We start from the raw sequence: 57671 nt of genomic DNA, 5'->3' as shown, positions 1-57671 counted from the left end.
TCGACTTCCAGTACTCGTTTCACCAGGGGATGGTCGTTGCGCTGGATTGCCGTGGTAGGGCAGACCGATTGCATCTCCGGGCTTTTCTGCTGGCCAGCCTCGCCCAGCAATTGCACATCGAGGACAGTCGTCTGGTTGTCGTCCACCGTCCACTCACTCAGTTCGAGTCGACCGATCGGCACCGAGGGTTCGATCAGCTGGTGCATGTTGGTCAAGAAACTCTCGTGTCCGACACTTGAAATCAGCCTTCCTAGCTCCGCGTAGATGTGCGTGTTTTGCGCACCTCCAAAAACCGCATGTCGATTCATATGCTTATCCTGCATATCGAAACTGCTCTGCATTTCAGTGATCGTTGACGGAGGAAAATCCGACCGCTTCCCAAAATGCTGAAGCCTTTCTGGATTAATACCTGAGGATCAAATATCACCTGTGAATCCATTCACATAAAAAACGATTCAGCCGGTAGGACTATATAAGCATTCGCATGTAGGAAAAGTCTGTAAGGGAAAACAGGGACAATCCGGGGGCAACCGGGTAGCACTGTCCAACCGATCCTTCCCTGCTTGCTGGCAAAACGCTTCCGGTCAACGACATCCTCATTGCTGAATGGCTGCTTTTTCGGCGATGGAAATACCCTTTTGAAAACAAACGAATAGGGAGTTCGCTAGCGACTCCTACGAGCAATCCGTCTGTTTTCTGGCGGCTCAGCAGGCCGTTTGCTATCCCCAAATGGCCACAGAATTGCGCGTTCAAGTATGTAGGACAATTCCATTTTTTGAATTTTTTTTCATTTTTTGTCTATGGGTGAGTCCGTTTTTGTCATTGACGTAGGTGCAAACCTGCGGTCAACCGCCCTTGAACGACAGGATATCCAGGTTCTTCTTGCGCCAGCTGCTTTGCGGGACAAGGCGGAAATACCATTCCCGGAACCAGCAGGCGAGCGCTGACTCGGCTTGCTCGATACCACTCATGAAGCGCGCGGCATTGACGATCCCGTTGGCCCGTGGGAGCCGGTATTCCTGGTATTGGGCCAGTGCGGTACGCAGGTCCGGCGTCTGCGTCAGACGGTCGGCCAGCACCACGGCATCTTCGATCGCCTGCGCCGCGCCCTGGCCCAGGCTGGGCAACATCGGATGCGCCGCATCGCCCAGCAACACGACGTGGCCGTCGCAGAACTGCTTCACCGGCTGGCGATCCCGGGCATGCATTTTCAGCAGCGCACTTTCGGGGGTGGCCGCGATGGCCGCGACGACTTCCGGCGCCCAGCCGGCATAGGCCGCCAGCACTTCCTGCTTGTCGATGTTCAAGGCGGCATCCGCCGCGTTGTCGCTGTTGCAGGTGCCCCACCAGTAAGCCTGGCCGTCCCCCACGTCGCACAAGCCGAAGCGTTTGCCGCGACCCCAGTAATGCGCCACATACCCTTCGCTCATCACCGGGTGACTGAACGGCGTCACCGCCAGCCAGGCGATGTAGCCCGAGGCTCGTGTCGGTGTTTTCCCCAGCATCTGCTGGCGCACCACCGAGTTCAGGCCATCGGCGCCGATCAACAGGTCGGCCTCCTGGCTGCTGCCATCCTCGAAGCGTACCGTCACGCCATTCGGGCGATGGGCGTAACCCACGCAGCGCAACCCTGTGGTCAGGGTGTCGGGGGCAAGCTGGCGGGCCAAGGCCTGCAGCAGCAAGGGACGCTGGATATTCACGCTGGGGTGGCCCAGCTGTTCGCCGATCTCATGGATCGGCATGCTGGTGATGGGCGTGCCGGTCTGTTTCTTGAAGAAAAACCGTTTGATGGCCTGGCCCGCCTGTTCCACCGGGACATGGGCATCGATGGCGTGCAGCGCCGCCATGGCATTGGCCATGATGGACAGGCCGGTACCACCGGTACGCAGCGTCTGGGCCGCTTCGAAGACCTTGACCTGCCAACCGGCCCGCTGCAGGGCGATGGCGGCGGTCAGCCCGCCGATGCCGGCGCCCGCCACGATGGCTTTCCTGGGTTCAGTCATGCTGTTTCACCTTTCTCGAGCCGCTTAGGGGCGTTCAAACGATTGCCGTCCGGGATCCGATGTGCTCGGTCCGGGCCGCGTCCATGCGTAGCTTGATGAATTCACCGACCCGGACGATGTGCGGTTCACGCATCATGGTCAGGTGGTCGCCCTCCACGGCGATCCGTTGTACCTGGGGGGCGATCGAGCGCCAGCCGCGATACGGATCGTCGAAGGCGGTGCCCACCAGTTCGTGGGGGGCTTGCAGCACCTCGGGCAACTGCACATCCGCGGCGAACAGCGTGATCGGCAGATCCAGTGGCGCAAAGCGGTAGTCCAGCAACGACTGCCAGTTCGCATGGAAGACCCGGAACAACTGGTCCAGGGTGGCCAGGGTCAGGGTCTGGTCGAAAACGCCGCGGTCGATGGCGTGCCGCCTGATCGCCTCGAAGGCTTGCTGGTCTTGCATGGCAGAGAAGTCGAGCGCCTGGTAGTCGTATTCTTTCTGGCCATCGCCGCTGAGCAGTTCCCACATGAACCAGTTCATGAATTCGCTGCGCTCGATCTGCACGTCGCCTTGCTTGACGCGCACGATGGTGTCCAGCAGAAACACGTTGTGCAGGCGCCGGCCGCGCCGTTGCAGCTCGCTCGCCAGTTCATACGCCACGACCCCGCCGTAGGACCAGCCACCGATATTGAGCGGGCCCTGGGGCGCGACCTGTTCGATGGCGTCGGCGTAATGCACCGCCTGGGCCGGTACCGAGTGCAACGGGCCACGCTCATCCCAGGTGCCCGGAGCCTGCAGCGCATAGAGATGGACCTGGTCCTTGAGCACCCGGGCCAGGGCGGCATAGCAGAGCACATGCCCGCCGATGGGGTGGACCAGGAACAGCGTCGGTGCCCGGCTGGCGTTCTTGAAGTCCACCAGCGCGCCGGTTTCGGCGGGCGCGGTACCGGCCTGTTGCAGCACCTGGGCAAATTCGGCGATGGTCGGTGCCTGGATGAAATCGGACAGCGACGGCGCGAAGCCCTGGTGCCGGGTCAGCATGGCGACCAGCTGCACGGCCTTGAGGGAGTTGCCACCCAGCTCGAAGAAGTTGTCGTGCACGCTGATCCGTTCCAGGCCGAGGGTTTCCTGCCAGTAGGCTTGCAGCAGGTCCTCGGCGACCGTGCGAGGGCCGGTGAACGGACGTTGGGAGGTGTGCTGCACATCGACTTCCTGCAAGCGTCGCCGGTCAATCTTGCCGGTGGGGCCGAGGGGTATCCGGACGATGCCGACCAGGGTGTTCGGCACCATGTAGTCGGGCAGGGCCAGGCGCATTTCGGCCTTGAGCTGGTCGAGATCCGGCTGGCACCCCGGCATGGCCTGGACGAAGCCCACCAGGTAGCGCGTGCCGTCGGCGGCGGTCTTGTCGATGACCGCCACCTGTTGAATGTCCGCGCCGAACCGGGCGGAGCCGAGCATCGCCAGTTCGATCTCGCCCAGCTCGACGCGATAGCCGCGGATCTTGACCTGGGCGTCGCTGCGTCCCTGGTAGACCAGGTCGCCCCAGGGCAGGTAGAAACCGATGTCTCCAGTTTCGTACAGGCGCCGGGTCCGGCCGTCCAGCTGGCGATAGACGAAGCGCTCGTCAGTCAGGTCGGGTCGATTCCAGTAGCCGTTCGCCAGGCAGGTGCCCTCGATGTACAGGTCGCCCATGACCCCGACCGGGCAGGCTTCGCCCGCTGCGTCCAGCACATGCATGCGAACCCCGTCGATTGGCGCACCGATGGGCGGCATGCTCGGCCAGGTCGTGGTGGCGCCTTCGAGCTTCAGGCTCGTGACCACGTGGGCTTCGGTCGGGCCGTAGTGGTTTTCCACCCGGCAATCGTCGAGGCCATCGATCAGGGCGCGGATTTCGCCGGTGATCTTCAGTTGTTCGCCAGCCACGCTGATCTGGCGCAGCGATACGGGGCGAATGCCCAGTTGCTGGGCCACTTCCGCCAGGCCCTGGAAGGCGACGTAGGGCAGGAACAGGCGATTGACCGCGTGCTCGCCGATGAATTTCAGCAGGCGGATGAAGTCGTAGCGCAGCCCTTCATCGATCAAGGCCAGTTGCGCGCCGCAGCACAGGGTCGAGAAGATTTCCTGGAACGACACGTCGAACGAAATGGGCGAGTACTGCAAGGTTTTCAGCGGTGCGGCGCTGCTGTCCTCGTCCTGTCGGCGGTTCTGCCAGAGGATCATGTTGGTCAGTGCGCGGTGAGGCATCGCCACGCCCTTGGGCCGTCCCGTCGAGCCCGAGGTATAGAGCACGTAGGCGTTATCTTCGTCGGCGATGGTGGCGGCGAGGGTGGAAACCAGCGCGAGGTGGCGTGCAAGGTCATCGTCGAACTCGCTGACGACACTGTCCCAATGGCGCTTCACTCCCTGGCTGGCCAGGGGCGCCAGGTGCGCCGAGGCGTCGGCGAACAGCACCAGGCTGGGCTGAGAGTCTTCCAGGATCAGCCGGATGCGGTCGTGGGGGTAACTCAGGTCGATCGGCACATAGGCCGCGCCGGCCTGGACGACACCCAGCAGGGCGACGATCAGCTCGGGGGAGCGGGGCATCATGATCGCCACCCGATCGCCCTGGCCGATACCCTGCCGGTGCAGCCACTGCGTGAGCTGCGCACAACCGTTGCGCAGCTCACGGTAGGACAGGCGGGTCTGCTCGAAGCTCAGGGCGATCTGCTCGTCGTGGCGACCCAGGCTCTCCTGCAGCAGGGTCGACAGATTGTGCCGGGGAGCGGTCACCGGCGTGGCTTGCTCGATCTGGGGAAGCCAGGCTGGAATGCGGGGCACCGCAGTGGGCTCGGCGACGATCGACTCAAGGGTGCGCAACAGGTATTCGGCATAGGCCTCGACCTGGCTCGTGGCGACGCGGGCCGTGCAATAGTCCATTTTCAGCATCAGCGAACCATTGCCCGGGTGGCGGCCCATGGTGGTCAGCAAGTCGTAGTTGCTGGCTTCCGTGGTGTCCCATTCCACCAGGATCTCGTCACCCTGGGTCAGCATGTCCTTGAGTACATAGAAGTCGACGTAGTTGAACACCACGTTCAGCGCAACGGCGGTGTCGCGATGAATCAGGGCGAACGGATAACGCCGATGGGGGAAGACCTGCTGCTCCTCGCCGATCAACCCTCGGATCATCTCCAGCCAACTCTGGCCCTGGGCGTTGAAGCGCAGGGGCAGGGTGTTGAGGAACAGGCCCAGGACCGAGGCCGCGTCCTCGAACTCCGGCCGGCCATGGCTGATGACACCGCACAGCACTTCTTTCTGGTTGGACATGATGGCTTGCGCGAAACCGTGGGCGGCCAGCAGCACGGCGCGCAACGGCAGGTCCTGGTCGCGGCAGAACGCTTCGAGCCGCGCCAGATCCGCACCAGGCAGCTCCCGGTAGGCCGAGCGGTGCGGCGTCGTATCCGGGGCCACCACGGGCACCCAGCTGGTCATGGACGCGGTGGGCGCCTCGCGCAGGTATTCGCTCCAGAACTGGCGATGGGCATCATCGGCCATGGCCTCCCGCTCCAGGACGATGAAATCGGCCGGCGTGGTCGTCAGCGCCGGCAGGGCGTCCGAGCCTTGCGTCGAGGTGTAGAGCGTGATCAGGTCGCGCATGAGGGTCGCCACGCTCCAACCGTCGAGAATCGCATGGTGGAAACTCAGCACCAGGTCGATTTCCTGCGCCGCCACGAAGACACAGAACTGATACAACGGGGCCTGCTGCCAATCCTCGCGATAACGCTTGCGTTCATCCACATAGCGGGCGATGGCCTGGGCGCGGGCATCGGGGCTCAGCGAGCGTGCATCGACAACCTGCACGGGGGCTTCGACCACGGGGTGTACCCGGGCCATGGGCACTTCGGCGTGACCGATGTCGAACGACATGCGCAACGCCGGGTGGCGCTGGATCAGCGCCTGGCAGGCACGCTGCCAGGCCATCGGATCCCAGTGCAGGCGCAGGCGATAGCGGAAGATATCGTGATAGATCGCCGAGTCCGGATGCATCATCGAGTGATAGATCATCCCGACCTGCAACTGCGAGGCCGCGTACACATCGTCGAACTCGCCTTCGTGGGCCAGGCGAATCGCCTCGGGGACCTGGGCGAACGGTGCCACGTGCATCGACGGCAGCAGGGGGATCGGCGAGATGGCCTGGGCCTGGATGCTGTGGGCCAGTTGCGCGATGGTCGGGTGCTGATAGACCTGGGCCAGTGTCAGGCCGATCCCTTGTTCACGTGCCTTGATCTGCAAATGGATGACTTTCAGCGAGTCGCCGCCCAGCATGAAGTAGTTGTCGTGGATGCCCGGCGCCGGCCGGTCCAGGTTCTCTGCCCAGAGGTCGGCCAGCATCCGTTCCAGGGGGGTACGCGGCGCCGTCGCATCGCTGCTGCCTAAGGTCTGTTCGGGCTCGGGCAGGGCCTTTCGGTCCAGCTTGCCGTTGACGTTCAGGGGCAGTCGTTCAAGCTGGATCAGGTGCCGGGGCACCATGTAGTCGGGCACCTGTCGGCGCAAGGCCTCGCGCAGGGCCTGCGGGCAGAGTTCGTGCCCGGGTTCGCCCACCAGGTAGGCGCTGAGGTACGCATCGCCTTCACCTGCCTGGCGAGCGATCACGACCGCTTCCTTCACGCCTTCGCAGGTAGCGAGGCGCGCCTCCAGTTCGCCGAGTTCGATCCGCAGGCCGCGGATTTTCACCTGGAAGTCGTTGCGCCCCAGGTATTCGAGACTGCCATCGGGCAGCCAGCGAGCCAGGTCGCCGGTCTTGTACAGCCGCGCCTGGGGATCGGCCTGGAACGGGTCGCCGACAAACCGCTCGGCGGTGAGCTGCGGCCGGTTGAAGTAACCTCGCGCCACACCGATGCCGCCGATATGCAGCTCGCCGGCGATGCCGGGCGGCAGCGGTTGCAGGTTCGCGTCGAGGACATACAGCTGGATATTGGCGATCGGCTGTCCGATCGGGACGATGCCGGGGTGTACGTCGGGCCGGCACTGCCAGGCAGTGACGTCGATGGCCGCTTCGGTGGGGCCATACAGGTTGTGCAGTCGCACCTGCGGCAAATGCTCGAAAAACCGCACCTGCAGGGCATGGGGCAAGGCTTCGCCACTGCACAGCACTTGCTGCAGGGCCGACAGGCGCTGGGGCTCGACCTGGTCCAGGAACACTTGCAGCATCGACGGCACGAAATGCAGCAACGTGATGCCGGCGCCAGCCATGATGTCCATCAGGTAGCGGGGATCCTGGTGACCGCCGGGGGCCGCGACCACCAGTTGCGCGCCGCTCAGCAAGGGCAGGAAGAATTCCCAGACGGAGACGTCGAAACTGAAGGGGGTTTTCTGCAGGATCCGACTGTGCTCGTCCACCCGGTAAGTATCGCGAGCCCAGAGCAGGCGGTTCACGACGCCGTCATGCTGGTTCATGACGCCTTTGGGCAGGCCGGTGGAGCCTGAGGTGTAGATCACGTAGGCCAGGTGCCGGGGTGTCAGGCCCAGGGCCCTGGCGTCCGGGTTGTGCGTCGGTTGCCGGGCCAGGCGGTCGAGGTCGGTGTCCAGGCACAGCACAGGCACATCCACCGTGGGCAGGTTCGCCAGCAACCCCCGGGTGGTGACAAGCACGCCGGGAGCGCTGTCCTTGAGCATGTGGTCCAGGCGGTCGGCGGGATATCCGGGGTCCAGGGGGACATAGGCAGCGCCCGCCTTGAGGATTCCCAGCAGGCCCACCACCATTTCCAGGCTCCGCTCCAGGCAGATGGCGACTCGGGCGTCGGGGCCGATGCCTTGCTCGATCAGGGCATGGGCCAACCGGTTGGCCTGTTGGTTCAGCGCATCATAGGTCAGTGCCCGGCTCTCGAAACGTACCGCTATCGCTTCCGGGCGCGCGGCCACCTGGGCTTCGATCAGCCCGTGCAGCAGCACGTCCCTGGGGTAGTCGACGGCTGTGCGGTTCCACTGCGCCAGCAACTGGTGTTCGGCCGGTGGCATGAGGTCGAGAGCCTTGACCGGCACGTCGAAATCATCGACCACGCCCTGCAGCATATGCATGAAGCGCTGTTGCATCGCCTCGATCTGCGTGGCATCGAAGTAGGCTTCGTTGTAGATGAAATGCATCGACACATCGTCGTCCGGCGCCGCTTCGCGGATGTGCATCGCCAGGGGCATCTGTTCGTAGCCGTTGCTGAGCTTGACCGGCTGCGCGGGGGCCGTTGCGTACCAGGTGTCCTGGTCCTGTTCGTAGGACACCACCAGGTCGAACAGCTGCCGGCGGCCCTGATGCTGCAAGCCCAGTTCCCGGTTCAGTTCGCTCAAGGGAAAACGTTGATGGCGGTAGTCCTGCTTGAGTGTCAGGGCGATCCTTGAGACCAGCTCGCTGAAGCTTGACTCGGTACCCAGGCTCAGGCGTACCGGGCTCATGCCGACAAACAGCCCCACCGTGGCCTTGTGCGCGGCATTGGCGCGGTTGAGGATCGGCAGCCCGATCACGATTTCATCGCGCAGGGTCACTCGGGCAAAGTAGCTGTACAACAGGCCCAGCATGGCGTGGAACACCGTCGCTTGTCCGCAGGCCTTCGCCCGCTCGCCAAGACGGTCGTACAACGCTCGCGGCAGGCGCCAGGCATGGTTTCGGCTGGGGGCCAGGCGCTGGCCGGACTGGGCCTGGTAACGAGGCGCGAGCAAGGGTTCGGGCACCGTCCTGTATTTGTCCAGCCAGTATTGGCGTTGGCGTTGGAAGGCCGGTGAGTCCCTGTCGGCTCGCTGTTGTTCGATGTACGCCTGATAGGTCGGCGCTGGTTCCAGGGCGTCCGGCGACACCGAAAGGTCGGTGTAGGCCTGGCTGATGGCCCGGCCGATCATGGCGAAGGACCAGCCGTCGATGATCAGGTGATGGCAATTGATGAAAAAGTAATGGAGGTCTTCGCGGACCTTGATCAGGACCGCGCGAAACAGCAGCCCGCTGTCGAAGGAAAACGGCGTTTGCAGGTTCCCTTGCAACAAGGCCAGGGCGCTGGCTTGCGGATCGGCTTGCGTCGACACGTCGTGCAGGGCCAGCGGTACGCTCGCCGACGCCAGGAAGCGCTGGCGCGGCATGGGATGTTCGGCCGAACCGGGCACCAGATGGATGCGCAGGGCATCGTGGCGGGCGACCACCTGGTCGATGGCCTGTCGCAGTCTCGAGGCATCCACCGAGCCATTGATGCGCGCGTAGCCGCCGATGTTGTACAGCGGACTGTCTCCATGCAGCACCTGATCCAGCCAGATGTCCAGTTGCGGGGCGGTAAGCGGGTAAAGTACGTCCATGTCCGTTGTCCTTTTCAAAGCCGACAGCAGGCATCCGGGCGCTTGCTGTCGGTGGCGGGTTCTTCCCTGCGTACGCTGTGCCTGGGTGGGCTTATGCGACCTGGTAGCGTTTCGGCGCGGTGCCGTGCGTGGCCCGGCGGGCGAGGGCTTCGACTTGCTGCGCCGCCGCTTCACAGGCGCTGTCGCCACTGGCGATCAGCGCGCGATAGCGATCACAGCTGGCGCGCACGTCGGGGCTGTTCAAGACCTTGTCCAGCGCCGCGGCCAGCGATTCGGCGGAGGCGGGCGGGAATACCCGCAAACCGCAACCCAGTCGCTCCATCCGCGCGGCGTTGTCGAACTGGTCGTGGGCGAACGGCGTGGCGATCTGCGGCACGCCAGCCGCCATGGCCAGCGCCGTGGTCCCGACGCCTCCGTGATGCACCAGGGCCGCACTCTGGGGCAGGATGCGACTCATCGGTACATAGCGCCGCACCAGGATCCGGCCTTGGGCGGACACCGCCGGGTCGACTGGCTGGCTGGTGAGGAATACGCCGCGCCGATTCACTTGCTTCAGGGCCTGGACCGCCGCAGTGAAATACTGCTCGCTGTTGACCATGGTCGAGCCCGGGGTGAACACCACCGGATTGTCCTCGTCCAGGAAGTCTTGCAGTTCGGCGTCCATCTGCTGGAAGCCCGACTCATCGAACAGCGGAAAGCCGGTCAGCACCGTCTGCGCGGGCCAGTCATGCTGCACCGGGGCGAACCACTGCGGGAACAGCCCCAGTACCCGATCCGGCGAGGAAATCCATTGGCTGATGATGCGTTTGACCGCAGGCAATCCCAGCTCCTGACGGAAACTGTTGAGTTGCGGCGCCATGACCCGATCCAGGAACGCTCGTTCGATGAGGCCCAGCAGCAGGCGCTTCATCCGATAAGGCACGAAGCCTGGCAGGTTGGTGCCTGGTGGATGGGTCGAAGGCGCCGCGGCGGACCAGAAGCCGAATGGCGAGACCTGGGCGGTGACCAGGGGGATGCCGTGCTTCTCATGCAGCAGACGCGCCGAAAACGCCCACAAGGAACCCAGCATGACGGTTTCGTCGTCGCAGGCCTGTTCCAGCAGTCGATACTGTTCACGCAGGGTGCTGGCGATGGTTTTCCAGAGCGTCGGCAACGAAGTCCGCGGGTGCCAGAGGGCCGGGTCGGCCATGACTTCGTCATATTCTTCACGGGTGCCCAAGGGCAGGAACTCGAAGCCGCAGCGTTCTATCAATGGGGCGAACGCGGCGCTGGCGCAAAACGTGATCCGATGCCCGCGCGCCGCAAGGGTGCGACCGATGCCGACAAAAGGATGGACGTCACCGGCTGAGCCGACGGCCGTAATGATCACATGCATAAGGCTCCCTCCAGAGTGATCGTGGGTTACGCAACGGATGAGCGTTCGTGGACTCCAGCCACTAAAACGATTCAGCCTTGGTGGTTATTAAGCATGGCCCGGCGGGAAAAGTCTGTGGCGGAAAACCGGGACAGTTGCCAGGCCATGGAACCTCGTGACGGCGGGCCGACCTTCGAAAGTGTCGAGCCAGACACCTTGCAGCTGTCTGGGCCATTGCCGTCGCAGGCAAACCCGCGCGGCGATGGCCCGGTCATCGTCGAGACTGACCGGGCCATCGCCCTGCAGGCTGGACCACGCCCACGGGGTGGGTCATGACGCCATGGCAGTCCTCAGCTCCCGGGAAATCGCCTCGCCCAGCCCGGTGACATGGGGAGCCTTGACCACGGTGTTGTGAGTGCCGGGAAGGGCCGTGACGCTCACCCGATCCTGGAGCAGTGCGCGCCAGCCCAGGGTCGGATCGCTGCGTTGCTGGTCACTGGCTGTGAACAACGACACCTTGAGCGGGCTCGGCAGGCTGACATAGGCACCGATGGCCTGCCGTGTCGCATAGGCCACCGCCAGGTGCGTGCGCAACAGGCCGGCATCGATGTCGTGAGGCAGCTCCTCGGGCAACAGGCGATTGGCTCTGCACAGCGCCAGCATCGCCTCGATGGCGCAGTCCTCGGCCAGCGCCGTCAGTTGCCGGGACAGGTCGGGGTCGATCTGCTCGGGCAGCCAGGCCATCAGGAACTGAGCCTCGCTCACCGCCGGCGCCGGGACCGGATCAGGGCGTGCCGATGCGTCGATGATGCCGAGGAACTCCAGGGCTTCACCACCGGCCTGGAGCTGGCGTGCCATTTCATAGGCGATCAGCCCACCGGCCGACCAACCGGCGATCCGGTACGGCCCTTGCGGCTGGACCTGGCGGATGGCGGCCAGGTAGCGCGTGGCCATGGCGCCGACATCCGACAGCGGCGCCTCCCCCGCCACCAGGCCGCTGGCGGCCAGGCCGTAGACCGGCATCTGGGGATCGAGTGCCGACGCCAGGTCCCGCGCATACTGGACCTCACCGCCCAACGGATGCACCAGGAACAATGGCCGCTGGGAGCCGGTCCGCCGGATCGGCACCAGATTGCCGTGGGCGCCCGGTCGTGCCTGGCCGTCGAGTGTCCTGGCGAAACCGGCGATGGTCGGCTCGACGAACAGGTCACGCACCGCGATGGGTTTGCCCAGCACCTTGCGCAGCCGCGAAGCCATCTGCACCGCCATCAACGAAATGCCGCCGAGGCTGAAGAAATCGTCATGCCGGCTGACCTGTTCCAGCTTGAACAGGTCCTGCCAGAGCGCCGCGATGGCGATCTCGGTATCGCCTTGCGGCGCCTCGTAGGGCAGGGCCTGGACCGGGCTGTCCGCGAGGCTTTCCGGCTGCTGCGTGGCGCTGGCCGAGCGCACCAGCATCGGGAGGTTGTCCAGCAACTGGCCGAGGGACTGGCGGGGATCGGCGACCAGCTGTTCCAGGACCGTGGCGAACAGTCCGGCGATGTTCTGCACGGTGACGCGGTCGAACAGGTCGTTGGCGTACTGCAGGCTGCCACCGATGCGCTCGCCGTTGTCGATCAACGACAGGGACAGGTCGAACTGAGTGGTGTTGTGTGGGCTTTCCAGGGTCTGCACGTCCAGCCCTGGCAGTTGCAGCGGTGACGGCGGCGTGTTGTCCAGGCTCAGCATCACCTGGAACAACGGGCTGTGACTCATGCTGCGGGTTGGTTGCAGGGCGCTGACCACCTGTTCGAAAGGCAGGTCCTGATGACTGTAGGCCGCCAGTGTCTGCTGCTTGATGCGTTCCAACAGGTTTTCGACACGGCTGTCGCGCCCGGTGTCGACCCGCAATGCCAGGGTATTGGCAAAAAAGCCGATCAGTGCCTCCAGCTCGGGGCGTTGGCGATTGGCGACAGGGGTGCCGACCACCACATCGTGCTGGCCGCTCAGGTGGCTCATCAGCACTGCCCAACCGCCCAGCAGCACCATGAACAACGTGGTGCCCCGGGCCTGGCTGAACGCGCGCAACTGCGCACTGAGTGCCGGTGTGAACGCGCACTCGACGATACCGCCGGCATAGCTCTGGATCGCCGGGCGCGGGCGATCCAACGGCAGGTTCAACAGCGCGGGCGCGCCCTCCAGGTGTTGTCGCCAGAAATCGATCTGCGCCTGCAGCGCCGGGCCTTCCAGGGACTTGCGCTGCCAGGCGGCGTAATCCACGTATTGCAGCGCCAGGGGCGGCAGCGGGTCTTTGTGCCCCTGACTGAAGGCGCTGTAGAGCGCGCTCACTTCACGGGCCAGTACACTGTTGGACCAGCCGTCGGACACGATGTGGTGCAAGGTCATGAACAACACATGCTCTTCATCCGCCAATTGCACCAGATGGCCGCGCATCAATGGTCCCCGGTTCAGGTCGAACAGTTGCGTCGCATTCACCTGGCCGAGGCGTTCCAGCGTGGCGCTGCGTTCGTCGGCCGGCAGCGAGCGCAGGTCTTGTTGCTCCAGTTGGAAGCGGTAATCGGCTGGAGCGATCTTCTGTACCGGTTCGCCATCCACCAGTTCGAAACGGGTGCGCAGGGTTTCATGGCGCGCCACCAGGCGGTCCAGGGTGGCCTGCAGGGCGGACTTGTCCAGCGGCCCTTTCAGGCGCAAGGCCAGCGGCAGGTGATAGGCGGCGCCCGCCGCGTGATCCAGATGATCGAGGAACCACAGGCGTTGCTGGGAGAACGACAGCGGCAGGCGTCCCGAGCGATTGGCCAGGGGAATCGATGCCGATTCACTGGGCGACGCGGCGTTGACCAGCGCGGCAAGGCCACGCACGGTCGGTGCTTCGAACAGCTCGCGCAGGCTGATCCGCGCACCCAGCTTGCGACGCAGCCGCGAAAGCAATTGCACGGCCAGCAGGGAGTGGCCGCCCAGTTCGAGGAAGCCGTCGTGGCGGCCGACCTGATCCAGGTGCAGCAAGCCTTTCCAGATCTCGGCAATGGCGATTTCGGTCTCGCCCTGGGGCGCTTCGTAGGCCTGGCTGGCCAGGGCCTCGGCACCCGGCGCGGGCAGGGCCCGGCGATCGAGCTTGCCGTTGGCGGTCAGGGGCAGGGCGTCCAGGTGCACGAAGGCGCTGGGCACCATGTACTCGGGCAGACTGTCCAGCAGGGCGCTGCGCAGTTGCTCGACCGGAACCGGCTCGCCGCAGACGTAGGCCACCAGGCGTTTGTTGTCGGTATCGCCCTGGCTGTCTTCCCGAGCGATCACCACGGCTTCGCGGATGCCGGGGCAGGCCAGCAGGGCGCTTTCGATCTCGCCCAGTTCGATGCGAAAACCCCGGATCTTCACCTGGAAGTCGTTGCGGCCCAGGTATTCCAGCGTGCCGTCGGCCAGCCAGCGACCCAGGTCGCCGGTCTTGTACAGGCGCGCATCCGGCTGGTCGCTGAACGGGTCGGCGATGAAGCGCTCGGCGCTCAGTTCCGGCCGGTTCAGGTAACCCCTGGCCACGCCGATGCCGCCGATATGGATTTCCCCGGCCACCCCCAACGGCGTCGGTTCGCCCCGGGCATCGAGGACATGGACCTGCACATTGGCAAACGGCCGGCCGATGCTCGGACGGTCGCCCAGGCCGCGGATCAGGTCGAGGGTGGCGTCCACCGTGCACTCGGTGGGGCCGTACATGTTGTAGAAACGGATGTTCCGGCAGTTGCGCAGTTTCTCCCAGGTGGCGCTGTTGATCGCCTCGCCGCCGAGCAGCACGCTGACCGGCTGGTAACGCTGGCGCTCCAGCAGGCCGGCGGCCAGCAGGGTGTCGAGCTGGGACGGGGTGGAGTCGAAGGCGTGGACCTGGTGCTGTTCGAGGAAGTCCAGCAGCTCGTGGCCGCTGGCGCGGATCAGTTGCGGGATGATCACCAGGCGATGGCCGCAGAACAGCTGGGCGATGCCCTTGATCGACATGTCGAAGAAGAAGCCGGCATTCAAGGCCACGGTGGCCGGGGCCGGGCAATGCTGGTGGGTGGTGCGGCGCATCACCTGCCAGAAGTTGAACACCGAGCGGTGCTCGACCATCACGCCCTTGGACTGGCCGGTGGAGCCGGAGGTGTAGATCACGTAGGCCAGGTGTTGCGGGGTCAGGCCGGCGATCCGCGGGTTCACGTCGAACGCCACATCGTGGGCGGCGTGCAGCGAGGCGTCGGTGTCCAGCAGCAGGCACGGCAGGTCCCCGGTGGGCAGCGACAGCGCCGACTGGGTCAGCACCGCCAGTGGCTGGCTGTCCTGGAGCATGAAGGCCATGCGGTCGGCGGGGTGGGCCGGGTCGATGGGCACATAGGCCGCGCCGGCCTTGAGCACGCCCAGCAGGCCGACGATCATGTCCAGGCTGCGCTCGGCGCAGATGGCGACCCGTTGATCGGGCTGCACGCCGAGGGCGAGCAACTGGCGGGCCAGGTGGTTGGCGCGGCGGTTGAGCTGGCGGTAGGTCAGCTGGCGGTCTTCGCAGACCAGGGCCACGGCGTCGGGGGCGAGCCGGACCTGGGTTTCGAACAGGGCATGGATCGGCTGGGCCGGCCCGAAGTCGGTGGCGGTGCGGTTGAAGTCGCGCAACAGCAACTGGCGCTCGTCGTCGGGCAGCACGTCCAGGCTGCTGGCGAGGCGCTCGGGGGTTTGCTCCAGGGCCTGCACCAGGGCGGCGACGGCCTGGGCCAGGTAGGCGGCGATGCGGTGCGGATCGATCCCGGTGATGGACTGGGCGGTCAGGGAGAACCCATTGCCCACGTTGGCCACGGCGATTTCGATGGGGTAGTTGGTACGGGTTTCCGAAGCAATGAAGTGCATGCCTTCCTGCTCGCCCATGTCCTCGACGTTTTCCCCGGAGGCGTTCACCAGGTCGCCATGCCGGCAGTTGAGGATCACCGTGAACAGTGGCAGCGAGGCGTCCACCGCACTGCATCGCTGGGCCAGGGCCAGGGATGCCTGCTCGTGGGTCAGCAGTTCACTGAGCTGCTGGTAGGCGTCACGGACGATGTCGCTGACGGTGTGCTGCTGCAAGCGAATGCGCATGGGCAAGGTGTTGATGAACATGCCCAGGGCGTGGTCGGCCCCGGCGGTGCCTTGGGAGCGACCCGAGAGCACGGTGCCGAAGATCCCGTCGTCGCGGCCGCTGGTGGCAGCCACCACCAGGCCCCAGGCAGCGTGGAACAGCACCGAAGTCGGCACCCCTTGCTGGCGCGCGGTGCGATGCACCCGGGCACTGAGTTCATCGCCCAGAGGGCGGACCGCACGCTTGATCCCGGCGCCGTTGCCTCGTACATCCAGCACGCCGTAAGGCGCGGTGGTGGAGTCGACATCGGCCAGCAGGCGACGGAAGTAGGCCTCGTGTTCGGCCTGGGACACGCTGGCCGCCTGGGCGATGAAGTTACGGTACGGCTGGGACGGCGGCAGGCTGTCGGCCTGGCCGGCCAGCACCGCCTGGATCTCCAGCATGATCAGGCGCAAGGTCACGTTGTCGCTGACCAGGTGATGGTCGAGCAGCGCCAGCAGCCACTGGTCACCCGGTTCATCGTGGATGATGTAGGCCGCGATCAGCGGCGCCCGCTGCAGGTCGAGTCGCAGGTGATGGGTGTCCGTATGGTCGCGCAGGACCTGCAGGGCGTCTTCGCCGGGGGCGCACTCCAGGGCCACCACCGGCAGCCGGGCCTGGCGATGCACCACCTGCACCGGTTGCGGCAGGCCCTGCCAGCGCAAGGCGGTGCGCAGGATATCGTGGCGGTCGATCACCACCTGCACGGCGGCGAGGAAATCGTCGAGCAACTGGCGCCGAGCGAAGGTCACCACGGTGCGCATCAGGTAGGCATCGCCTTCGGACTGCAACAGATGGTGGAACAGGATGCCTTCCTGCAACGAGGACAAGGGGTAGATGTCCTGGACATTGCCGGCGCCGCCGGGAACGTCGGCGACGATCTGCTCGATTTCCCCCTGGCTGAGGGTGACCAGGGGCAGCATCTGCGGTTCGATGGCGGTGCAGCCGGCGGGGATCAGGTTCTCCGGCACGGCCCGTCGCGCATTGTCGCCACCGGCCAGGACGGCTGCCATGGCCTTGAGGGTCGGGGCGGAAAATACCGTGCGCACGTCCAGTTGCAGGCCGGCCTGGCGCAGGCGCTCGATCAGGCTGATGACCAGGAACGAATGCCCACCCAGTTCGAAAAAATGATCGTGGCGGCCCACCCGTTCGACCCCCAGCAGTTCCTGCCAGGCACTTGCCAGGGTGTTTTCGACCGGCCCCAGCGGGGCTTCGTAATGCTGGCTGGCGGTGGCGGATGCATCCGGCGCCGGCAGGGCATTGCGGTCCAGCTTGCCGTTGGTGGTCAGCGGCCAGGCCGTCAGGGTCACGAACGCGCTGGGCAGCATGTGTTCGGCCAGCACGCTCGCCAGTTGGCTGCGCAAGGCGGACGACTCCGGGACGACCCCGTCATGGGCGATCAGGTAGGCCACCAGGCGCTTGTCGCCGGGCTGGTCTTCGCGCACGGTGACCAGGGCTTCGCGGACTTCGGCACAGGCCAACAGCTGGGCCTGGATTTCTCCCAGTTCGATGCGGAAACCGCGGATCTTGATCTGTGAGTCGTTGCGGCCCACATAGACCACGCCGCCGTCGGCCCGGTAGCGGGCGATATCGCCGGTGCGATACAGCCGCGCGCCGGGCTCGCTGGCGAATGGGTCGGCGATGAACCGCTGGGCATTGAGCTCGTCGCGGTTGAGGTAATGCCGGGCCACGCCGGCGCCGCCGATGTAGATCTCGCCATCGACGCCCACCGGGGCCGGTTGTCCATAGTCGTCGAGAATGCGCAGGCACAGGTCGGGCAATGGCGGGCCGATCAGGCTGGGAGCGCCGGCGTCGATTTCATCCTGGCTGACGGGGTAGTAAGTGGCGTGCACGGTGATCTCGGTGATCCCGTACATGTTCACCAGGCGGGTCCGGGTCAGCGCCGTGCGAGCGGTCCACGGCCGCAGGCTGCGGAAGTCCAGAGCCTCGCCACCGAAAATCACTTCCCGCAGGCTGTGCTCCCGGTCGCTGCGTTCCCGGGCTTCGATGAACTGGCGGAAGGCGCTCGGCGTCTGGTTCAGGACGCTGACCTGGTGCTGGCACACCAGCGCGTAGAAATCATCGGGGGAGCGGGCGATCTCGCTCGGCACGACCACCAGCTTGCCGCCGTAGCTCAGGGCGCCCCAGATTTCCCAGACCGAGAAGTCGAAGGCAAAGGAATGGAACAGCGTCCACACGTCGTCGCTGCCGAAGCTGAACAGCTCGGCGGTGGCGTCGAACAGCCGGGCGACATTGCCATGCTCCACCAGCACCCCCTTGGGCAGCCCGGTGGAACCGGAGGTGTAGATCACGTAGGCCAGGTGCCGGGACGTCAGGCCTAGGTCGTCGGCCAGCGGGTTCACATCCAGCGAATCGTCCGCCAGGTCGGCGGCCGGGACGTAGTCGTCCAGGCTCACCCATGGCACTCGGTGCGCGGGCAGGGCGTCCAGGCAATCCGGCTGCGCCAGCAAGGCCACCGGGGCACTGTCGTCCAGCAGATAGGCCAGGCGCTCGGCGGGATAGGCCGGGTCCAGCGGCACGTACGCCGCGCCGGCCTTGAGCACGGCCAGCACCGCGCAGACCATCTCCACGCCGCGCCGGGCCAGGATCGCTACCCGGTCGTCAGGGCGTACCCCTTGGGCGAGCAGTTGCCGGGCGATGCGGTTGGCCCGGCGATTGAGCGCCTGATAGCTGAGTTCCTGCTCGCCGAAGACCAGGGCGATGTCCCGGGGCTGGGCGCTGGCGAACGCTTCGAAGCGTTGGTGAACCAGCAGGCCGGGGGCAAAGACAGCCTTGGGCGGCAGTACCGCCGGCGAAGCCTGGCGCTGTGCCGGGCTGAGCAATGGTAAACCGAGCACGGGTTGCTCGACGTCTTCGACCATGGCCGCCAGCAGGATCTGGAAGTGCTGGGCGAACCGCTCCACGGTGCCGCGATCGAACAGGTCGCTGGCGTACTCGATCACACCGGCCAGCGTACCGCCGTCGTTGCCCAGGGTCAGCATCAGGTCGAACTGCGATGTTTCATGGGCCTGGGCCACGGGCATCAGGGTCAGGCCGGGCAGGCTCAGCTCGGTGCCGCCCGGGGTGTTGTCCAGGGACAGCGCGACCTGGCACAGCGGGTTGTGGCTCAGCGAGCGTGGCGGCTGCACGGCTTCGATGACCTGCTCGAACGGAATGTCCTGGTGCTCGTGGGCGGCCAGCGTCGTCTGTCTGATCTGCGCCAGCAGCTGGGTCACGCTGGGGTTCTGCGTCAGGTCCACCCGCAGGGCCAGGGTGTTGACGAAGAAGCCGATCAGTTGTTCGGTTTCGGTACGGCCGCGGTTGGCCGTCGGCACGCCGATGACCACGTCCCGCTCGTTGCCCAGCCTGGCCATGAGCACCGACCAGGCACTGAGCAGCGCCATGAACAGCGTGACGTCGTGGGCCTGGCAGAAATGCTCCAGCCGCTGGCGCAATGCCGCCGGGATCTGCACCGGCACATCGCCGCCCCGGTAGCTTTGCGTCGCCGGGCGTGGGCGGTCGGTGGGCAACGACAGCAGCGCCGGCGCCCCCGCCAGGTGGTCGCGCCAGAAGTCGGCCTGCCGGGCGAGGCGTTCGCCGCTGAGGGCCCGGTGTTGCCAGGCGGCGTAGTCGGCGTACTGGATCGGCAGCGCCGGCAGGGGATCGGGCTGTTGCTGGCTGAACGCCCGGTAGAGGGCGGCCAGTTCCCTGACCAGGATACCCACCGACCAGCCGTCGGAGATGATGTGGTGCTGGGTGATCAGCAGGATGTGTTCGTCATCGGCCAAACGCAGCAGGCGCCCACGGATCAGCGGTCCCTGGCTGAGGTCGAACGGCGCCAGGGCCTCGCTGTTGCCGATGCGCGACGCACTGAGGCTGGCCTGCTCGTACGGCAGCGCGCTCAGGTCCTGTTCGGCCAGCGCGAAGCCGCAGTCGGCCGGGGCGATGATCTGCACCGGCTGTTCGCCATGGCGTTCGAAGGTAGTGCGCAGGCTTTCGTGGCGCGCCACCAGGCGGTCCAGGGCAGCCTTGAGCGCGACCCGGTCCAGGTGACCGCGCAGCAGCAGGGCCGCAGGCATGTGATACGCGCTGCCGGCCCCGGCGTCGAGTTGGTCGAGGAACCACAGGCGTTGCTGGGCGAACGACAGCGCCAGCGGTGCGTTGCGGTCGGCCGGTTCGAGGGGCTCGATGGCGCTGCTTTGCAGGTTGCCCACCACCCGCGCCAGTTCTGCCACGGTGGGATGGCTGAACAGTTCGCGCAACATCAGCTCGCCGCCCAGCTGTTGGCGCACCCGAGCCACCAGTTGCGCCGCCAGCAGGGAATGCCCGCCGAGTTCGAAGAAACTGTCGCTGCGGCCGACGCGCTCCAGGCCCAGCAGCTCCTGGAAAATCTGTGCCAGGGCCTTTTCAGTGGCCCCCTCGGGGGCGACGTAGCCGCGATCGGACATGGCGTCCAGGTCCGGTGCCGGCAAGGCATCCTGGTCCAGTTTGCCGTTGGCGGTGAGCGGGTAGGCGTGCAGGCTGACGAAGGCCGTCGGGATCATGTAGTCGGGCAGGGTGGCCCCCAGCTGCTTGCGCAGGGCGGCCACTTCCAGCACCGCCCCGGGACGGGGGATCAGATAGGCGATCAGGCGTTTGCCCTGGCTGGCGTCTTCACGCGCCAGCACCCGGGCTTCGCGCACGCCGTCGCAGGCCAGCAGCTTGGCTTCGATCTCGCCCAGTTCGATGCGGAAACCGCGGATTTTCACCTGGGCGTCCATCCGGCCCAGATGCACGATCTCACCGTTGTCCAGCAGTTTGCCCAGGTCCCCGGAGCGGTACAGCCGCTCGCCGGGACGGAACGGATCGGCAATGAAGCGTTCGGCGGTCAGTGCCGGACGGTTCAGGTAGCCCCGGCCCACGCCCAGCCCGCCGACACAGATTTCCCCGGCCACTCCCAGCGGCAGCAAGCGCTGACGGGCGTCGAGCACATAGGCCACGGTGGTGGGGATCGGCCGGCCGACGTTGGAAATGCCGGCGGCGATGTCCGCCGCGCCGATGGCCTTGTAGGTCACGTGGACGCAAGTCTCGGTGATGCCATACATGTTCACCAGGGCCACGTGGCCGAAGGCGCGGTGGAAGGCGTCGAGCTTGCCCAGCTCCAGGCTCTCGCCACCGAAGATCACATAGCGCAGCCGTTCCAGGCGCACGTGCGCGGCTGCCAGCGCCGCGGCGCTGAGCTGATGGAACGCCGAAGGCGTCTGGTTCAGGACGCTGACCTGTTCGCTTTCGAGGAAGCCCAGCAACGCTTGGGGATCACGGCGCAGGGCGTCGGGTACCAGGGTCAGGCGCGCACCGAAGAGCAGCGCGCCGAAGATTTCCCAGACCGAGAAGTCGAAGGCGTTGGAGTGGAACAGCGACCAGACGTCGTCGGCGCTGAACTGGAAGTCCGGGCGATTGGTGTGCAGCAGGCGCACCACATTGCGGTGTTCGAGCAGCGCGCCCTTGGGCTCGCCAGTGGAGCCCGAGGTGTAGATCACATAGCAGAGGTGGTCCGGGGCATTGACGCAAGGCGGGTTGGCGCTGCTGGCGCCGTTGTCCGGGTTGGCTTCGAAGGCCTCGATGCCCAATGCCTGCAACGTCGGCGCCATGTCCGGGCGAGCGATGGCCTTGCGCGTGCCGCTGTCGCGCAGCACATAGGCGATGCGATCCTGGGGCGAGGCCGGGTCGATGGGCACATAGGCACCGCCGGCCTTGAGCACTGCCAGGGTGGCGACGATCATCTGCACCGAGCGATCCAGCGCGATGGCCACCGGTTCCTGCGGTTGCACGCCCGCGGCGCGCAAGTGGTGGGCGAGGCGGTTGGCCTGCTCGTTGAGCTGGCGATAGCTCAGGCGTTCCTGGCCCAGGTTGACGGCGATGCGCTCCGGGTGCTGGCGCGCCTGGTCCTCGAAAATCTGCTGCAGGGTCAGGGTGTCGGGCCAGGCCGCTTCGCTGTCGTTGAAGTCGATGATCTGCCGCTGCCGCTCGGTGGCGTCCAGCAGGTTGACGTCATCGATGCACTGCCCGGCGTCCTCGACGAAGGCTTGCAGCAGGCGCACGTAGTGACGCATCAGTTGTTCGATGAAGCCGGCGTCGAAGAACTGCGCGTTGTACACCAGATGGCCGGGCCACTGCTGCTCGCCGGCCGAAATCAGCAGGTGCAGGTCGTTCTTGCCATAGCCCAGGTTGGTTTCCAGGGTATTGACCGCCAGGCCGGCGACCAGGGCACCGGTATCGGTGCTGCGCTGGAAATTGAAGAGCACATCGAACAACGCGGTGCGGCTCATGTCCTTGGCCGGGTTGAGGGCCAGCACCAATTGGTCGAACTGCATGTGGCGATGGCGCAGGCCCTGGCTCAGGTTGTCGGCGGTCTGCTCCCAGAGTTCCTGCAAGGTGGTATCGCTGGCGCAGAGACCGCGCATCACCAGCAGGTTGTCCAGCGGCCCGACCACATCGCGCAAGGCCGGTTCTCGGCAAGCGGCCGTGGTGCCGACCACCAGTTCGTCGTGTCCGGCGTAGCGTCGCAGCAGGGCGGTGAAGGCGCTCAGGACCAGGCTGTCGGCGCTGACGCCGGTTTCCCGGGCCAAGGCTTCGAGACGACGTGCCAAGGCCGCTTCGATGGTGAAGTCATGGGTCGCCTCGGCGAACACATGCACGGCCATCCGCGGACGATTCAACGGCAGTTCCAGGGCCTGCAGCTTGCCCCGCAGTTGATAGGCCCAGTAGGCCCGCAGGTTCTCCGTGAGCGCCGCCGGCAACTGCCGCTGCCAGGCGGCGAAGTCGCCGTAGGTCAGGGACAGGGGCGGCAGTTCGGCGCTGCGTCCGGCGCAGGCGGCTTCATAGAGAGCCAGCAGGTCGCGCTTGAGCAGTTGCATGGAGGTACGGTCGGCCAGCAGGTGGTGCACGGCGATCGCCAGGACGGCGTTGTGTTCGTCCCCTTGTACCAGGCAGGCACGTACCAGGCTGCCACCGTTCATGGTCAATGGCCGGCGGGTCTCGGCCAGGGCCAGGGTCGCCAGGTTGTCCGGCTGGCCCTGGATCACTTCCAGGGGCAGGCTCGCCGGCCCGTCGAAGCATTGCCAGGCGCTGGCGCCATCGTCACTCGACACCCGGCAGCGCAGGATCGCATGGCGGGCGAGCAACCCGTCGAGGGCGGTTTGCAAGGCCGGCTGGTGCAACTCGCCGGCCAGTTCCAGCAGCAGGGGAATGTTGTGATAGACCGGGTTGGCCTCGTACAGGTAACCGTTCTCGAAGGTGTCGACGAACCAGAGCCGTTCCTGGTGATAGGACAAGGGCATTCGCTGTGGCATGGGCGCCTGGGCGACGACATCGGGCAGGGCCAGCGCCGGATCCAGCTGCAACGCACCGATACGGGTGTCCGGGGCTTCGGTGAAACAGCGCAGCAGGCGTTCGAAACGGTTGGCCAGGCGTTCGACGGTGCTGGCATCGAACAGCGCGGTGGAGTACGACAGGCTGCAGGACAGGCTCGGGCCGCCCTCGTCGATGTGCAAGGACAGGTCGTGCTGGGTGTTGTCCTTGCGTGACGGCAGGAACTCCAGGTCCAGCCCCGGCAGGTGCAACTGGCCGCCGGCGCCCCCTGCGTTGGTGTAGAGCATGGTCTGGAACACCGGGCTGTGGCTGGCACTGCGCGGCGGCTTGAGGGCTTCGACCACCAGCTCGAACGGTGTGTCCTGGCGGCTGGAGGCGTCCAGCATCGTCTGCTTGACCTGCTGCAGCACCTGGTCGAGGGTCGGGTTGGCTTCCAGGCGGATGCGCAAGGCCAGGGTATTGACGAAGAAGCCGATCAGCGATTGCACATCCTGGCGGTCGCGGTTGGCGGCAACGGTGCCGATCACCAGGTCCTGCTGGCCGCTGATGCGCGCCAACAGGACTGCCCAGGCCGCCATCAGGGTCATGAATGGCGTCGCGGCGCGCGACTGGGCGAACTGCACGATGGCGCTGGACAGCGAGACCGGCAGGTCGAAACCCAGGGTTTCGCCACGGTAGCTCTGCACCGCCGGGCGCGGCCGATCGGTGGGGAGCGAGAGCAGGGCCGGGGCGCCGGCCAGCTGGGCGCGCCAGAACTCCACCTGCTGGTCGAGACGCTCGCCCTCCAGGTGTTGGCGTTGCCAGGCGGCGTAGTCGGCGTATTGCAGGTCCAGGGGCGGTAGCGGATCGGCCTGTCCAGCGCTGAACGCGCCATAGAGCGCGGCGAATTCCTTGACCAGGATGCCGATGGACCAACCGTCGGAAATGATGTGGTGCTGGGTGATCAGCAACCGGTGCTCAGCGTCGCCCAGGCGCAGCAGGCTGCCACGGATCAGCGGTCCATGCAGCAGGTCGAACGGTTGCGCCGCTTCGTCTTCGGCCAGGCGTTGTGCCTCGCGTCCGGCTTCGTCCGCGGGCAGGTGGCTGAGGTCATGTTCGGCCAGGGCGAAGCCGCAATCGGCCGGGGCGATGACCTGCACCGGCTGTTCGCCGTCGCGACGAAAGGTGGTGCGCAGACTTTCATGCCGCGCCACGAGACGGTCGAGGGCGGCCTTGAGGGCGGTCCGGTCGAGAGCGCCGCGCAGGACCAGCACGGCGGGTATGTGGTAGGCGGCGCTGGCCGTCGGGTCCAGTTGGTCGAGGAACCAGAGCCGCTGCTGGGCGAACGACAGCGCAAGGGGAGCGTCGCGATCCGCGCCGGGAATGGCTTCATGAGCCGTTTCGATGACCCGTGTGGCGCCGCGTTGCTTGAGCAGACGCAGGAGTGCGGCACGTTTCAACTGGTCGAGACTATCGTTATGTTCGTTCAATTTTTAAGCATCCTTGGAGACGATAGCGAGCAGTTCGCTTTCAGACAGCGAAGCCATTTCTTGTTGCAGGTCCATCAATTCATCCGACTCGAACTGCGCCAGTTGCAGGGTGGTGATCAGGTCGGCCAATGCCAGCAGCGACGGGTGCTCGAACACACTCCGCAGCGGCACCTCGACGGCGAAGGTCTCCCGTGCCCGCAGCGTGACTTGCACGGCCAGCAGCGAATGACCGCCGAGCTCGAAGAAGTCGTCGTGCCGGCCGATCCGCTCCAGGCCCAGCAGGTCGGCCCAGATCTGCGCCAGCAGCTCTTCGGTCTCGCCGTTGGGCGCTTCGTACTGGCGCAAGGCAAAGTCTTCGCTGCGCGGCGCGGGCAGGGCCCGGCGGTCCAGCTTGCCGTTGGGGCTCAACGGCAACCGCTCCACCACCACGAACGCCGCCGGGACCATGTAGTCCGGCAGTTGCGACGTCAGGTATGGCCGCAGGGTGCTGCTGGCGTTGCGACCGGCCAGGTGCGGCTCGACACTCAGGTACGCCACCAGGCGCATCGCCCCAGGCGTGTCCTCCCGGGCGATGACCGCGGCTTCGCGCACCCCCGGCAGGGTCAGCATCAGGGCTTCGATTTCACCCGGTTCGATACGGAAACCACGGATCTTCACCTGCTGGTCGTTGCGTCCGAGGAATTCGAGCACACCGTCGGCGCGCAGCCGCACCAGGTCGCCGGTGCGGTACATCCGCGCCTCGTCGCCAGGGCAAAACGGATCGGCGAGGAAGTGCTCGGCGTTCAGCTGGGCACGGTCCAGGTAGCCTCGCGCGACACCCGCGCCCCCGACGTACAGCTCACCCGGCACGCCGAGGGGCACCGGTTGGCGCTGCTCGTCGAGCACGTACAGGCGGCTGTTGGGGATGGCGCGGCCGATCGGCACGGTGCCCCGGTCCTCGGCAGTGCAGCGATGTACCGTGGCCCAGACGGTGGCTTCGGTTGGGCCGTATTCGTTGTACAGGGCGATGGCCGGCTCCAGCCCGGCGCACTCCTGCACCAGTTGCGCCGGGCAGGCCTCGCCGGCAACGATCATTTCCCGCAGGTGGCCGTGGCCGTTACCGCTGGCAAGGCTCGTCAGTACCAGGCGGCCCAGGGACGGCACGCACAGCAACGAGGTGACGGCCTGCTGGTCGATGAAGCGGGCGATGGCCTCGGGGTCGCGTGCGGTCTCGGCATCCGGGATGCACAAGGTGCCGCCGCCTACCAGGGTGCCGAAGATCCCGGCCACGGAGCTGTCGAAGGCAATCGAGGACAGCAACAGGAAGCGCTTGTCGATCGCCGGCCCGTACACCGCGCCCCGGGCCAGTGTCGAGGCCACCAGGTTGCGATGTTCGATCATCACCCCCTTGGGCTTGCCGGTGGAGCCCGAGGTGTAGATCACATAGGCCAGGTGGGCCGGGGTCAGGCCCGAGCCGTCCAGTTGCGGATCGCGACTGTTGGCCTGGGCCGCCAGGGCCTGTTCGATGGCCAGGTAGCGGGTACCTTCCTGCAGCGTACCCACCGCCGTGCGTCCCACCGGATCGGCCAGTAGCAGGCGTGGCCGGGCGTCGTCGAGGATCGAGGCCAGGCGCTCGGCCGGGTAGGTCGGGTCCAGCGGCACGTAGGCGCCACCGGCCTTGAGGATCCCCAGCAGGCCCGTGATCATGGCCACACCGCGTTCGACGCAGATGGCGACCAGGTCCCCTGGCTGGACGCCTGCTGCCAGCAGGTGATGGGCCAGGCGATTGGCCTGGGCATTGAGCTCGGTGTAGCTGAGCTGCGTGCGGCTGTCGAGCAGTGCGCAGGCGTCCGGCGTCCGGCGCACCTGTTCTTCGAACAGTTGCTGGATGCACAGGTGCGTCGGGTAATCCACCCGGGTCTGGTTGAAGGTCTCTAGCAGCAGCGTGCGCTCCTTTGGAGGCAACACGTCCAGTTGCATGAGAGGGATCTGCGGCGTGTACATCAGGGCCTGGGCCAGTTGTTCCAGGGCCCGTTGCATCAAGGCGCAGATACGCTGCGGGTCCACCACCCGGACGCTTTGCACGGTCAGCCCCAGGGCATCGCCGTAGTCGTTGACCGACAGGGTCAGCGGATAGTTGGTCCGTTCGGCGCTGTCGAGGATACGCATGCCCGGCCATTGCAACTGGCTGTCGTCGCGCTGGTGCCGGTAGTTGAGCAGGGTGGTGAACAACGGCAACGCACTGGGCACGCCGCTGCAACGCTGCGCCAGCGCCAGGGAGGCTTGCTCGTGGTCCAGCAGTTCCACCAGGTCGCGGTGGGTCGCCAGGACCTTCTCGTTGGCACCGCAACCGGTCAGGCACACCCGTACCGGCAAGGTGTTGATGAACACGCCCAGGGCCCGTTCGGCCCCCGCGGAGCCTTGCAGGCGTCCGGCGACCACCGTGCCGAATACCACATCGTCGCGCCCGGTGCAGCGGGCCAGCACCTGCGCCCAGGCAACGTGGAACAGGGTCGCCGGGGTAATGCCCCGTTCCCTGGCCTGGGCCCGGAGGCGCAGGTTGAGTTCGACGCTCAGTTGCACGCTGGCTTCTTCGATGTGATTGCCGTCGCCCTGCACTTCGAGCAGGTCGAAGGGCGCGGTAGGGGCATCGACGTCGGCCAGTCGCCGGGTGAAGTAGGCTTCGTGGACCTCGGCCGGGGTGGCCTGGGTCTGGGCGATGAAGTCGCGGTACGGCTGTGCGGCGCCCAGGCTTTCACTTTGTCCATGGAGGATCGCGTGGATCTCTTCCAGGACGATTTCCAGGGTCACATGGTCACTGGCCATGTGGTGGTTGAGCAGCGCCAGCAGCCAGCGTTCGGAGTGCGGATCCCGGGCAATGCAGGCACGCATCAACGGCGCCTGGCGCAGGTCCAGGCGCAGTTGCCGTGGATCGCTCAAGGCTTCGAGCTGGCCGAGCGGGTCCTGATGTCCGTTCAAGGTGACGCTGTGCACCGGCAACCGCGCGTGGCGCTGTACCACTTGCACCGCTTGGGGCAGGCCATCCCAATGCACGCAGGTGCGCAGGATGTCGTGGCGATCGATCACTTGCTGCAGGGCGCCGATAAAGGCATCGAGGCGCTGGCGATCGTCGAACTCCAGCATCGAGCGCACCAGATAGGCATCGCCTTCGTGTCCGAGCAGGTGATGGAACAGGATGCCTTGCTGCAGGGGCGCCAGGGGGTAGATGTCCTGGACGTTGGCGACGCCGCCCGGCACGGCGCCGACCAGGCGCTCGATCTGCTGCGCGGTGAGTTTCACCAACGGCAGCATGTCCGGGGTCAACAGCTGGCAGTCGGCCGGAATGCGGTTGGCCGGTGCCTGGAAGGCGGTGTGGGTGCTGTCGCCCAGTGCGATAGCCAGTTCTCGCAGGGTCGGCGCACTGAAGACACTGCGCACGTCGGCGTTCAAGCCTTGTTCGCGCAGGCGTTCGATGAGGCTGACCGCCATCAGCGAATGTCCGCCGAGTTCGAAGAACCCGTCATGCCGGCCAATGCGCTCGTGCCCCAGCAATTGCTGCCAGATCCCGGCGATAGCCACTTCCACCTCGCCTTGGGGCGCCTCGTAGGTCCGGCTGGCGTAGGCGTCCTGGCCCGGCTCGGGCAGGGCGCGACGGTCGAGCTTGCCGTTGGGGGTGAGGGGCAATGCGTCCAGCACCACGAAGGCACTGGGCACCATGTGTCCGGGCAGGCGACCCAGGAGCTCGGCGCGCAATTGTTCGGCCGATGCCGGCTCGCCGCACAGATACGCCACCAGGCGTTTGTCGCCGCTCTGGTGGTCGCGGGGGACGACCGCCGCTTCCCGGACCCCATCGAGGGCGGCGAGGGCCGCCTCGATTTCGCCCAGCTCGACACGCAGGCCGCGGATCTTCACCTGGTCGTCGTTGCGTCCCAGATACTGGAGGGTGCCGTCGGGCAACCAGCGACCGATGTCACCGGTCTTGTACAGGCGCGCACCGGCCCGGTCGCTGAACGGGTCGGCAATGAAGCGCTCGGTCGTCAACTCCAGGCGGTTGAGGTAGCCGCGCGCGACCCCGACGCCACCGATGTGGATCTCGCCCGACACGCCCACCGGCAACAATTGTCCATGGTCGTCCAGCACATGCAGTTGCATGTTGCGGATCGGCCGGCCGATGGGGATCGAGCGGTTCCGGTAATGGGCAAGGTCGCGGTCGGCGGTGTACCAGGCCACTACGTCACTGCACTCGGTGGGTCCGTAGCTGTTGATGATCGCCGGGCGCGGCAACGGCAGTTTTTCCAGCATGGCGACCTGGATCGGCTCGCCCCCCAGCACCACCCGCTTGAGGCACGCCAATGCCTGTTGCCGGTCGGCGTCCACCAGCGCGTGGAACGCGCTGGGCGACAGGTTGATATGGCTGATACCCGCCCTGGCGATCTGGGCGACGATGGCGTCAGGGTTGAACGGTTCTTCGGCCAGGTGCAGCGAGGCCCCCACCATGAGCGGGGCGAGAATGTTCTTCTGGGTCAGGTCGAAGTTATAGGACGAGGCCAGCAGCACCGCATCGCCGGCATGGAAGGCCAGGTCGTCCAGGTACCAGTCCAGCAGGTTGCGCAGGCCGCGATGTTCCACCATGACCCCTTTGGGCAACCCGGTGGAGCCGGAAGTGTAGATCACGTAGGCCAAGTGCCCGAAGTGCAGGTCCGTGATCCCAGGGTTATGGGTCGGGTTTTGCAGCAGCGCCGGGCTGTCCGCTTCGAGGGTGGCCAGGCCCGCCGGCAGCGGCAGGGTGTCCAGGTCTTGCTGGCGTACCAGCGCCCTGGGCGCGCTGTCGGCCAGCATATGGGTCAGGCGTTGCGCCGGGTATTGCGGATCGAGCGGCACATAGGCCGCCCCGGCCTTGAGGATGCCCAGCAGGCCAGCGACCATCTGCGGACTGCGTCGGGCGCACAGGCCGACGGTGTCGTCGGGCCGCACACCCAGGGCAATCAGGCCATGGGCGATGCGGTTGGCCCAGGCGTTGAGCTCGGCGTAGCTGAGGGTCTGTCCGTCGCCCGCCAGTGCCACGGCTTGCGGCGTGCGCCCGGCCTGGGCTTCGAAGACCGCATGGGGGAAGCGCGCCGGGTCTTCGTCGAGGACCGCGCTGGCGCTGTTGAAGGTTTCCAGCAATTGCCGGCGTTGTGACTCATCCAGCAGCGGCAAGGTCGCCACTGGTTGGGTGGCATCCTCCAGCATGGCATCGAGCAGTTGCAGCAGGTGCTGGCCCCAACGGGCGATGGTGCTTTCATCGAACAGGTCGGTGGCGTATTCGAACTGGCCGGCGATGATGTCGCCGTCGTCGTTCAGGGACAGGCTCACGTCGAACTGGGTGGTGCCGGTGGCCGGGGCCAGCGGGGTCAGGCTCAGGCCGGGCAGGGCCAGGGCCTGGTCCTGCGGGGTGTTGCCGAGTACCAGCATGGCCTGGAACAGCGGGCTGTGGCCGAGGCTGCGCTCCGGTTGCAACGCCTCCACCACCTGTTCGAACGGCAAGTCCTGATGGCCGTAGGCGTCGAGGGTGATGCGCTTGATCCGGGCCAGCAACTGCTCGACCCGGTCATGGGCCTGCACGTCGACGCGCAGGGCCAGGGTGTTGACGAAGAAGCCGATCAGCGCCTCGGTTTCGCGCCGGGTGCGGTTGGCCACTGGCGTGCCGACCACCACCTCGGCCTGATTGCTCAGGCGCGACAGCAGGATCGACCAGGCTCCCAGCAGGGTCATGAACGGCGTCAGGCCTTGCTGCTGGCTGAAGCGGCGCAGCCGGGCACTCAAGGGCGCGGGCAGTTGCAGGGCCAGGGCCGCGCCCTGGTAACTCTGCACCTGGGGCCGTGGATGGTCGGCGGGCAGTTCCAGCAGCGCCGGGGCGCCGGTGAGGTGCTCCTGCCAGAAGCGGACCTGGGCTTGCAGGCGTTCGCCTTGCAAATGTTGCTGTTGCCAGGCGGCGTAGTCGGCGTATTGCAAGGCCAGGGGCGGCAGGGGATCGTCGAGGCCCTGGCAGAACGCGGCGTACAGGGCGTTGAACTCGCCGATCAGGACCGCCACCGACCAACCGTCGGAGACGATGTGATGCTGGGTCACCAGCAGGATGTGCTCCTCCTCGGCCAGGCGCAGCAGGCGACCGCGGATCAGTGGGCCGGCACTCAGGTCGAAGGCTTCGCGGGCTTCGTCCCGGGTCAGTCGCTCGACGGCCTGTTGCCGGGCGTCGCTGTCCAGGGCCTGCAGGTCGTGCTCGGTCAGGGCGAAGCCACTGTCGGCGGGGGCGAAGCGTTGCCGGGCTTCACCGTCAATGCGTTCAAAGGTGGTGCGCAGGCTTTCGTGGCGGGCGACGATACGGTCCAGGGCGCGTTGCAGGGCGTGGCGATCCAGGTGGCCGCGCAGGTGCAGGGCGGCGGGCATGTGATAGGCGACGCTGGCGGCGTGGTCCAGCTGGTCGAGGAACCACAGGCGTTGCTGGGCCAAAGACAGCGGCAACGGCTGGTCGCGGGGAACCACGGCAATCGCCTGGAGACTGGACTGAGCGGCCTGATCCACGTGCCGGGCCAGTTCCCTCAGGGAGGTCTGGGCGAACAGCGTGCGCAGGTCGATCTCGACCCCCAGGTCCTGGTGCAGGCGGGCTTGCAACTGCACGGTCAACAGGGAGTGGCCGCCCAGTTCGAGGAAGCCGTCGTGGCGACCGACCTGATCCAGGTGCAGCAAGCCTTTCCAGATCTCGGCAATGGCGATTTCGGTCTCGCCCTGGGGCGCTTCGTAGGCCTGGCTGGCCAGGGCCTCGGCACCCGGCGCGGGCAGGGCCCGGCGATCGAGCTTGCCGTTGGCGGTCAGGGGCAGGGCGTCCAGGTGCACGAAGGCGCTGGGCACCATGTACTCGGGCAGACTGTCCAGCAGGGCGCTGCGCAGTTGCTCGACCGGAACCGGCTCGCCGCAGACGTAGGCCACCAGGCGTTTGTTGTCGGTATCGCCCTGGCTGTCTTCCCGAGCGATCACCACGGCTTCGCGGATGCCGGGGCAGGCCAGCAGGGCGCTTTCGATCTCGCCCAGTTCGATGCGAAAACCCCGGATCTTCACCTGGAAGTCGTTGCGGCCCAGGTATTCCAGCGTGCCGTCGGCCAGCCAGCGACCCAGGTCGCCGGTCTTGTACAGGCGCGCATCCGGCTGGTCGCTGAACGGGTCGGCGATGAAGCGCTCGGCGCTCAGTTCCGGCCGGTTCAGGTAACCCCGGGCCACGCCGATGCCGCCGATATGGATTTCCCCGGCCACCCCCAACGGCGTCGGTTCGCCCCGGGCATCGAGGACATGGACCTGCACATTGGCAAACGGCCGGCCGATGCTCGGACGGTCGCCCAGGTCGCGGATCAGGTCGAGGGTGGCGTCCACCGTGCACTCGGTGGGGCCGTACATGTTGTAGAAGCGGATGTTCCGGCAGTTGCGCAGTTTCTCCCAGGTGGCGCTGTTGATCGCCTCGCCGCCGAGCAGCACGCTCACCGGCTGGTAACGCTGGCGCTCCAGCAGGCCGGCGGCCAGCAGGGTGTCGAGCTGGGACGGGGTGGAGTCGAAGGCGTGGACCTGGTGCTGTTCGAGGAAGTCCAGCAGCTCGTGGCCGCTGGCGCGGATCAGTTGCGGGATGATCACCAGGCGATGGCCGCAGAACAGCTGGGCGATGCCCTTGATCGACATGTCGAAGAAGAAGCCGGCATTCAAGGCCACGGTGGCCGGGGCCGGGCAATGCTGGTGGGTGGTGCGGCGCATCACCTGCCAGAAGTTGAACACCGAGCGGTGCTCGACCATCACGCCCTTGGACTGGCCGGTGGAGCCGGAGGTGTAGATCACGTAGGCCAGGTGTTGCGGAGTCAGGCCGGCGATCCGCGGGTTCACGTCGAACGCCACATCGTGGGCGGCATGCAGCGAGGCGTCAGTGTCCAGCAGCAGGCATGGCAGGTCCCCGGTGGGCAGCGACAGCGCCGACTGGGTCAGCACCGCCAGTGGCTGGCTGTCCTGGAGCATGAAGGCCATGCGGTCGGCGGGGTGGGCCGGGTCGATGGGCACATAGGCCGCGCCGGCCTTGAGCACGCCCAGCAGGCCGACGATCATGTCCAGGCTGCGCTCGGCGCAGATGGCGACCCGTTGATCGGGCTGCACGCCGAGGGCGAGCAACTGGCGGGCCAGGTGGTTGGCGCGGCGATTGAGCTGGCGGTAGGTCAGCTGGCGGTCTTCGCAGACCAGGGCCACGGCGTCGGGGGCGAGCCGGACCTGGGTTTCGAACAGGGCATGGATCGGCTGGGCCGGCCCGAAGTCGGTGGCGGTGCGGTTGAAGTCGCGCAGCAGCAACTGGCGCTCGTCGTCGGGCAGCACGTCCAGGCTGCTGGCGAGGCGCTCGGGGGCTTGCTCCAGGGCCTGCACCAGGGCGGCGACGGCCTGGCCCAGGTAGGCGGCGATGCGGTGCGGGTCGATCCCGGTGATGGCTTGGGCCGTCACCGAGAAGTCGTCTCCTTCATCGGCCACCGCCACTTCGATCGGATAGTTGGTACGGGCTTCGTTGCTCAGGAAGCGTACGCCGTCCCAGGCCAGCACCTGGCCTTCGTTGGCCAGCGAGCCGCCATCGGTCTGGTGCCGGTAATTGAGCAGGGTGGTGAACAGCGGCAGGCCGGGGCCGACGCCGCTGCAACGCTGGGCCAGGGCCAGGGACGCCTGCTCGTGGGACAGCAGTTCGCTGAGGTCGCGATAGGTTTCGTCCACCAGCGCGCCGACCCCCGACCCGGCCAGTCGCACCCGCACCGGCAAGGTGTTGATGAACACGCCCAGCGCCCGGTCGGCGCCCCGGGAGCCTTGCAGGCGTCCGGCGACCACGGTGCCGAACACCACATCGTCGCGGTCGGTGCAGCGCCCGAGCACCTGGGCCCAGGCGATGTGAAACAGCACCGCCGGCGTCACGCCGGCGCTGCGCGAGCAGGCGCGGATGCGCTGGCTCAGGGCTGGATCCAGGCGCACGCTGGTTTCCGTCACCTGGCTGCCGTCGCCCTGGACATCCAGGACGCCGAAGGGGGCGGTGGGCTCGTCGACGCTGCCCAGGCGCTGGCTGAAATAGGCTTCATGGACCTGGGGCGGGGTCGCCAGGATCTGCGCGACGAACTCCCGATAGGGCATCGGTGCCGGCAGCTCGGCGCCCCGGCCTTGCACCAGGGCCTGGACTTCTTCGAGCACGATCCCCAAAGACACGTGATCGCTGATCATGTGGTGGTCCAGCAGGCTCAGCCACCAGCGTTCGGAGTGCGGGTCCCGGGCGATGCAGGCGCGCATCAACGGCGCCTGTTGCAAGTCCAGGCGCAGGTGGCGCGGGTCGCTCAAGCGCTCCAGCTGAGCGCGCGGGTCTTCATCGCCAGCCAGGGTGACAAGCTGCACTGGCAACGTTGCCTGGCGGTGCACCACCTGCACCGCCTGCGGCTGGCCGACCCAGTGCACGGCGCTGCGCAGAATGTCGTGGCGATCGATCACCTGCTGCAAGGCGTCGATAAAGGCATCGAGACGCGCGCGATCGTCGAACTCGATCATCGAGCGCACCAGATACGCATCCCCTTCGTGCCCCAGCAGGTGATGGAACAGGATGCCTTGCTGCAACGGCGCCAGGGGGTAGATGTCCTGGACATTGGCGGCGCCGCCGGGCACGCCGGCGACGATGCGTTCGAGCTGGGCCGGGGTCAGTTCCACCAGCGACAGCATGTCTGGCGTCAGGGCGCTGCAGTCGGCCGCAATGCGGTTGGCTGGCGCCAGGAACGGGGTTTCATCGCTGCGGCCCAGGGCCTGGGCCATCTCCCGCAGGCTGGGCGCGGTGAACACGGTGCGTACCGACGCATTCAGGCCATGCTGGCGCAAGCGGTCGATGAGGCTGACCGCCATCAGCGAATGCCCGCCGAGCTCGAAGAAACGGTCATGGCGTCCGACCTGTTCAAGGCCCAGCAGTTCTTGCCAGACCGTGGCCAGCAGTTGTTCGATCTCGCCCCGCGGCGCCTCGTAGGCCCGGCTGGCGAATGCTTCCTGGCCCGGGGCCGGAAGCGCGCGACGGTCGAGCTTGCCATTGGGCGTCAAGGGCATGGCTTCGAGCTGCACGAAGGCGCTGGGCACCATGTAGTCGGGCAGCACCGCCAGCAGCGCGGCGCGCAATTGCTCCACCGGCACTGGCTCGCCACACAGGTAGGCGACCAGGCGCTTGCTGTCGGATTGGCCCGGTCTGCTTTCCTGGGCCACCACCACGGCCTCGCGCACGCCGGGGCGACCGGCGAGGACGGCCTCGATCTCTCCCAGTTCCACGCGGAAACCGCGGATCTTCACCTGGTCGTCGTTGCGACCCAGGTACTGGAGGGTGCCGTCGGCGCACCAGCGACCCAGGTCACCGGTCTTGTACAGGCGTGCCTGGGGATCGGTGGTGAACGGGTCGGCGATGAACCGTTCGGCGGTCAATGCCTGGCGGTTGAGGTAGCCACGCGCGACGCCGACGCCGCCGATATGGATTTCCCCGGCGACTCCCAGGGGGGCCAGGTTGCCGGCGCCGTCCAGCACATGCAGCTGGGTATTGCGCAGCGGCTTGCCGATGGAACGGAAGTCGTCCCGGTCACTTTCCATGCGGCGGATCGAGGCGTTCACGGTGGCCTCGGTTGGGCCATAGGCGTTGTACAGCGCCGGACGATGGCCGCTGCGGGCGAACCACTGGCTCACCGCCTGTTTACTCACCGCTTCACCACCGATCATGAACTGCCGCAGGCAGGTGGGCAGGGCCACATGGGCATCCCGGCTCACCTGTTGCCAGAACACGGTGGGCAGGTTGGCGACAGTGATCGCGTACTGCTCGCACAAGGTGGCGAAAGCCGCGGTGCCGGCTATCCAGGCATCGCTGCGCAGCACCAGGGTGGCTCCGGACAGCAAGGCGCCGAAGATTTCTTCCACGGACATGTCGAAGGTCATGGTGGCGAATTGCAGGATGCGGTCCCGGGCATCGAGGCTGTAGCGTTCCTGCAAGGCGCCGATCTGGTTGCACAGCGAGCGGTGCTCAAGCATCACGCCTTTCGGTTTGCCGGTAGAACCGGAGGTGTACATGACGTAGGCCAGGTGGCGGGAGGTCAGGCCCTCGATGCGAGGGTTGCCAGCGTCGCCGTCAGCCGTGTCGTCCAGCAGCAGCCGGGGCAGTCGCAGCGCCGGCAGTTGCTCGCCCATGGCATTCACCAGGGCAGCCTGGGTGAGCAGTACCCGGGGCGCACTGTCGTCGAGCATGTGTTGCAGGCGATCCTGCGGGTAGTTCGGGTCCAGCGGCACGTAGGCGCCGCCCGCCTTGAGGATCCCCAGCATGCCGACGATCATTTCCAGGCTGCGTTCCACCAGCAGTGCGACACGCTCATCCGGACGCACGCCCGCGGCAATCAGCCGATGCGCGATGCGGTTGGCCCGGGCATTGAGTTCGGCGTAGCTGAGGCTGGCCTCTTCGGCCTGCACGGCAATGGCATCGGGATGCGCTTGCACATGCTGCTCGAACCATTCGTGGACCAGGCGGCCCTCGGGAAAGGGCACATGCGTCCGGTTGAAGTCACCGAGCAACTGGCGACGTTGTGGATTGCTCAGCAGCGGCAAGGTCGCCACTGGTTGGGTGGCATCCTCTAGCATGGCATCGAGCAGTTGCAGCAGGTGCTGGCCCCAACGGGCGATGGTGCTTTCATCGAACAGGTCGGTGGCGTATTCGAACTGGCCGGCGATGATGTCGCCGTCATCGTTCAGGGACAGGCTCACGTCGAACTGGGTGGTGCCGGTGGCCGGGGCCAGCGGGGTCAGGCTCAGGCCGGGCAGGGCCAGGGCCTGGTCCTGCGGGGTGTTGCCGAGTACCAGCATGGCCTGGAACAGCGGGCTGTGGCCGAGGCTGCGTTCCGGTTGCAACGCCTCCACCACCTGTTCGAATGGCAAGTCCTGATGGCCGTAGGCGTCGAGGGTGATGCGCTTGATCCGGGCCAGCAACTGTTCGACCCGGTCATGGGCCTGCACGTCGACGCGCAGGGCCAGGGTGTTGACGAAGAAGCCGATCAGCGCCTCGGTTTCGCGCCGGGTGCGGTTGGCCACTGGCGTGCCGACCACCACCTCGGCCTGATTGCTCAGGCGCGACAGCAGGATCGACCAGGCTCCCAGCAGGGTCATGAACGGCGTCAGGCCTTGCTGCTGGCTGAAGCGGCGCAGCCGGGCACTCAAGGGCGCGGGCAGTTGCAGGGCCAGGGCCGCGCCCTGGTAACTCTGCACCTGGGGCCGTGGATGGTCGGCGGGCAGTTCCAGCAGCGCCGGGGCGCCGGTGAGGTGCTCCTGCCAGAAGCGGACCTGGGCTTGCAGGCGTTCGCCTTGCAAATGTTGCTGTTGCCAGGCGGCGTAGTCGGCGTATTGCAAGGCCAGGGGCGGCAGGGGATCGTCGAGGCCCTGGCAGAACGCGGCGTACAGGGCGTTGAACTCGCCGATCAGGACCGCCACCGACCAACCGTCGGAGACGATGTGATGCTGGGTCACCAGCAGGATGTGCTCCTCCTCGGCCAGGCGCAGCAGGCGACCGCGGATCAGTGGTCCGGCACTCAGGTCGAAGGCCTCGCGGGCTTCGTCCCGGGTCAGTCGCTCGACGGCCTGTTGCCGGGCGTCGCTGTCCAGGGCCTGCAGGTCGTGCTCGGTCAGGGCGAAGCCACTGTCGGCGGGGGCGAAGCGTTGCCGGGCTTCACCGTCAATGCGTTCGAAGGTGGTGCGCAGGCTTTCGTGGCGGGCGACGATACGGTCCAGGGCGCGCTGCAGGGCGTGGCGATCCAGGTGGCCGCGCAGGTGCAGGGCGGCGGGCATGTGATAGGCGACGCTGGCGGCGTGGTCCAGCTGGTCGAGGAACCACAGGCGTTGCTGGGCCAAAGACAGCGGCAACGGCTGGTCGCGGGGGACCACGGCAATCGCCTGGAGACTGGACTGAGCGGCCTGATCCACATGCCGGGCCAGTTCCCTCAGGGAGGTCTGGGCGAACAGCGTGCGCAGGTCGATCTCGACCCCCAGGTCCTGGTGCAGGCGGGCTTGCAACTGCACGGTCAGCAGGGAGTGGCCGCCCAGTTCGAGGAAGCCGTCGTGGCGACCGACCTGATCCAGGTGCAGCAAGCCTTTCCAGATCTCGGCAATGGCGATTTCGGTCTCGCCCTGGGGCGCTTCGTAGGCCTGGCTGGCCAGGGCCTCGGCACCCGGCGCGGGCAGGGCCCGGCGATCGAGCTTACCGTTGGCGGTCAGGGGCAGGGTGTCCAGGTGCACGAAGGCCGTGGGAACCATGTACTCGGGCAGGTGCTTGAGCAAGGTGCTGCGCAGCACGTCGGCGGGTACCTGTTCGCCGCAGACATAAGCCACCAGGCGCTTGCTGTCCGGCTGCCCGGGATGATCTTCCCGGGCGACGACCACCACTTCGCGGATGCCAGGGCACAGGGCCAGGGCCGCTTCGACTTCACCGATCTCGATGCGCAGGCCACGGATTTTCACCTGGAAGTCGTTGCGCCCCAGGTACTCCAGCGCCCCGTTGGCCAGCCAGCGGCCCAGGTCGCCGGTCTTGTACAGGCGCGCATCCGGCTGGTCGCTGAACGGGTCGGCGATGAAGCGCTCGGCACTCAGCTCAGGCTGGTTCAGATAACCCCTGGCCACGCCGATGCCGCCGATATGGATTTCCCCGGCCACGCCCAGCGGCTGGATCTTGCCCCGGGGGTCGAGCACGTACATCTGGATATTGGCGATCGGCTTGCCAATGGGCACGCTTTCGCCCGGGTCGCCGGGGCGGCATTGCCAGGCGGTGACGTCGATGGCGGCTTCGGTGGGGCCGTACAGGTTATGCAGCTCGACGCCCGGCAACTGCTCTTCGAAGCGGCGCTGCAGGCTGCGGGGCAGGGCTTCGCCGCTGCACAGTACCCGACGCAGCGTCGGGAAGTCCTGGCTGTCGCGATGCTCCAGGAACAGGTCGAGCATCGACGGCACGAAGTGCAGCAAGGTAATGTCGGCCTGGCGCATCACCTGGGCCAGGTAGTCCGGTTCCTGATGGCCACCGGGACGGGCCATGACCAGTTCGGCACCGGCCAGCAACGGCAGGAAGAATTCCCAGACCGACACATCGAAACCGAACGGGGTCTTCTGCAGGACCCGGTCGTCGGCGTCGACACGGTATTCGTCCCGGGCCCAGAGCAGACGGTTGACCACCCCCATGTGCTCGTTCATCACCCCTTTGGGGGTACCGGTGGAACCGGAGGTGTAGAGCACGTAGGCCAGGTGCCTCGGCGTCAGGCCCAGGGCCGCCGGATCCGGGTCGTGGGTGGGCTGCGCAGCCAGGCGGGCCAGGTCCTGGTCGCCATCGAGAAGCAGCAGCGGCCTGTCCGACGGCGGCAAATGCTCCAGCAGTGCCTGGCTGCTCAGCACGGCGTGGGGAGCGCTGTCCTCGAGCATGTAGGCCTGGCGCGCGCTGGGCAGGTCCGGGTCGATGGGCACGTAGGCGCCGCCGGCCTTGAGGATGCCCAGCAGGGCGATAACCATGTCCGCGCCGCGCCGCAGGCATACGGCCACGCGGGCGTCCGGCCCGACGCCGAGTTCGCCCAGGTGATGGGCGAGCTGGTTGGCCCGGCGGTTGAGTTCGGCGTAACTGAGCAACGGACCGTCGTCGCCGCGCACGGCACAGGCCTGCGGACGCCGCTCGGCCTGTTGCTCGAACAGCCCGTGAATCAGCACGTCCCGGGGATATTCCCGGGCCGTGGCGTTGAAATCCACTTGCAGGTGTCGCCGCTCCACCTGGCTCATCAGCGGGAAGTCGCCCACGGGCGTGTCATGCTGCTCCAGCACCGCTTCGAGCATCGAGACCATGCGGTCTTGCAGGTAGCGGGCTTCCTCCAGGCTGAAGTACGCGGTGTTGAAGTTGAAGTCCAGATGGACGTCTTCGAAGGGATGGTAATCGCGCACGAAGATCGCCATGGGCGTCTGCTCGTAGCCATTGTCCATGGTGATCACGGTGGACGAGGTACCGCCGAACTGATCGTCGCCGTCCAGGCTTTCGAACGACAGCGACACGTCGAACAGTTGCCGGCGGCCGGTCTGGGCCAGGCGCAACGTGCGGTTGAGTTCGGCGATGGGGAACCGCTGGTGGCGGTAGCAGCGGCGCAGTTGGCCGCCAGCGGTGTGCATCAGGTCCAGCAGCGAGGCGTCGGGATCCACCGGCAGGCGAATCGGGCTGACCGAGGAAAACATGCCCGCGGTTTCCTTGGTGCGCGCGGTGGTACGGTTGTGCACGGGCATGCCGATGACGATTTCATCGACGCCCACGGTGCGGCAGAAATACGTGGCGACCACGCTGATCAGGACATGGGCCACCGACAGGCTGCGTTCGCTGGCAAATTGCGTCAGGGCGTTGTACAGCGCCCGTGGCAGCATCGCCTGGACCTGGGCGCTGGGGGCCAGTTCGTTGGCCTGGCCGGTCTTGAAGTCGGCCCGGCGTTGCAGCAGCGAAGGAGGCATCTGGGCGTAGGTTTCCTGCCAGAACTGCCGGTCGCGCTCGTAGCGCGAGGACTGCAGGTAAGCCCGGTCGTCTTCGAGGAACGACAGGTAGGAATGGCCTTGGGCAACCTCCTCGTTGCCCGCCAGCAACCCGTTGTAGGCGGCGCCCACGGCGTGGCCGATCAACGCCACGCCGATGCCGTCGGTGACCAGGTGATGGTAACGGTTCAACCAGTAATGGCGGTTCGGGCCGCAACGCACCATGCGGGCTTCCCAGAGCTGGCCGGTCAGCGACTCGAACGGCTGGCGAAAGGCGTTGCGCAGGTACTCCATGGCCAGCCCGGCATCGGCCTCGGCTTCGGTGAACTCCACCACCTGCATGTCGACCTTGACCTCGGGCAAGACCCGCTGGCGACCGGTACCGCCTTCATGGCTGAAGCTCAGGCGCAGGGCGTCGTGACGGTTGGCAACCAGCTCGATGGCTTTCTCGAACAGCGCAATGTCGATCTCACCCTTGATCTCCAGGGCCATGCCGATGTTGTAGTAGGGCAGGTCCGGGTGCGCGATCTGGTCGAGCCAGATGCCCTGCTGGACGGAGGCCAGTTCGTGGGCGGCGCAGTCTTGCGTGGGCAACATTTCGGTCGACGAATCCATATCGGAGCACCTGCTGGCGGAATCAATTGAGGTCTGTCTCCGTTCGAATGGCGGTGCATGGAGGCCTGGGCGACTGCCAATCGGCGGGATGCAGATAAACGTGGCGAGGGACAACGGCGCGGTTGGACAGGCACCTGATGCGATGTCGGCGTCGAGGGGCGGTGTCGTGGCTCGTCGATGGGCCGGGCTGCCGTCCGGTCACGCCCGGTGTCCCTTCACAAGGTGGGAAAAAATTAGAGGATCCGATGGGTGATGTCTGTCATGGGAAGCAGGGACAACGTCGGGAAACGGGGCTTTGCGGTGCTTGGGCGAGGTCGAGGGAGTCTGTTATACCAACGACCCTGAAAGCGCTTGCGAGGGTCTGAAATGCCATTGGTCGCCGAATCGGATCGCCCGGTCTCCAAGTTCTGGAGCCTGTCCCGTTTTCCCAATCACCCCCAGGCAGGAACGGTCGATGTGATCGATGCACTGGCGATTTCCAAAGCCGATTTCACCCGGCTCTATGTCAATCGCAACCGTCCCTGCCTGATCAGGAATGCCGTGCGCCACTGGCCGGCATTCGAAAAATGGAAGCGCCTGGACTATCTCAAGGCCCATTCACGAAACAGCCCGGTGGTGGTCCGTTCACAGATCGTTTCCGAGGTCATCGGTTGGTCCAATCCGGAGGTCAAGGCCGAGCTGACCGCATACGCCAATACGGTCTACCGGGAAATGCCGTTCCACCAGTTCCTCGAGGCCCTGGGCCAGGGTGACTCACCGTTGGTGGCCGACAGCTGCCGCTTCTCCGAAGGCTCGGCCATCGAGTCGATGAAGGCCGATGTCGGCGGCCTGCCGTTCATGCCGCAGTTGGGCAAGACCCGGGCCTATCCGCCCCATCGCAGCTTCCTGTATCGCAACTCCTATACCGATTGGCATTTCCATGTCACCGACGAAACCTTCATGGCCCAGGTGGTCGGGGCCAAGGAGGTCTTGCTGCTGCCACCGGACCAGACCAGTTGGCGGGCGTTGCGACCGGTGATCGAACAGGCCGGCTACCTGTACGACATTGACACCGGTCGCTTCCCCGGTACCCGCGACTTGCGTGCCTTGCGCGCGGTGGTGGAGCCGGGCGATGCCCTGTACATCCCGGTGTACTGGTGGCATGCGGTGCAGTCGATGGACGACGCCTTCGGCGCTACTGTCGCGGCGACGTTCCCGACGCCACTGCATGTCAGTGGCGACATCAGCTCGCCCATCGCCAGGCGAGTGTTGCGCACCTACCTGTTTTCCCGCTACGCGCCCCTGGTGTTCGGCGCGGTGGCGTATTCCCTGGCCTACCGGTTGCTGAACGGGCTGATCGGTGTCTTCACGCCGCGTGACGTGCGCACATGAGTCGCGTGGGCGAGCGCCGCGGATTCGATCTGGGCCGAGGCTTCTATTTCCTCTGGTGCGGCGAGTCACTGGCGGTGGTGGGCACGGCGCTGATGGAGTTCGCCCTGGGCGTCTGGGTGTACACCCATACCGGCTCGGCGGTGGCGTTCGCCAACGTGGTGCTGGCGGCCACGTTGCCGGCGGTGCTGTTCCTGCCCCTGGCCGGCGGGCTGGCTGACCGGATCAGTCACCGGGTCATCATTGTCTGTTGTGATGTGAGCCTGGCATTGCTGTTGTTGGGCGTCATGGCGTTGCTCTGGTTCGAACGCCTGGAACCTCTGCACCTGTACATCTTCAACTGCCTGGCTTCCATCGTCAGCGCCTTTCGCAAACCGGCGTACCAGGCCGCCGTCAGCACCATCGTCGCCCCGGAAAAATTCACCCGGGCCTCAGGGCTGATCAGTATCAGCAAGAACGCCTCGGCCCTGGTGGCGCCACTGGTGGCGGGGGCGATCATGGCGAAGGCCGGGCTGGTGACGATCCTCGCGGTGGACCTGCTGACGTTCTGCTCCGGCACGCTGCTGGTGATCAAGGCGTTCTCCCACGTCCGCGGCGCGTCGACCCATCCCGACGATGCGCCCAAGGACACGGTGTTCGCAGGGGCAGTGGGCAACGTCAGCGTGGCGCTCAGGTTCTTTGCCAGGGAGCGCCTGATGGCCGGCCTGCTGGTGTACACCATGATGCGCGGCGCGGTACTGGCGCTGGCGACGTTGATGATGACGCCGTTGCTGCTGTCCACCCTGGGCAGTCAGACCCTGGGGATGGCCTATACCTGGGCCGCCCTGGGCGGCCTGGCCGGGGCGGGGCTGCTGATTTCCATGGGCAATCCGCGACGCCTGATGGCGTTGGTGGCGGTGGCCGATCTGCTCCTGGCCGGCTGTGTCATCGCCCTGGGCGTGGTATCGCAAGCCGTCGCCTACTGCGCCTTGGCGTTCGTCGCGATCACCATGGCAAGCATCGCCGATGCCAGCGTCAACTCGTTGTGGATGCGCAGGATTCCCGCTGGCAACCGCGCCAGCGTGTTCGCGCTGATCAGCATGCTGACCATTGCCAGCACCAGCCTGGCCGTCATCGTCGGTGGCTTGCTGGTGGATCACTGGTTCCAGCCGGCGCTGCTGCCGGGCGGCCCGTATGCCGATTCCATCGGCCGTTGGCTCGGGGTCGGCCCCGGGCGAGGCGTGGGCCTGTTGTTCGTGGTGACCGGCGCGCTGTTTGCGCTCCTGCCTTTGAGCGTCCTGCTCTACGGCCCGATGCGTCGCCTGGACGAGACACCCACGCCCCAGGCCACCGCGCGGATGGCCGATGGTCCCCAGGTCGAGCCCCTGTAATGCCCGCCCCGGCTGCTGTACCGGATTCCCGTGACAGACAGGCCAGGCCCGCTGGGTCACCCTTTGCAGACGCTCCTGCCGTGCCCGCTTTCCGGGCGTGCGGGACTGTATCGCCACCGCCATCGGAATCGACAACCCTCATTGAAAGGAGCACCTATGCGCCCGTCGTTTTATGATTCCAGCCGTTTTCCGCACCTCAAGAACCTCGCCGATAACTGGGAAGTGATCCGCGAGGAATTCCTGGCCCTCGATGCGCCGACCCTGACCATCAACCGCGTGGGCAAATCGATCACCGAGATCGTCGATGAAGTGACCGCGCACATGGAAGCCGGCGGTGAATATGGCTGGCTCTGGGGCTGGGGGGACGACATGGATGTCATGCCGGAATGGACCCAATACGGCCTGGTCGCCTATGACACCCCGATCCCCTATGCCCGCGCGGCCATGCCCGGGACCATCGAGCTGTTGAGCAAGATCCCCGGCATCAAGCTCTGTGCATTGCTGCGCATGGAGCCCAACGTCTTCCTCGGCACCCACTCCCACACGGGCACCTGGGAAGAGGGCCTGCTGCACATGCAATTGACCATCGATGCGCCCACCACCCAGAACTATGCCTACCTCAACGTCAACGGCAGCTTCAACCAGAGCACCAACGGCAACCTGGTGATCTTCGACGGCTCCCTGGACCACTTCGCCGTCAATGCTTCTCGTGCTCACCGCACTGTGCTTTATCTTGAGTTCTATCGCGAGAAGCACATGGCGGCATGAGGTCCACCTGGTTGGGCGAGTGCAAGTCTGCTCGTGAAGATGAGTGTCGGTCGACGTCACCGCGAGCAGGCTTTCCCTTGAAGTGAGAACGTCGTCCCGGCATCACGATATCTACGTATCCGCACCTGGCTTCATATGAAACGTATCCCGTGCGATCGATGGGCATTGTGAACATCGACGACGAACTGCATGACCCCTGCGCCGGGCCGCCAGGCTGTTGCGTCTCATCAACGCGCAGGTCGCCACCGGCCTGCTGCATCACCTCACCATCGCAGACCGGTAAGCGCCTGGCCCTATGCCGAAAGCCTGTTTGAACTGCCTGGTGAGATGGCTTTGATCAGCAAAACCGAGCTCCGCGGCGACCCTTGATGGCGTAGTGCCTTGCTTCAACAACACTTGCGCACACGCCAGGCGCTTTTGCGTGACCCAGCTATGGGGAGGCAGGCCGGTTGCCTTGCGAAACACTCGGGCAAAGTGAAAAGGGGAGAGGCCGACGCTGGAGGCAAGCGCCTCAAGGGAAGGGGGGAGCGCCAAGTGCTCAAGCAGTATTTCCCTGGCTCTACGCACCGCTACAGGCTCGTTCCCTGGCGCAGCGACCGGGCCTAACCTGGCATGCCGCTGGAACAGCATCAGCGCCGCTTCCCTCCAGGCGGTTTGCTGCAGCAATGCTGAAGCCTCATGTTCTGCAAACAAATGAACGTTACTGAACGCACGTGCCACTTGTGAATCGGTCACGACGCTGCTGATAAAGCGAGGAGAGCCGTTGAAGCGTATTTCCAGCTCAGCCAGGACCTCGGCAAGCTGCGTCAACGTGGGGTAAAAACCTCGGTAGCGCCATCCTTCGTCATGGGCGGTAGCGCCGGTATGCACCTCGTCCGGATTGATCAAGACCACGGTACCGAGGGGGGCAACGTGTTCACTGCCTCGATGCCGAAACCGCTGCGCCCCCGACTCGATGACCGAGATGACAAAACTGTCGTGAACGTGAGGGGTAAAGCGTTGCTGGTAATATTGAGCGTGCAGCAATTCCACGCCACCCAGGCTTGAGGCTTGCCAGAAACGTGCGTTTTCAATCTTGCCGGCCACGGTTCACCTCAGAGCATTGACCTGAACAGGTAGAAACAGCCCATGCTGACCAGGACGCTCGTCAGCACCTGTCCCGTCCAGAGCATGAGAACCATGGTGCAGAACCCACCCAACAGATACGGATTCAAAACGCTCAGGCTCAGCGTTTGGCCTGGGAGGAAAATGATGGGGCCGCAGATGGCGGTCAGCATCCCCGGCACTGCGTAGGAAAGCAGATCCCGCGTGCCTTGGCTGAGTCTAAACGGTAAGCGCGGTTCCAGAAACAGGTAGCGGTTCAGGAAGACAATCGCACCCATCCCCACGATAACGGCAAGGATCATGGGCGTCCCTCCAGGAGCCGCTTGCACACGAAGCCCGCCGTCATGCCAGCCAACCCCGATACCACCAGCGCAGACTCCCAACGCCAATAACTGAGCAGCACCGAGCAGGCAAGGGATACGAGCACGCACACGACCGTCGGGATCGATTTCACCACAGGGGTGATCAACGCGATGAAGGTTGCAGCGATGGAAAATTCCAACCCGAGCGACTCAAGGTTCGCAATGCTCTTGCCCAGCAGGATCCCTGCCAGGGTGAACACATTCCAGGCCAGGTAAAAGCTGAGGCCGACGCCCAGCGCAAACCAGCGGCTGAATGTCTTTTGATCGTACTGGCTGTTCAGCGCGAAGAATTCGTCGGTCAAAAGAAAGCCCAGACCTAGTCTCCATCGCGAAGAAAGCGAGGACAGGGTGGCGCGCATGTGCAAACCGTAGAGCAGGTGCTGTGACGTCAGGAGAAAGGTCGTCACGAGAATCGAGGGCAGGCTGGCCCCTGTCTTGATCATGCCAATGGCCACGAGCTGGGCGGCGCCGGCGAAAACGAAGGCCGAGAAGCCTTGGCCTTCCAGAGGCGTCATCCGGGCATCGATCGCCAATGATCCAACCAGCAAGCCCCAGGGAGCGCAGGCCAGGGACAATGGAATCACAGCCATCGAGCCTTTCCAGAAAGCCTGGCAAGGCGAAAGGGTGGAACGCATGAGCGGTGCACTTCGGTTATGAACGGGGGTTCAGAATCCTGGATTGTGCGGCTGGCGTATTGAACGATATTGCTGTCTGGGGATATTGGCGGCTTGAGCACCGCCATCCTGCGCCAGGAGCTGACTGAAGCCATCATTATGGCTAAGTCTCGCAAAGACCTGTGCTTCGCCGAGATCGTTGAAGATGGCAAGAATCGAGCGTGTCAGCCCGTCTTGAGCAAGATGTGCCTGGTCAGCACAGGGCGCCAACCTCAAGAGTCGGCACTCTGTCCAGGTCTTGAATCCCAGCCTCAGACGGCCATCGATTCCAACGTCGACTCGAGGAATTTGAATGCGGTTTGTTTCGAACGCTGGGTCGATTCGAAGAACGCCAGGTGACTGCCGTTGCGCTCCACGTGCAGCAGGGCATCGCTGATGGATTCGGCAATACGCTGGGAACCACCGATGTGAGTGGTTTCGTCGGCATCGCCAGCCACCACCAGGGTCGGCACGCTGATGCGTTCCAGGCGTGGCGGCAGCTCGGTCTTGTTCAAGGCATCGTTGAGCCGCGCATAGCGATAGAACAGCTCTTCGTTGACGTAGGGATAGAGCGCGGCATGGGCGATGGAGTCCGGGATGGTCGCCAGTGTCGCCTGGTCGAGGAACAGCGCTTGCAGGTCACTGGCCTCGTTGCGGTCCACGGCGGCCGACTCCATCAGCCATTCGAAATTCTGCTGGTGGGCGGTACGCAGGCTGTTGTCGCCCAGGTTGTAGTCGCCATGCCACAGGCTCAGGGAGTTCACCCGGTCGCCGTGCAGGGCAGCGGCGCTCAGCGCGATCACCGCGCCGCCGCAGATGCCCATCAGGTGGGCATTGGACAGGCCGAAGTGATTCATCACATTGATCAGGTCGCCCACCTGGGCGTCGGTATCCACCGACAGTTGATCGAACGAAGTACAGGAACCGAACAACCCCCGGGTTTCCCAGGTGACCACGAAGAATCGCTCGCTGAGGGCATTGAACCAGTCGCGGCACAGGTCGAACGGCATGCCGCAGGGCAGTGCCAGGACGATCGCCGGGCGCTGGCGGTCGGCGCTGGAGTGCACCGACAGCGCGACGTTGTCCCGGGTGATCAGGTGTACTGTCTCTACCTCGGGCACTGCACCGCTGAAATCGAAGTGCCTGACCAGGCGCCCGAAACGCTTGACGCTTTCGAACTCGTCGAAATGGTCATAGGTGAATTCCAGGGCCTGGCAGATTTTCTTGCTGATGAACATCTCGAAGGACGACAGTTGCGCCTCGCCGTCATGCACGTATTGCACGGCCTTGACGCCGATCCGTGCGAAGGCGGCACTGACCGCCCGTTCCGTGGCCCTCACGCTGGGCGAGGCCTGCTCGGGAGGCAACCCGTCCCCCTGGGCCAGGAAGCTCAGGCAGATGGGGTCGGGCAAATGGATGGCAAGGTGCCTAAGCATCCTCACGGTCTCGCACAGGCGCGTCGCTGCGTCAGTGGAAATAGTCATGGATTGGGGACTCCTGTCAGGCACGTTGCGCATGCCACTGTCGTATGGCACAGAAAAAATCAGACCGCTTCGAACTTCTTGCCTCGGGTGGTGTGGGTGACAAGGCGGTTGTATTCCGGGGTCTTGTCCCCGATCACCTGGACCGCGCCGTACTTCTCGAGGCTGATGCGCCCACCGTATTCCTCGATGTGGTCGGAGTCCGGATAGATCTTCACGAAGGACGGCACGTAGCGCGACGCAAAGCCCATGCGCATGTCCTGGGACTCGCCGCTGTGGGGGTAGGACGCGTGCATCAGGGTCGACCAGAAAATGATGAACTGGCCGGCCTTCATCTGCATGGGCACCGCGGCCGACTCGTCGGGCTTCCAGTTCTCGTCGATCTGCAGCTGGCGATAGTCGTAGCCGAAGAATCCGCGGCGCACACCGTCCTTGACCACCGAGCTGTTGTTGGCGTCGGGATCGTAGGCCATGCGCTTGGTTTCGTCGTAGTTCATGCTGTTCTGGGTACCGGGGATGAACTGCAGGCAACCATTGGCGATGTTGGCGTCGGTGAATGCGGTCCAGACGGTGATGGTGCCACCGAAATCCTCGTTTTCCGGCCAGAGGATCTGCGGCTTGCCCGAGGCGTTGGCGAAGGTGTCGGCCTGGTGCCAGTCGGTGCCTTCGTCGCCCGGATACTTGGGAAAGAACTCGGTGCGCCAGCACAGCACATCCGGACCGAGGATGCTTTCGACGCGGTCGCAGATTTCCGGACGGCAGATGTGGCTGGCGAGGAAATCGTCGTCCAGGTGGCGGTCATAGTTGGCGATGTTGGTACCGGCGGAAATCGCATCCAGATCCTGGTAGGCCGCGGCGCTGCGGTCGAGCAAGCGCAGGCGTGTGCGCTTCCAGGTTTCTTTCATTTCTTCGGGCGAATAGGCGTCGAATGGTCCGATGAAGCCGTTCTTCTCGAAGGACGCGCGTTCTTCCGGGGTCAAGGCGAATTTCTTGCTCATGGGCTGTTCCTTTTCGGTCAATGGGCTTGGACAAGGGAGCGCTGGATGCAATCGGCCAATACCTTGGCGGTCGCACCGTTGGCCAGCACGCCAGGATCCAGGTTGACCTGGTAATGGGCCTTCAAGGTGCTCAGGGAGCGGATCAGGGCCAGGGAAGTGCCGCCGAAATCGAAGAAATCGTCGTTCAGGCCGATGTTCTTCAGGCCGATGTCCTGCGACCAGACCTTGAGCACGAACTGCTCTTGCTCGGTGAGGCCTTCACTGGTGTGGTGCACGGTGGCGGCGATGGATTCGGGTGCGGGCAGGCGTTGCCTGTCGATCTTGCCGTGGGCGGTCACCGGCAGTTCCGCCAGGGGGATGTAGGCGGAGGGGCGCATGTAGTCCGGCAGGCTGGCGGCCACCAGGGCGGCGACTTCGCTGCGCGTCTGTTCGTTCCAGGCCTGCACCCCCTGGGTCGGCACCACATAGGTGACCAGGCGCCAGTCGCCATCGCCGAAATCGTGACCGGCCACGTGGGCGGCGGCCACGGCCGGACTGCTTTGCAGGCAGGCTTCGACTTCCCCCGGCTCGATGCGGAAACCGCGGATCTTCAGTTGTTCGTCGCAACGGCCGGCATAGCGGTACTCGCCGTCATCGCCCAGTACCAGCAGGTCTCCGGTGCGATAGGCACGACCGGAACCACCGGGCAGTTGCACGAAGCGCTCGGCGTTGAGGGCCGGACGATTGAGATAACCCATCGCCACGCCGGCGCCTTCGATATACAGCTCTGCGGCCGTGCCCTGGGGAACGGGGTGCTGGTTGGCGTCGAGCAGGTTCAGGCGCCAGCCGTCCAGCGGGGCACCGATGGATACCATCGCGTTACTCTCCAGGTCCTGGGCCAGCACGCGCTTGAAGGTGGTGTGGACGGTGGCTTCGGTAATGCCGTACATATTGATCAGCGCGGGTTTCTGGTCACCATGGCGCTCCACCCAGGGACGCAGCACCGTGGCCGGCAGTGCCTCGCCACCGAACACCACGTAGCGCAGCGCCAACGGCGCGCCGGCCTGGCGGTCGGATTCATCGAGGCCGCGGAACGCCGACGGTGTCTGGCTCAGGACGGTCACGCCCTGGCCGGCCAGCCATTGGAGCATGGCCGCGGGCGAACGCGAGACATCGTAAGGCACCACGGCAACGTGACCACCGTGGGCCAGGGCACCCCAGATCTCCCAGACGGAAAAGTCGAAACCGATGGAGTGGAACATCGACCAGACGTCATGTTCGGTGAAGGCGTATTCGCGTTGTGTGCTTTCCAGCAGGCGGCTGACATTGCCATGGGCGACCAGCACCCCCTTGGGTTCGCCGGTGGAACCGGAGGTGTAGATGACGTAGGCCACCGCATTGTCGGGGTCACGACGTTCGGCCTCGGCAACCGGCTCCAGCGTCGGGCCGGCCAGCAGCTCGGCGAGCGGTAGCACGCGCAGGGAAGAGCTCTGCGGCAGGTCGGCGAGGTCGCCGATCAACAGGCTCATGCCACTGTCGCGCACGATGTGTTCGACGCGCTTGCCCGGGTACTGCGGGTCGACCGGGACGTAGGCGCCGCCGGCCTTGAGGATGCCCAGCAGGCTGATGACCAGGTCGACGCTACGCGCCAGGCACATCCCCACCAGCATGCCGTCCTTCACGCCTTCCTGGCGAAGACGGGCCGCCAGTTGCGACGAAGCCGCATCCAGTTGCGCGTAACTCAACGAGCGAGTGGCATCGGATACCGCCGTTCGCTCAGGGAATTCACGGGCCCGGGCGGCGAAGATTTCATGCAGCAATGCACCGGGCGTGAGGGGGGCTGGCGCGGGGTTGACCGATCCGCCAGTGTTCTTAATCGGCATGACTAACGCTCCTGTTAATTGCCAGGTGCAGCGTATTTGCGCAGTTGCGAAAACCGTTGCACTCGAGACGTCACTGCGGCCCACGGGATCGTTTGATATGCCTGTGCGAATCGCAGCTGGCGCATTTCAGCACCGACTCCGTGCCTGCGTCTGTCGCGGGAAATGGGGACAAATCGGTCAATGCCGATCCGAGGGCGGAAACAGCGACGAACCTGCAGGACGATGCGGACCGCGAGGGTGGGCAAGCTGGCTGGCGCAGGACGGCGTGGCACCTGCGGATCCGCCCAGGCACCTGGCCGCGTGGCCTGGGCAAGCGTACCGACCCAGGCGGTCGGTCCGGCGTGACGCGGTGTGCCGGGTCTGTCCCGGTTTGCGGTGCCAGACATCCCCGGCGATCAATGTTTTTATCCTTGCCCGACAGTGGGGCGTATTGGTTTTGCCCCCAAGACATGGATCCGCGGATCAGAAGTCAGGAGTGATGCATGAGTCTTCAAACTAACGCTGCGCCCGTCCTGGACGATGACGCGCCGGCCGACACGCTGGCCTGGCCCGGCCAGGACGACGGGGCGGTCAGGTTGTCGCTGCTCGCCGATGGCCTGAGCCTGCCAGTGGTGGTTGAACCCAACGACCCGGGCCTGGACCCGGCGCAGTGGGCCGGCCAGCATCGAGGGGCGATCGAGGCGCTGCTGTGTCGCCACGGCGCGGTGTTGTTTCGTGGCTTCGACCTGGCCTCGGTCCCGGCTTTCGAAGCCTTCGCCGAAGCCTTGTCCCCCGGCCTGCACGGCAGCTACGGCGACCTGCCGAAGAAAGAGGGCGGACGCAACGTCTATCGCTCCACGCCTTATCCCGAGCGGGAAATGATCCTGTACCACAACGAGAGCTCGCACCTGGAAAGCTGGCCGCGCAAGCAATGGTTCTATTGCGAGCAACCCTCTCGGGTCGGTGGCGCGACGCCGTTGGCCGACATCCGGCAGGTGCTGCAGCGGCTGCCCGAGCAGGTGGTGGCCCGTTTCGAACAGAAGGGATTGATGTACAGCCGTACCTTCACCGCCGGCGTCGAGCCCAGCTGGGAATCGTTCTTCGGCACCACCGACCGTGCCGCCGTCGAACAGCGTTGCCGCGAGCAGGGCACCGATTTCGAGTGGCTCGATGCCGACACCCTGCAGGTACGTACCTTTTGCCCGGCAGTCATCCGCCACCCGCTGACCGGCGAACCGGGGTTCTTCAACCAGGTGCAACTGCACCATCCGTTCTGCCTGGGCGAAGAAATGCGCGAGGACCTGCTGGACATGTTCGGCGCCGATCGCCTGCCACGCATGGTCAGCTATGGCGACGGAACACCCATCGAGGACGACGTCATGGCGCTGGTGGGGGAGGCCTATGAGGCTTGCGCCGTCCGGTTCGCCTGGCGCAAGGGCGATGTGGTCATGCTCGACAACATGCTGGCCGCCCACGCCCGGGACCCATACGAGGAGCCCCGCCTGATTGTCGTGGCCATGGGCGAGATGACCGCCAGGGGCGATGTCTGGCAACCGGCGTGAGCCAGCTCGCGAGCCCATTCGAGGATAGCAACCCATGAAAGACCAGAAAGAGAAGAAGACCAGGCCCGGTTCGGTCATGCGTCTGCTGTGGCGCAACCATCCCTGGCTGACGTTCTTCACCTTGATTTGCGGTGTCATCAGTGGGGTCGCGTCCATTGCGGTGGTGAGTGTGATCAACCAGGCGATCCATAACGACGGCAACCGCCTGCAGGCCTTGTACTGGTTCATCGGGCTCAGTGCCACGGCCCTGATCCTGCGCAACGGCGCCGCGTTGTTCCCGGCCTATGCCAGCATGCGGATCATGACCCGGTTGCGCATCGCGTTGTGCCGCAAGATCCTCGCCACGCCACTGGAAGAAGTGGACCGTCGTGGCCCGCCCAACGTGTTGACCATGTTGACCAACGATATCCCGCAGCTGAACACGACGCTGGTGGTCATGCCCACGGTACTGGTGGAAATGACGGTGTTCCTGTTCGGCATCGGTTACCTGGCTTACCTGTCGTGGGTGGTCCTGGCCTTGACGGTGTCGCTGATGGTCCTGGGCGTCGGGCTTTACCTGTTCTTCTTCGCCAGTGGCGTGCGCTCCACCAATCGGGTCCGGGACGAATTCACAGCGTTCAATGAATACACCCATGCCCTGGTGTTCGGTCTCAAGGAACTCAAGCTCAACGGTGTTCGCCGTCGCTGGTTCGGCCGTTCCGCCATCGAGGCATCGTCGACCCGGGTGGCGCGCTACAACTTCGTCGAGCGCGTGTGGTACACCGCGGCCGACAACGTGGGCCAGTTCACTTTGTCGTTGCTGATCGGTTGCCTGTTGTTCGCCGCGCCCTTGGTCAGCGCGGTGGACCCGAAGGTGATGACGGCCAGTGTGCTGGCGGTGCTCTACATCATGGGGCCGCTGTCGCTGCTGGTGGGGGCGATGCCGGTGCTGGCGGCGGGCCGGGTCGCCTGCACCCGGCTCGCGGAGTTCGGTTTCGCGATCAACGATCCGCATCCCGAACCCGTGGCCGTCGAGGCCCCGAAAGTGCATCTGCTGGAGCACAAGAAAACCTGGGACAGCATCGAGTTGAAAGGCGTGCGGATGCACTACCAGGATCCCCATGCCGGAAGCGGCTTCTCCCTTGGCCCCATCGACCTGACGGTGCAATCGGGTGAACTGATCTACATCGTCGGTGGCAACGGTTGCGGCAAGAGCACCCTGGCCAAGGTGCTGTGCGGGCTCTATATCCCGCAAAGCGGCGAGGTGCTGCTCGACGGTGTCACGATCACCGATGAAAGCCGCAGCGAATACCGGGACCTGTTTTCCGCAGTGTTTTCCGACTTCCATCTGTTCAACCGCCTGATCGGACCCGACGAGGAGGAAGGCAATCCGGAGTTGGCGAGCAAGTACCTGGAGACCCTCGGCCTGGCTGACAAGATCAAGATCGAGGGACTCGGTTATTCGACCCTCAAGGCCTTGTCCTATGGCCAGCAGAAACGCCTGGCCCTGGTATGTGCCTACATGGAGGACCGGCCGGTCTACGTGCTCGATGAATGGGCCGCCGACCAGGACCCACCGTTCAAGAAGTTCTTCTACGAGGAACTGCTGCCGGACCTCAAGCGCCGCGGCAAGACGGTCCTGATCATCACCCATGACGACCAGTATTTCCAACTGGCCGACCGGATCATCAAGCTGGCCGATGGGCACATCGTGTCGGACATCAACTGCGCCATTCGCGATAAGCGAGCCTGAATGAGCGTCCCGAGCCCATCGTCCGGCTTGCGATGTTGTCGCGACAGCACCTGCAAGACCCCGTGAAACCCGCCTGGCATCCAGCCCGCCCGACAGTCGCGAGTCCGCTGTCGGGTGGCGGCGCCATGCACCCACGATTCGCCCGTTAACCCGTACTGCGCGGCTGTTTGCGCGGACCTGCACCAACCCAGGCGTGCCTGTTGCGTTTGTCCGGGCAGCACTGACAAATTTCTGAGAAGGAACGTATGACATTTTTCTTTGCTGTGGACGTCGTTGTCGCAACCGGTTGCCGGTTCTCCCAGATGCCATCGCCGACAGGCGTTCCTGCTGCGGAGGGCCGGGTATGAACCAGTCCCTCAAGCTTGCGGCCACCTATCCGCTGACGGCGTCCCAGCGGGATATCTGGCTGGACCAGATGACCAAGGGCGATTCGCCCCTGTACACCATCGGCGGTTACCTCCATATCCAGGGCGCCGTCGATCCCCAGCGGGTCGAACAGGCGGTCGGCCTGCTGGTGCGCAAGCACGACGCCCTGCGCACGATCCTGCACAGTGACGCCGGCGCCGACGGCGTGCCCATGCAGACCCTGGTCGAATCGCTGGAGGTGCGCGTCCCGCTGATCGACGTGTCCAACCGGCCCGAACCCCAGGTCGCGGCCCAGAGCTGGGTGCAGCAGGGGCTGGAAGTGGCCTTCGCGCTGGACAAGGGCCCGCTGTTCCGCTTCTACCTGGTCAAGCTCCACGACACGTCGTTCTACTTCGTGGTCAATCTGCACCACATCATCCAGGATGGCTGGGGCATCAACCTGATGCTCGCCTCGTTCAGCGACCTCTACAACGCCCTGGAGGAAAACCGCGAACCAGACCTGTCGGCGCCGTCCTATGTCGGCTTCATCGAGGACGACGCCCGCTATCACGGTTCGGATCGTTACCTGCGGGACCAGGCGTACTGGCTGGACAAATACCAGGACGTGCCGGACCCGCTGTTCACCGCCCGTTACCGGGACCGTTTTACCGAAACCGTGGTGCCCAGCGCCCACGCCATGACGCCTTTTCCCCATACCCTGAACGAGCGCGTCGATACCCTGGCCCTCGTGCACAAGGTGTCGCGTTTCCCGGTATTGCTGGCGGCGCTGTATGTGTATTTCGTGCGCACCACCCAGCGCGACGAGCTGGTGGTGGGGCTGCCGATCCTCAACCGCTCCAATCCGGCCTTCAAGCAAACCGTCGGGTTGTTCACCCAGGTCAGCGCCATGCGCCTGCAGTTCGCCGATGATCTGCCGTTCGGTGAACTGGTCCGGGAGGTGGCGCGCGCGCTCAAGCAGGACTATCGCTACCAGCGCTTTCCCCTGAGCGATATCCATCGTTCCCTGGAGTTGCGGCGCGATAACCGCGCCCAGCTGTTCGATGTGTCGTTCTCCTACGAGGAGGAGAACTACCTGTACCGGTTCGGCGAGGCCACGGCCTATTCGGTGAAGAGTTCCAACGGCCAGGAGCAGATGCCACTGGCCATTCACGTGCGTACCAACCCCAACGAAGACAACGCCTGGCTGCACTGGATCTACAACCAGGCGTACCTGCAGGCCGATGAAGTCGAGGCCATGGCCGAGCGCTTCCAGCATGTGCTGGAACAGGGCCTGGCGGACGATACGCTGGCGGTGCGCGATTTTGTCTTGCCGACGCCAGCCGAAGCCCGCCTGCTCAAGGCCTGGAACGCGGATGGCGCGCAGCGCTACGAGCATGACCGCACCCTCCATGGCCTGTTCGAAGCACGGGCGGCTGCGCAACCCAAGGCGGTGGCCGTGGTCCATGAAGGCCAGGCGCTGACCTATCGCGAGCTGAACGAACGGGCCAACCAGGTCGCTCACCGGCTGCTGGCCCTGGGAATCTTCCCAGACGATCGGGTGGCGATCTGTGTCGAGCGTGGGCTGGACATGATCGTCGGGCTGCTGGGCATTCTCAAGTCCGGTGCCGGCTATGTGCCGCTGGACCCGGCATACCCCCAGGAGCGCCTGGCCTTCATGCTGGAGGACAGCGCACCGGTGGCGATGCTCACCCAGGCGATGTTGCAAGATCAATTGCCGGAAGTCTCGGTGCCGGTGCTGTTGCTCGACCAGCCCGAAGCCGCAGGTATCGCCGCACAACCCCGGCACGATCCGAATATCGGCACCCTGGCATCCCGCAGCCTGGCCTATGTGATCTATACCTCCGGCTCCACCGGCCTGCCCAAGGGGGTGATGGTGGAGCATCGCAACGTGGCGCGGCTGTTCTCGGCCACCCGACCCTGGTTCGATTTCGGTCCCCAGGACGTCTGGGCCCTGTTCCATTCCTTCGCCTTCGACTTCTCGGTCTGGGAAATCTGGGGCGCGCTGACCCACGGCGGCCGCCTGCTGGTGGTGCCGCAACTGGTCAGCCGTTCACCGCAGGATTGCTACACGCTGCTGTGCGAGGAGGGCGTCACGGTACTGAACCAGACGCCGAGTGCCTTCCGCCAACTGATCGCGGCCCAGGGCGAAAGCGAGCTCAGGCACAGCCTGCGCCAGGTGATCTTCGGCGGCGAAGCCTTGGAGACCGGCATTCTCAAACCGTGGTATGCCCGGGAGATCAACGCCGGCACGCAACTGGTGAACATGTACGGCATCACCGAAACCACCGTGCACGTGACCTACCGCGCGCTACACGCGGCGGACGCGCAACTGGTGGGCGTCAGCCCGATCGGCAAGCGGATCCCCGATCTGCGCCTGTACCTGCTGGACAAGTACGGCAAGCCGGTGCCCAAGGGGGTGGACGGCGAGCTGTATGTGGGGGGCGCGGGTGTGGCGCGTGGCTACCTTAACCGCCCGGAGCTCAATGAAACACGCTTCCTGCCCGATCCGTTCGACGACGATGCGAACGCGCGGATGTACCGCACCGGCGATCTGGGTCGCTGGTTGAGCAACGGTGAACTGCAATACCTGGGGCGTAACGACGAACAGGTGAAGATCCGTGGCTTCCGCATCGAACTGGGGGAGATCGAGGCCAGGCTGGCCGCGTGCCAAGGCGTCCGCGAAGCGGTGGTCATCGCGCGCGAGGACGAGCCGGGGGACAAGCGCCTGGTGGCGTATGTACTGTCCCGGGACGGTGTCGCCTTGTCCGCTGCCCAGTTGCGTGGCGAGTTGCTGGGCTCGCTGGCGGACTACATGGTACCGAGCGCCTTCGTGATGCTCGACGCCTTCCCGCTGACCACCAACGGCAAGCTCGACCGCAAGGCGCTGCCCGCACCCGACTCCCAGGCCTATGCCCGACGCAGCTATGAGGCACCGGTGGGCCAGGTCGAAACCACCCTGGCCGCGCTGTGGGCCGAGCTGCTCGGTGTCGAGCAGGTGGGGCGCCACGACCGCTTCTTCGAACTGGGCGGTCACTCGCTGCTGGCGGTCAAGCTGATCGAACGCATGCGCCAGCTGGATCTGGACCCGGATGTACGGGTGCTGTTCGGCCAGCCGACCCTGGCCACCCTGGCGGCCGCCACGGGAGACAGCGGTGGCGTCGCAGTACCGGCCAACCGGATCGCCCATGACACCACGCGCATCACCCCGGACATGCTGCCCCTGGCCGACCTGGACCAGGCCGCCATCGACCGCATCGTCGCCACCGTGCCGGGGGGCGTGACCAACGTGCAGGACATCTATGCCCTGGTGCCGTTGCAAGAGGGCATCCTC

At 65.5% G+C, this 57671-nt stretch carries 18 protein-coding genes (2 of these 18 only partly in view); 6 read left to right on the top strand and 12 right to left on the bottom strand.

What is annotated here, in order from left to right:
- The 6 genes from AC1M7R_RS26780 to AC1M7R_RS26755 all read right to left on the bottom strand — a co-directional run.
- Positions 1-308: the 5' portion of a helix-turn-helix transcriptional regulator gene (locus AC1M7R_RS26780; protein ID WP_072396716.1), read on the bottom strand. It extends 520 nt beyond the left edge of the window; the window shows 308 of its 828 coding nt (coding positions 1-308); the start codon lies at positions 306-308; its stop codon lies off the left edge, out of view.
- 537 nt (positions 309-845) lie between these two features.
- Entirely contained in the window at positions 846-2003 is a 1158-nt protein-coding gene (locus AC1M7R_RS26775; protein ID WP_072396698.1) for an FAD-dependent monooxygenase, read from the bottom strand.
- Positions 2004-2037: 34 nt separating this feature from the next.
- Positions 2038-9297 (bottom strand): amino acid adenylation domain-containing protein, encoded by a 7260-nt coding sequence (locus tag AC1M7R_RS26770; RefSeq protein ID WP_490610132.1) that lies wholly within the window; start codon positions 9295-9297, stop codon positions 2038-2040.
- Positions 9298-9388: 91 nt separating this feature from the next.
- Positions 9389-10672, bottom strand: coding sequence for a glycosyltransferase (locus AC1M7R_RS26765; RefSeq protein WP_072431537.1), 1284 nt, complete (start codon positions 10670-10672; stop codon positions 9389-9391).
- 309 nt (positions 10673-10981) lie between these two features.
- Positions 10982-24571, bottom strand: a complete 13590-nt coding sequence (locus AC1M7R_RS26760; RefSeq protein ID WP_490610131.1) for an amino acid adenylation domain-containing protein — start codon at positions 24569-24571, stop codon at positions 10982-10984.
- 3 nt (positions 24572-24574) lie between these two features.
- The gene (locus AC1M7R_RS26755; RefSeq protein WP_490610130.1) at positions 24575-40735 is read right to left on the bottom strand and encodes a non-ribosomal peptide synthetase; all 16161 of its coding nucleotides are present in this window, start codon (positions 40733-40735) and stop codon (positions 24575-24577) included.
- Positions 40736-41101: 366 nt separating this feature from the next.
- Between AC1M7R_RS26755 and AC1M7R_RS26750 the strand changes: the two genes are divergently transcribed.
- The 3 genes from AC1M7R_RS26750 (at position 41102) to AC1M7R_RS26740 (ending at position 44241) form a co-directional block, all read left to right on the top strand.
- Positions 41102-42106 (top strand): cupin-like domain-containing protein, encoded by a 1005-nt coding sequence (locus AC1M7R_RS26750; protein ID WP_123595894.1) that lies wholly within the window; start codon positions 41102-41104, stop codon positions 42104-42106.
- A complete protein-coding gene (locus tag AC1M7R_RS26745) occupies positions 42103-43473 on the top strand; it encodes an MFS transporter (protein WP_083526402.1) in 1371 nt (456 codons plus the stop codon). Before AC1M7R_RS26750 ends, AC1M7R_RS26745 begins: the two co-directional genes overlap by 4 nt.
- 156 nt (positions 43474-43629) lie before the next feature.
- Positions 43630-44241, top strand: a complete 612-nt coding sequence (locus AC1M7R_RS26740) for an aspartyl/asparaginyl beta-hydroxylase domain-containing protein (protein WP_072399261.1) — start codon at positions 43630-43632, stop codon at positions 44239-44241.
- 258 nt (positions 44242-44499) lie between these two features.
- On the opposite strand, the gene AC1M7R_RS26735 is transcribed toward AC1M7R_RS26740, so the two are convergent.
- The 6 genes from AC1M7R_RS26735 to syrB1 form a co-directional block, all read right to left on the bottom strand.
- Positions 44500-45327: an AraC family transcriptional regulator gene (locus tag AC1M7R_RS26735; RefSeq protein ID WP_123595895.1), complete on the bottom strand. Its 828-nt coding sequence runs from the start codon at positions 45325-45327 to the stop codon at positions 44500-44502.
- 8 nt (positions 45328-45335) lie between these two features.
- A complete protein-coding gene (locus tag AC1M7R_RS26730) occupies positions 45336-45647 on the bottom strand; it encodes an AzlD domain-containing protein (protein ID WP_072399263.1) in 312 nt (103 codons plus the stop codon).
- Positions 45644-46342 (bottom strand): AzlC family ABC transporter permease, encoded by a 699-nt coding sequence (locus AC1M7R_RS26725; protein WP_072399264.1) that lies wholly within the window; start codon positions 46340-46342, stop codon positions 45644-45646. Before AC1M7R_RS26725 ends, AC1M7R_RS26730 begins: the two co-directional genes overlap by 4 nt.
- Before the next feature lie 290 nt (positions 46343-46632).
- Positions 46633-47844 (bottom strand): syringomycin E biosynthesis aminoacyltransferase SyrC, encoded by a 1212-nt coding sequence (syrC, locus tag AC1M7R_RS26720; RefSeq protein ID WP_072399265.1) that lies wholly within the window; start codon positions 47842-47844, stop codon positions 46633-46635.
- A 59-nt stretch (positions 47845-47903) separates the two neighbouring features.
- Positions 47904-48839 carry a syringomycin E biosynthesis L-threonyl-[L-threonyl-carrier protein] 4-chlorinase SyrB2 gene (gene syrB2 / locus AC1M7R_RS26715; RefSeq protein ID WP_072399266.1) on the bottom strand — a complete coding sequence of 312 codons (936 nt, stop codon included), beginning with the start codon at positions 48837-48839 and terminating at the stop codon, positions 47904-47906.
- Positions 48840-48856: 17 nt separating this feature from the next.
- Positions 48857-50701: a syringomycin E biosynthesis L-threonine--[L-threonyl-carrier protein] ligase SyrB1 gene (gene syrB1 / locus AC1M7R_RS26710; RefSeq protein ID WP_341966131.1), complete on the bottom strand. Its 1845-nt coding sequence runs from the start codon at positions 50699-50701 to the stop codon at positions 48857-48859.
- A 482-nt stretch (positions 50702-51183) separates the two neighbouring features.
- Here syrB1 and AC1M7R_RS26705 point away from each other — a divergent pair, with 482 nt between their 5' ends.
- From AC1M7R_RS26705 to AC1M7R_RS26695, 3 genes are all read left to right on the top strand, one after another.
- On the top strand, positions 51184-52242 hold the full coding sequence (locus AC1M7R_RS26705; protein WP_341966132.1) for a TauD/TfdA family dioxygenase: 1059 nt from the start codon (positions 51184-51186) through the stop codon (positions 52240-52242).
- 34 nt (positions 52243-52276) lie between these two features.
- Positions 52277-53974: a cyclic peptide export ABC transporter gene (locus tag AC1M7R_RS26700; protein ID WP_072459703.1), complete on the top strand. Its 1698-nt coding sequence runs from the start codon at positions 52277-52279 to the stop codon at positions 53972-53974.
- A gap of 343 nt (positions 53975-54317) precedes the next feature.
- Positions 54318-57671: the 5' end (the start) of a non-ribosomal peptide synthase/polyketide synthase gene (locus tag AC1M7R_RS26695; RefSeq protein WP_490610129.1), read on the top strand. It continues 25713 nt past the right edge of the window; 3354 of the gene's 29067 nt are visible here — the first part of the coding sequence; the start codon lies at positions 54318-54320; its stop codon lies beyond the right edge, outside the window.

The organism is Pseudomonas sp. MS01C9 (assembly GCF_058202755.1).
Note: the sequence above shows the minus strand (reverse complement) of the source record. Positions and strands in the feature narration are given on the sequence as shown.

Excerpts from the sequence above, each read along its gene's own strand:
- syrC (WP_072399265.1), bottom strand. The coding sequence starts at position 47,844 with ATGACTATTTCCACTGACGCAGCGACGCGCCTGTGCGAGACCGTGAGG.
- AC1M7R_RS26700 (WP_072459703.1), top strand. The coding sequence starts at position 52,277 with ATGAAAGACCAGAAAGAGAAGAAGACCAGGCCCGGTTCGGTCATGCGT.
- AC1M7R_RS26745 (WP_083526402.1), top strand. The coding sequence starts at position 42,103 with ATGAGTCGCGTGGGCGAGCGCCGCGGATTCGATCTGGGCCGAGGCTTC.
- syrB2 (WP_072399266.1), bottom strand. The coding sequence starts at position 48,839 with ATGAGCAAGAAATTCGCCTTGACCCCGGAAGAACGCGCGTCCTTCGAG.
- syrB1 (WP_341966131.1), bottom strand. The coding sequence starts at position 50,701 with ATGCCGATTAAGAACACTGGCGGATCGGTCAACCCCGCGCCAGCCCCC.
- AC1M7R_RS26730 (WP_072399263.1), bottom strand. The coding sequence starts at position 45,647 with ATGATCCTTGCCGTTATCGTGGGGATGGGTGCGATTGTCTTCCTGAAC.
- AC1M7R_RS26775 (WP_072396698.1), bottom strand. The coding sequence starts at position 2,003 with ATGACTGAACCCAGGAAAGCCATCGTGGCGGGCGCCGGCATCGGCGGG.
- AC1M7R_RS26755 (WP_490610130.1), bottom strand. The coding sequence starts at position 40,735 with ATGGATTCGTCGACCGAAATGTTGCCCACGCAAGACTGCGCCGCCCAC.
- AC1M7R_RS26740 (WP_072399261.1), top strand. The coding sequence starts at position 43,630 with ATGCGCCCGTCGTTTTATGATTCCAGCCGTTTTCCGCACCTCAAGAAC.
- AC1M7R_RS26725 (WP_072399264.1), bottom strand. The coding sequence starts at position 46,342 with ATGCGTTCCACCCTTTCGCCTTGCCAGGCTTTCTGGAAAGGCTCGATG.
- AC1M7R_RS26765 (WP_072431537.1), bottom strand. The coding sequence starts at position 10,672 with ATGCATGTGATCATTACGGCCGTCGGCTCAGCCGGTGACGTCCATCCT.
- AC1M7R_RS26770 (WP_490610132.1), bottom strand. The coding sequence starts at position 9,297 with ATGGACGTACTTTACCCGCTTACCGCCCCGCAACTGGACATCTGGCTG.
- AC1M7R_RS26705 (WP_341966132.1), top strand. The coding sequence starts at position 51,184 with ATGAGTCTTCAAACTAACGCTGCGCCCGTCCTGGACGATGACGCGCCG.
- AC1M7R_RS26750 (WP_123595894.1), top strand. The coding sequence starts at position 41,102 with ATGCCATTGGTCGCCGAATCGGATCGCCCGGTCTCCAAGTTCTGGAGC.